Source organism: Ruminococcus sp. RTP21198st1_G1_RTP21198_201120, from assembly GCF_040924265.1.
In the GTDB taxonomy this organism is placed as follows: domain Bacteria; phylum Bacillota; class Clostridia; order Oscillospirales; family Ruminococcaceae; genus Hominimerdicola; species Hominimerdicola aceti.
Map to the genome: position 1 here is coordinate 1 of NZ_JBCOMH010000022.1, position 41,836 is coordinate 41,836.

Consider the following 41,836-nt stretch of genomic DNA (forward strand, 5'->3'; position numbering starts at 1 on the left):
TGTGATATATTAAAGCCCGTGGGCTTCCATATCGAGGAAATCCACGGGCTTTGTTGCGCTTTTTTTTACAGCGCCTTAAATTATGTCTGAAATTAAAGCTCAACTGGCTCGAATCTGATACGGATATTAGGAAGCTTCTTGATCTCTGTGTAGCTGTTCATAAGTCCGTCCTCAATAGACAGATCATTCTCACCGCTTGCAGGAGGAGCAAAAAGTCTGAGAGTCAGATCAGCCTCACCCTCCAGCGGCTTCTCAAAGAAAGCTGCCATAAGGTCGATCGTCTTTGCCTCAGGTGACTTATAGAACCACTTGCCGTTTATCTCCATCATGATGTTTGAATCATCATCAAATATAACCTCGCAGAAGTGTGGATTCTTTTCAAAGTGGAGAGGGATCTCAAGACCCTCAGCGTCCTCAGAACCGCCCCAACGAAGCGTGCATGGCAGTGTAACCTCATCGCCTCTTGTCATTGCAGGCTTGAAGAAATCATCGTGGATAATTTCCTTGTATGTCTTCATAACAGGCTGCTCGATACCGCAGTCAGCATAGTTAGGGTCCTGAATCTCAAGACCAAGACGTCCTCTGTCTCTGAACTGATAGAAAGTAAATCCTGAGAACCAGCTCTCGCCGTCAGCTTTGAGCATATCGCAGAATTCCTTTACCATTGCTGCCTGATCGTATGGACCTGTAACATCACCGTCAGCGTTGAACTCGCTCATTACCATTGGCTTTGTAACGCCGCCGTTTATCTCCTTGAATCTCTCAAAAGAACGCTTTGTCATATTGTATATGTCCTTGACCTTGCTTCTGCTGTGGCTTGTTCCGCCTCTTTCAGCAACGTCATAAGGCCAACCCCAGTGAAGAGCCATGTACTTGTCAACAGACCAGATGTCTGTCTCCTTGACAGCCTGTGAAAACTCTGCTTCCTTTTCGATCTCGTTCTTGTTAAGATCTTCAATGCCACCGATACAAAGAATAGTAGAAACGTTTGGTGCATATTCCTTAAGTATCTTATTGAAACGGCAGTAGAAATCAGCAACTTCCTGATAAGTACATCTCTTGTTGAATGAGAACCAGTTGCCTGTAGCTTCATGGTTTATTCTAAGAAGAAGTCTGCCGAAAGGTCTAAGGTCATTTGCGATAGCGATAAGCTGTTCGTCTGAAACGTGTGGGTCAACTGTGAGTGTGAGTGTAACGTCCTGTCCATGACGTCTTACATCTCTCATGAAGGTAAAAGGCTCGCCCTCTGTGTTGCCCTCAAGACCGCCCTTGTATGTGAAATAATCATCATATGGATAATCCCATGCAAAAGAAACATCTTCGTCTTTCATTACCTCAGAAATTCTTCCAGGGAACTCCTTATCCAGCGGATAGTAGCAGTACATAAGGCTTATGCTTCTGTGTGGTCTGCCCATTTTGTTGAGAATGTAATCCTGATTTACATACTCTCCACGCTCAGAGCCATCGCCCAAATCAACAGCACATTTTGCCTTACCCATATGCAATGAGTAGATCTTGTATTCGCTCATAAATTTTCCTCCTATTTTAAAGACAGGACTTTCCTGCCTATTCTGTTACTAAAAAAAAAATCGTTAATATCGTCCAACACCCTTGAAAGCTCAACCCTCGGCTCAAAGCACATAAAATTCAGGCACTGCCGGAATTTTTTCACACATGGACTTGGTTTTAAGTTTACCACAATAAGCTCATAAAGTCAAGAACTGTGGCTCGGCTAACGTTATTAATGTAATTTACAATATAAGCCGTCATGTCTAATATAATAAAATTTATGTTTCATATTCTTATATTAAGTATAAAATCTTCTGATTTTAAGCCTTAGTCCATACGAAAGCAATGTTAATATCTTCACGTTCTAAAGAGTAGTATAGCAGAGCTTAATACAAATTTATAGTGAAATAAACAAATAAATAATGAATTTTCAGTGAATATAAAAAGCGAACAGGCATCCACCCGTTCGCTTTAATTGATATGATTAATTTACATCTCCGAGCTTGTGTCTGCACTGTCGACCGCACTCTCAGAAACCTCAGAACTATCCGCACTGCCTGCAAAAGCATTGCTGTTTTTATTCTCTCCGTAGGTAGACATATACACCTTTGTGAATTGTATGTCCTCCCTAGGCTTCAGCGTCTCAGAGTCAGCCACATCAGTACCGCATATCTCGTCATAAATATCCAAGCCATCATATACCTGACCGAAAACAGTATACTGCTGAGAGAAATTCAGCACACCGCCATATTTCTCAAAAGCATCGGTGATATCCTCAGGGATATTGTTGCTGTCTGCAAGCTTGCTGTCAAGCTCCGCCTGCTCCTCCTCGGTAAGATCATAGTTATCAACAAAAAGAAGATAGCTGTTTGAAACCTTCTTCTTGCTGAACAAGTGACCTTGCTCCTGCGTGTATGCACAAAGCGCACCTTTTAAAGGCCACAGGTTTTTTGAATACTCCGCCTCGATAGTAGTAGTGTCAGTGTCAGAAGTTGTCTGACCGTCAGCCTGCTTTGTTCCGCCTATAAAATACACACCGTCCTGCACCATGCTCACATAAGTGCCGTCATAATAGCCCTTTTCCACAAGTCCAGTGAAAAACTTGCAATAGTTCGGTGCTTCATCAGGGAAAAGCACAGCCTTGAAAGTTCCCTTGTTTGTTTCAAAAACCACCACAGGGCTGTCATCGGCAGGTTCGTCCATCTGTATCACCTTTGCGTCAGTATAGTCTATATCGTTCTTGCTTCTGCCAGTGCAGGCGTAAAAGAGAACAAAGATTATAACAAAGCAAATTGCTATAAGTGAAAACTGAAAATACGTCTGAAACTGTTTTCTGCGGTATGGACCCAGATCCTGTTTATTTTTGCTCATTTAACGCTCCTTTACTTTTTCTTTATCTTTGTGCCCTGTCTTGTTTCCTCAACGATATAGCCAAGCTCGCCTATCTTATCTCTCAGCTCGTCAGCCTTAGCAAAGTCCTTTGCCTTTCTTGCAGCCTTACGCTCCTCAACAAGCACCTTGACCTCCTCAGGAATATCCTCTTCACCGTCAGCACTGAGCTTCTTTGCAGCTTCTATCAGACCAAGTGAAAGCACCTTGTCAAAATCCTCGATAAGGGCAAGCTTTGTTTCATTGTTAGTGTCAGCTTTAAGAACGTCATACAGAACAGTGATAGCATTTGAAGTGTTTATATCGTCATCAAGTGCCGCCTTGAAGCTACCCTTGAACTTCTCAAAATCCTCAAGCTCCACCACCTCGTCAGGCTTCTTGTCAGCCATAAGCTGTGCTATCCTTGCAGTGAGCTTGTTGTATGCTGTCTTTGCATTGTCAAGGTTTTCGTATGTGAAAACAAGTGACTTTCTGTAGTGTGACTGCAAGCAGAAAAATCTGTATACCAGTGGGTCATAGCCCTTTGACTCCAGCAGTGAAACAGTAAGGAACTCGCCCTTTGACTTTGACATCTTTCCGCTGTTTGTGTTAAGGTGCAGGATATGGAACCAGTAGTTGCACCACTTGTGACCAAGATAAGCCTCAGACTGTGCTATCTCGTTTGTGTGGTGTGGGAAAGCGTTGTCGATACCGCCGCAGTGAATGTCAAGTCTTTCGCCAAGATGCTTCATGGAGATACATGAACACTCGATATGCCAGCCAGGGTAGCCCACACCCCAAGGGGAATCCCACTTAAGCTCCTGATCGTCGAACTTAGACTTTGTGAACCACAGTACAAAGTCAGCCTTGTTGCGCTTGTTTGTGTCCTCCTCAACGCCCTCACGAACGCCGACCTCAAGATCTTCCTCATTAAAGTTGTGGAAAACATAATACTCCTTCAGCTTTGAAGTATCAAAATAGATGTTTCCACCTGCCTCATAAGCATAGCCCTTGTCCATAAGAGCAGATATCACCTTGATAAAATCACTAATACAGCCCGTTGCAGGCTCAACAACGTCAGGTCTTTTGATATTTAGCTTCTTGCAGTCCTCAAAGAAAGCGTCAGTGTAGAATTTTGCGATCTCCATAACAGTCTTATGCTCACGCTTTGCGCCCTTGAGCATTTTATCATCGCCTGTATCGCCGTCAGAAGTAAGATGACCAACGTCAGTGATGTTCATTACTCTCTTTACGTCATAACCGTCATAGCGGAGATACTTTTCCAAAACGTCCTCCATTATATAGCTTCTCAGATTGCCGATATGGGCATAGTGATAAACTGTAGGACCGCAGGTATACATTGACACCTTGCCCGGCTCGTTTGGTACAAATTTTTCGATCTTGTGAGTAAGCGTGTTATAAATGTTCATTTATCTTTACCTCTTTCCTTATATTTTACTGCTCTTTCTTTCCGATCTTTTCAAGCTCAGCCACTCTCTTTTCCAGCTTAGCTATCTGTATTCTTGTCTGGCAAAGCTCCTGAGCCACAGGGTCAGGGATATGCACCTGATCGAGGTCGCAGGTGCGCTTGCCGTTCTGCTTAACTATCCTTGCAGGCACGCCCACAGCCGTTGAGTTTGCAGGCACAGGCTCAAGAACTACCGCATTTGCGGCTATCTTTGCATTGTCCCCCACAGTGAATGGTCCAAGCACCTTTGCACCGCACCCTACCATAACATTGTTTCCAAGGGTCGGGTGTCTTTTACCGTGGTCTTTACCTGTTCCGCCAAGGGTACAGCCCTGATACAGCAGGCAGTAATCGCCTATCTCAGCGGTCTCACCTATAACAACACCCGAGCCGTGGTCGATAAGCAGACCCTTGCCTATCTTAGCACCTGGGTGTATCTCGATACCTGTCAACATTCTTGCAAACTGCGAAATACATCTTGCGATGACCTTGTGCTTGTGAACATAGAACCAGTGCGACACCCTGTAAAAAGCCACAGCGTGAAGCCCCGAATATGTGAGGATCTCCAGCGTACTAGTTGCCGCAGGATCTCTGTCCTTTATAGTCTGAATATCATGCTTTATATTTTCCAAAATCGTCATATCTATCTCTCCCTTTCTAAGAAAAAACCTCCGGAATGGCGTTTCACCACTCCGGAGGCAGATTATGATCTACGGTTCCACTCCGATTTCCTGCACAAAATTTTGTACAGCTCAATATCTTTAACGCAGACCCTACGGAGAGGAATACTAAGCTTTCGCCGTTGTTCGCTCCCTGCTGTCAGCCGCACTTCACTGAAAGTCCTTGAAGCCTTGCACCAAACGGCTCCTCTCTGAAAATTACCTTACAGCTACTCTTGCTGATACGCATTTACATATTAAGTTATCATATGCCGCAACACGTCGGCAGGCCACATTATTTGCCCGAATCTATATACTTCCAGTATCCCTTGAGATAAACTGCACCAGAAATGACTGTCAGCACAACAGCTATCCAAATGAGTATCTCGTTTACAAGGAATATCGGTGTACCCCAAGTGAAATCAGGGCTTCCTTTTTCCGCAGGATTAACGATCTGGAGTACCATTATAGCGATAAGAGCAACCATAGTGAAAGCAGTTTTGAGTTTACCCCATATTCCTGCAGCGACCACAACGCCCTCGCTTGCCACAACAAGTCTAAGACCCGTTACCATAAACTCTCTTGCAAGTATCAGTACCACCGCAACAGGGTCTATCCAACGTTCAAATGTGAAGCAGATAAGCGCTGTCATAACAAGAAGCTTGTCTGCAAGCGGGTCAAGAAACTTTCCGAATGTTGTAACAAGATTGTGCTTTCTTGCTATCTTACCGTCAAACCAGTCTGTGATAGACGAAGCTGCGAATACGATAAGTGCGAACACCATATGGTGCGGTATCTGGAAAAGCAGCACGAACAACAGAAAAAACGGTATCAATATTACTCTAAGCACTGTAAGTTTATTTGGCAGGTTCATATCAAATTCCTTTCATCTACATTTTTGAGCCGATAAGGTCATAATCCATAGTATCGTCAATTTTTACCTTGACATACTCGCCGACCCTAACTTTATCCTCGCTCAGGAAGAATATCTTTCCGTCTATCTCAGGTGCGTCCGCCTGACTTCTGCCGTAGTAGCACTCAGCATATCTGTCAAAGCCCTCGCAAACCACCTCGACTTCGCTGTCGAGAGCAGCCTCATTAAAGCTGTCGGAAATAATCATCTGTTCTTCCATTATTATCTCCGCTCTGCGCTCTCTGTCCTTTAAAGGCACCTGATCTTCAAACTTCTCCGCAGGCGTACCCTCCTCAGGCGAGTAAGCGAAACAGCCGAGCCTTTCAAAGCGAATTTCCTTTACAAACTCGCAAAGCTCTTCAAACTGCTCTTCCGTTTCACCTGGGAAACCTGTAATAAGAGTTGTCCTCAGCGTAACGTTCGGTATCTTTTCTCTTATCTTCTTTATAAGCGCCGTAAGGGTCTCTCTGTCCCCATGGCGGTTCATTCTTTTAAGTATGTTCCTGTTGCAGTGCTGTATAGGCATATCAAGATACTTTACAAGCTTGTCCTCTTTAGCGATAACGTCCAGCAATTCGTCCGTTATCCTCTCAGGATAGCAATAAAGCGTTCTTATCCACTTGAAACCGTCTATCTCACAAAGTGCCGTGAGCAATTCAGGGAGCATAGACTTGCCGTAGATATCCTCGCCATAGCGTGTTGTATCCTGCGCCACAACTACAAGCTCCGTAACGCCGTTCTCAGCCAGCCATCTGGCTTCCTTGACGATATCCTCCATGCGTCTGCTTCTGTATTTTCCTCTTATAGACGGGATAGCGCAGTAAGTGCAGTTGTTGCTGCAACCCTCGGCTATCTTTATATACGCATAGAAAGGCTCAGTAGAAATAATTCTTCCGCCTTCCATGGAAAGCTCAGTTTTTGCGCCATAAGAACAGACCGCCTGCTTATCCAGCAGTATCTCTCTTATGATATCGCAAATTTTTCCGTTAGAGCCTATTCCCACAACAGCGTCAAGCTCAGGAATCTCCTTTTTCATTTCGTCACGGTATCTTTCAGCAAGACAGCCCGTAGCTATTACCGCCTTTATCCTGCCCTCCTGCTTGAGAGTACAGAACTCAAGTATAGTGTCTATAGCCTCCTGTTTAGCCGACTCGATAAATCCACAGGTATTTATAATGACCACATCAGAAAGGGCTGCGTCAGAAACTATCTGAAAACCCTCTTTGCGCAGATCATAGAGCATATGCTCAGCGTCCACCTGATTTTTTGGACATCCGAGAGAAACCATTCCCACTCTAGTTGCCATGAAAAAATCTCCAATCCTACACCGCCAACGGACGGCATAAAGTATCACAATAATCTATCTTATTATCTCACTTTTACACAGTTTTGTCAAGCCCTTTTAGTCACTATTGTATGACAAAAATCAAAATATTTATGAAATTTCCACAAAGCCAAAAGCATACAGAAAGTAAGTCCGGCATGATCCCAAAAGAAAACCCCGAAAGTTGCAGCTTTCGGGGTTTTCGCTTTTCAGCGTGAAACGACTGAAAATTATATCCTTTGTGGTTACCTATATTATACACCACGCAATTTATTTTGTCAAGCACTTTTGCGCCGTCAGTTTTTCTTCTCGGGGTAAGTAACAGTTATCTCTGACCCTGCTTCCTGCGACCAAACAACATAATCAAGCTTTCCTTCATCAATAAAAACAGTGAAATATGTATCCTTAAGCTCATCAGGAAGCTGTTCCTTTATCTTTTCTACGAACTTATCCGTCTCTGTGGAAATGTAGTTCATGTACTCAAACTTGTAGCTCTTGTCTTTTGAAAGCTCCGTGACTGCCTTTTTTGCCGCCTCATATACCGCCTGAGCGTTAGCCTCAGCCTTTTCCGAGTTTTCGTCAGTGATTATGCCGTCTGCGTAAGCCTGCGCCTTAGAGCCTGCAAAGCAAACTTTCCAATCATTGTCCTTGTCAAGCACCATAAGAATATACTGCGATGACGTGACCTCTCCCTCAGAACTGTCATAAGCTATGGTCACATAAAGCTCCGCCGCCTTTGAATACTCCTCCGAGATGTTCACCTTGTCGATAAAGCCGCACTTATCCTTGTCAAAGCTATATCTTACTCCGCTTATCTGTTCGTCCTCACCGTATTCATTGTCGCCGCCCATGTTCTTTTTCATATATTCATAGTCAGCGGCATAATCGTCTGTCATAAGCTTTACCATTGATTGGTCAAACTCAGCGTTTGCGGCTTTAAGATACATTGCCGCAACGTCCTTTGCTTCTTCAAGCGGGTCAGCGGCTTCTTCGCTTTCCGTATCAGTTCCCTGCGTTGTCACAGCGTTCTCACTGCCCTGAACATTTTCCGCAGGCTGAGAGCTGTCTGTGCCGTCAAAGCTCAGCGAACAGCCTGTCATGACCGCCGCACTCAGTATAGCCGCCGCAAAAATGATCTTTTTCATTCTTTGCTCCTTTATTCGTCGCCGTACTCCTGTTTTATGTCAGCAAGCACCTCTTTTATTATGTCGTATGAATACCCCAAACGCACAAGGGCGTTTTTTACCTTTATGTCACCCTTTTCTCCGTCAAGATATCTGAGATACTTTCGCTCCACAAGCTCATACAGCCGCTCGTATGTACCCTCGCTGTATTCCTCCAGAGCTTCCTCTATTATAGGCTTAGTAAGCCCTTTCTGTCTCATCTGCTGATAAGCACGGTAATATCCGTATTTACGCACTTCCATATAAGTCCTCGCAAGCCCCTGAGCATACCGCCTGTCATTGACCGTCCCAAGCTCCAGCATCTTATCCATTACAGCGTCGCATATCTCCTCGCTGTAATTCTTCTCCAGCTTCTTGTAAAGCTCCACATAGGAATAGTCCCTGTAATCAAGGAGATACAAAGCCCTTTCCTTAGCCTTTCTGAACTCGTTGTCAAAAACTATCTTCTCCCAAGCAGACTGAGGCATATCAAGCCCTGCTCTCAGACCATAGGCAGACACTACCTCGTAGTTGAGAAAAGCCGTTTCGCCCTCCTCAAACTCTATCATATATGTGCTGCCCTTGTATTTTGAAACGCCCGTTATTTTAAGCATTTATCAGTCACCAAGCTCGCTTATGTCAACAGGAGCGAACTCCTCGAAGTCCTCCTCAGGCTTTGCCACAACAGACTTGTCGCTTGCCGCCTTGCGTATCTTCTTCTCAGGCTTGTCAGCAGCCATATCCTCATTTGCACTCTGAGCCGCCGCACCTGCGTTAGCCTTTTCTTCAAGCTTCTTGGCCTTTTTATCTTTCTGCGCCGCAAGCACAAGCTCCGCCTGATGTTCCTTTATCTTGGCTTCTATCTCGCCCATGATGTCAGGATTGTTCAGCAGGAACTCCTTAGCGTTGTCACGTCCCTGACCAAGCTTCATATCGTTGTAGCTGAACCAAGCTCCGCCCTTCTTAACGATATCAAGATCGACCGCCATGTCAAGCACCTCGCCCACACGGGAGATACCCTTGCCGTACATGATATCAAACTCGCACTCCTTGAACGGCGGTGCTACCTTGTTCTTTACAACCTTGCACTTTGTTCTGTTACCAATGACCTCAGAGCCGTTCTTTATCTGCTCTCCACGTCTGACCTCTATTCTTACAGAAGCGTAGAACTTCAAAGCACGTCCACCTGGAGTAGTTTCAGGGTTTCCGTACATAACACCTATCTTCTCACGGACCTGATTGATAAATATAGCCGTTGTATTTGACTTTGCAATAACAGATGTGAGCTTTCTCATAGCCTGAGACATAAGTCTTGCAAGCTGACCAACGTGAGTGTCGCCCATTTCGCCGTCTATCTCAGATTTTGTTACCATAGCCGCAACAGAGTCGATAACGATACAGTCGATAGCACCGGAACGAGCCAGAGCCTCGGCTATCTCCAAAGCCTGCTCACCGCTGTCAGGCTGAGAAACAAGCATATTGTCGATATCAACGCCCAGCTGACCTGCATAAACAGGGTCAAGAGCATGCTCAACGTCGATAAAAGCTACCTCGCCGCCCATTTTCTGCGTTTCTGCGATAACATGAAGTGCGACCGTTGTCTTACCTGATGACTCAGGGCCGTATATCTCAATAATTCTTCCTCTCGGCACTCCTCCAATACCAAGCGCCATATCAAGGGTCATTGAGCCTGTCGGTATAGCCTCGATATCCATAGCCTTAGCCTCGCCAAGCTTCATGATCGCACCCTTGCCGAACTGCTTTTCAATATATGCTATCGCTGTGTCAAGAGCCTTTTTCTTTTCCTCTGCGTCAGTTATTTTTACTACCGTCTTAACGGCTTCTTTTTTCTTCTTGTCTATCGCCATTTTATATGACCTCCCTATCTTATCGGTGTTTTATCCGTATCTATATCATATCACACTAACTGTCCGTTTGTCTGTACAGTAACCGTAATTTATCTATCTGTACAAATTTTCGTACTATTTCTCATAAATGCCCGAAACACAGCGGTAAACACCGCACAAGTCTTTCCTGCATCTCACGTTCTTAAAGCCGTGCTGAATCATGAGCCTCATGACCTCGTCCTCCTGACCGATACCGATCTCAAAGAGCATAACGCCGCCGCTTTTAAGTTTTTTCTTCCACTTGCGAACTATCTCACGATAAAAGTCCAAGCCGTCCTCACCGCCGAAAAGAGCTTCCGCAGGCTCAAAAGTGACCTCACGCTGTAAAGCGTCCATGTCATCTGTTGTGAGATAAGGGGGATTGCACACTATAAGGTCAGCCTCAGGCATATCCTCCACAAGCTTTTCGTCTGTAACGTCGCCCATGACTATCTCAGCCCCAGAGCCGTTCAGACTTATATTATCGCGAAGATACTCTGCCGCCTTTTCAGACTTCTCCACACACACTGCCCGACCGCAGTCAAGCTTCCTTTCAAGGGTGATACCAATGCACCCCGAGCCTGAACAAAGGTCTATAACAGTGATATCCTTCTTGCCTGCAAACATCTTCAAAGCCGTGTCAACAATAGTTTCCGTGTCCTGACGTGGTATCAGTACGCCCTCGCCCACCTTGAAAGGCAGACCGTAAAACTCCCACTGCCCAAGGAGATACTGCAAAGGATAGCCCTCACAGCGACGTGTGACAATGTCGCTTATACGCTTTTCCTGCTCAGGAGTGATATTCTCCCCCTCAGCCACATCTTCAAACACCCATGTGACCTCGCAAGCAGCGTTCTCACCAAGACCGCTCTCCTCAAGCAGTCCCACGCATTTATCAAACAGTTCTTTCCTTACCATTTGTCATCTTCCTTATTTTCAGGTATACAAGCTTTCAGTGCCGCTATAGCACATTCTATCTGACTTTCATCAGGCTCGCTTGTAGTTATCCTCTGTATCCACAGACCCGGTGCAGAGATTATCTTAGTGAAAATATTGTCATATTTTCCCGCAAGCCTTATAAGCTCATAAGCAATACCAGTAACGATAGGCAGAAGCGCTATCTTTATAACAACTCTCAGAAAAATGTTTGCCCACGATACTCTGAATATTGTGTTTACAAAAATGCTTATGAACAGCACAAGGAAAATAAAGCTCGTTCCGCATCGAGGGTGAAAACGTGTGTATTTCTTCACATTCTCAACCGTCAGCTCTTCTTCATGCTCATAGCAAGCGATAGTCTTGTGTTCAGCACCGTGATATTCATACGTCCGCCTTATATCCTTAGTAAGAGCAGTCAAAGCCGTGTAGCCTATGAATATAGCTATCTTCAAAATACCCTCAATAAGATTCTTTCCAAAAGCCGACAGGTCAATGAACTTGCTTATGAATTTAGACACCAGCGACGGCAGATACATAAACAGCAATATCGCCAGACCCACACCCAGCACCATAGATATCGCCGTGATGATAGGGCCGAGCTTGTCCCCCAGCTTATCGTCCAGCCACTGTTCAAACTTGGTCTGCTCCTCCTCATCTTCCTCCGTCATCTGCTTCTCAGCCGACCTTGTAAGGCACTTGTAGCCGTCTATAAGAGAAGTAAGGAAGCTGAAAATACCCCTCACAAAAGGCGTTTTTCTGTACCAAGGCGTATCTTTTCCGCCTTTTATCGCCCACTCCTCCAGGTCTATGGTGCCGTCAGGCAGGCGGCAAGCCATAGCCGCCTTGTGGATGCCACGCATCATAACGCCCTCGATAACAGCCTGTCCACCGATCTTTGACTTGAATTTTTCCTTGCTTTGTGCTTTACTGCTCATTTTCTTTCCTTTCAAGGCGGTGTGTGCGTCTACTGCACGTTGTCGTTGTTTTCGATAGGCTCAGAAGAAATAAGCTCCACGTCTACAGTTGCCTGATTGTCAGGCTTTTTCTTCTGCTCGATACAAGGGAGCGTTATCATCACTGTTGTACCTACTCCCTGCTCACTGTTTATCTCCAGCGTACCGCCATGCCGCTGAATGATCTCGTCTGCCACCGCAAGACCTATTCCCGAACCACGTCTTGTGTGGTTTGCCTTAAAGAATTTCGTCTTGACCTTTGGCAGGTCATCCTTTGATATTCCCATACCCGTGTCGGAAATGGAAATACATACCTCATTGTCCTCCTCATAAGCCTCCACCGATACAGTGTCGCCCTTGTTGGAGTATTTGATAGCATTGTCCACAATATTTATGAATACCTGACGAAGCCTGTTCTTGTCGCCGTAAACAAACGGCAGCATTTTCGGCTCGTAGTAATTGAGTGTTATACCAAGCGCCTTGGCCCTTTCCTGATAGATAAGCACAGTTTCCCCAAGCTCCGCAAGAATATCTATAGTATCCATAATAAGCGTGAGTCTGTTGTCCTGTATCCTCGAAAAGTCAAGAAGCTCCTCAACCATTTGCGAAAGCCTCTCCGTCTCACTTGTGATGACCCTCATACCCTTCTTGAAGGTTTCCTTGTCCTCATACATACTGGTAACAGTTTCCGTCCAGCCCCTTATAGCGGTAAGCGGAGTTCTCAGCTCATGAGATACAGAAGATATGAACTCGTTCTTCATCTGTTCTGTATTAGAAAGCTCCTGCGCCATGTAGTTGATAGAGTCGCAAAGCTCGCCAAGCTCGTCATTTCGTTTCTTTTCAAGACGTTCGCTGAAATCTCCCGTAGCATACCGCCTTGTTATGCTGTTTATGCTTCTTATAGGCAAAACAATAGATTTGATAAAAAACATTCCCGAGAAAAACATGAGCATTATGACAGCCACAACGATAGCCGTGATTATCATAGACATAATAAAGATCTGATGGTCGATATTTTTCATGGAAGACAACATTCTCAGTGCCTCATATTCGCTTCCCTTCGGAGATATGACCGACGTTATCGCCATGACCTTTTCCCCTGTTGACAGCTCATATATCTGTGTGCCTATTCCAGTGTCGGACTTCTTTGCGTCCTCATAATCGGTCATGTTGTCATTCTCCGAGGGAGAGAAGCCTGATGATGTAACATCGACCTCACCGTCGGTCTTGATAGCCATAAGCTCTATCTTGTCTTTCTCGTCATAGCTTTCCACAAGAGAGCGTATCTGAGAATTATAGTTAGTCTGCTCGTCACCTGAAGCGTTCACTACCGCCGTGGTGACTATCTTCATTTTAGATGTAAGATACTGCCTTGTGGAGCTGTAGTAATAATTCCTCACCACCACGATAAGCAGTATTTCAAGCACCACAAGTATTCCCACGACCACCCCGAGATTGTTCCTCAGCCAGTGCTGTGTGATACTGAGTCTGCCGCTTTTTCTTTTTTTTCCGCTCAACTGATAAAAACTCCGTTCATCATGTTTTCACAGCTCAGTTAGAGCCGCCTGCCCACTTGTAGCCAAAGCCCCATATAGTAAGGATATACTTAGGATTAGAAGGCTCGTCCTCTATCTTCATTCTTATTCTTCTGATATTCACGTCCACTATCTTATCGTCACCGTAATAGCTCTCGCCCCATATGTGATTGAGTATACTTGAACGGTCAAGTGCAGTATTCTGATTTTTGAAGAAATACTCCATTATCTGATACTCCACCTGTGTAAGGTCTATCTGCTCACCGTTCTTGAAAACAGTTCTGCTCTTAAGATTAAGCGTAAATGGACCTGAAACTATCTGTGAAGCCTCCTCAGGCTTAGAGCCTGAGCGGTTTACACGCCTGCAAACAGCGTCAACTCTTGCAATAAGCTCAGAAATAGAGAACGGCTTTGTGATATAATCGTCAGCACCGCTCATAAGGCATGATATCTTATCCATTTCCTGTGATTTTGCCGAAAGCATGATAATGCCGATAGTGTTGCTTTTCTCTCTTATCTTCTTGCACACCTGCATTCCGTCGATGCCGGGCATCATAATATCAAGCAGAGCAACGTCAAAACCGCCGTCCTTTTCGTCATAGGCTTTGAGAGCGTCCTCACCGCAGTTTACGTCAACTACCTCGTAACCGCTTCTTACAAGGTTTATGACCACAAATTCTCTGATTGAATCTTCGTCCTCGCAAACCAAAACTCTTTTCATTACATTTACTCCTCTCCAAGATCAGTTTATTATGTAAAAATTATTCTGAATTTCGTCAATAGTCGGTATGAGCTTTTCACGCCTGTCAAGAGGAAGCTTCACAAAATAGTCAAGCTGACCCTTGCTGTCGATAAGCTCATATCCGTCAGAGATATAATCCTCCGAATCATTCTTTGAAGACACAGCGATACGCATTATCTCCTCGTTGCTTTCGTTTATATCTCCCGTGTATTTATAGAAAACAAGCTCGTTTGTGTCGCTGTCCTTTTTCACAGTAACAGAACTGTTCCAGCGTTTTGGGAATGTTACAAAATATCCGTCAGATATGGCATAATAGCCTGTGTATTTTGTTTTCAGATCATAAAAATCCTCGTAAACGCTCCATGTAGTCATATAGAGCATTTCGTCTGCCACAGCGTTTTCATAACCCACCATAGGCGAAGTTGACGGTATCTCCACATCACCGTCGCCGTCCATGTCCTCACTGTAGTAGCCCGCTGGTCTTGTGCATAAAGGCAGCAGCTTTTCGCTTCTAAGCTGCATAGGATTTTGAAGTCCCGAATATCTGTAGTATATTATCTCCGTCTGCAATTTTCCGTCAGCAGTCAGTCCGTCAATAAAAATAGCACGCCTGCCGCTGTCAAGCATTCCCGTCTTTGATGACACATAAGAAGTCACATTATCGCACATATCAACGTTCTCGCCACGGGTTATCTCATTGTTTTTCATGTTGAGCATAGAAGCCTTTGCCGTCACCGCACCTGTATCATTATTGGTGCTTCTCTGAATGGTGATAAGCTCTATATAACCATCATTGTTTATATCCAAAGGCTCCAGCACCGAATAAGTATCAAGTGCCACACGCTTGAAATCTCCGTCGGTATAGCTGTATATCTCCATAGTCTTTTCATCATTAGTAAGATTTTGATATCCCACAAAAACGTCCGTCTGGTTATTGCTTCCCATAGGCGAGATAATGACCTGATCTATGTCCGTGCCTGCGCCTGCAAGCTCTTTCACAGAATACCACTTGCCGTCCTCGTCCTTGTCGAGAATGTTCACCCTCAAGCCGTCCTCCTCAGATCCGTTTGAAGTGTACTCATAGAAGACCATAGCCTCGTCCGTAGGCTCATCGTCGATATTTGCGATAACATAAGCCGAGCGATATTCACCGTTTTTAGGATATTTCAGAGTTATATTGCTGCCCACGCTCTCGATAAGCGCCTGATGTATCTCGCTTTGCTCAGAGGTAAGCTTCGGGGCGTTTATAAGTCCCTCAACAGAAAAATTCAGTGCCGAACAGCCTGTCATAGTAAGACAAGAAAGACAAACAGCAGCCAATTTAAGATTTTTCAAACGATCCCTCCTGATACACCAAACAAAAAAATAGAACCGGGCATATACCCGATTCTATTATATCATATACACAAAAATATTTCAAGCCTTTTCCGTCCATTAGGAACAGGTAAAAATTATTTTGCTTATCTTTCGTCCAATGGGATATACTTCTTCTCACCTGAGATAGCCTTGTATGCAGGACGAATTATCCTCTTGCCTGTTACAAGCTCTTCAAATCTGTGTGCGCACCAGCCTGCCATTCTTGAAACAGCGAACATAGGTGTGTAAAGATCCTCAGGAATACCCAGCATGCTGTAAACAAAGCCCGAGTACATATCAACGTTAGCGCACATCGCCTTGTCACTGCCCTTGATCTTCTTGAACAGCTCAGGAGTAAGTCTTTCCACCGCTTCAAGAAGCTTGTATTCTCTCTCAAACTCAGTGTTCTCAGCCATTTTCTTGGCATTCTCTCTGAGTATGACAGCTCTAGGGTCAGACAATGTGTAAACAGCGTGACCCATGCCATAAACAAGACCTGTGTGGTCAAAAGCTTCCTTGTTGAGTATCTTTGTGAGAAAATCAGCGATCTCGCCCTCGTCCTCCCAGTTCTGAACGTTGTCCTTTATGCACTGGTGCATTGCCGCCACCTTAAGGTTAGCGCCACCATGACGTGGACCTTTCAGCGAACCGATAGCCGCAGAGTATGCAGAATAAGGATCCGTTCCGGAAGATGTAAGCACACGGCAGGCAAAAGTCGAGTTATTTCCTCCGCCATGCTCAGCGTGGAGCATAAGTAACAGATCAAGTATCTTAGCCTCTTCCTCAGTGAACTGTCTGTCCGGACGCAGTGCCGACAGTATCATCTCCGCAGTAGAATGTGTAGGTATCAGAGGGTGCATGAACAAGCTTTCGCCGTCATAGCAACGCTTCTTTACCTGATAAGCCGAAACCATGATGTTAGGCAATTTAGAGATTATAGAGATAGCCGTAGCCATTTCATACTCAGGCGAGCGATTCTCAGGGTTATCGTCATAAGAGTAAAGAGCCAGAATTGCTCTCGCCATTTTATTCATGATGTTCTTTGACGGAGCTTTAAGTATCATGTCCTCAAAGAAGTTGTTAGGGAGCGATCTGTTTTCAGCCATCATTCCCTTGAACGCAGTAAGCTCCTCCCTGTTAGGCAGATCGCCCATAAGCAGAAGATAAACTATCTCCTCATAACCAAAACGGTCCTCCTTCTGAGCGTTGGACACCAGATCATTTATGTTGTATCCTCGGTATATCAACTGACCTTGAATAGGAGATTTTTCACCCTCGTTCACCACATATCCGTGTACGTTACAGATATTAGTTAGACCTGCCATAACGCCAGTGCCGTCAGAGTTTCTCAATCCTCTCTTTACCACATATCTGTCATAGAGTTTTGGGTCGATAGTGTTGTTTGCTATAAACTGTTCGCATAAAAGCGACCTTGCTGCATTATTTATCATTGAATAGATCATCTCGCTTTCAAGTATATTATAAATATAAATTATATTATACACCTTTTTCAGACTTTTGTCAAGTATTAAGATAACTTGTCGAATTAAAACCGCATATCTCCGCCATTTAAAAATTTGCAGTACAAAAATTTGCCCTGTATGAATATTTGCTCCACTGCATGAATATAATATAGTACCCCAAAAAAGAAAGGACAAACCATATGAAAGACCTGATACAGATAATGGCAGTATTTGCTGTTATCCTTACAATAATACCGACCATAGTATTTCTTCGTCCCAACGAGTCAGCATCGAAGCCTGCATTTTCAGAAAAAGAAAAAATAGCCGTATATTTCACCGAAAGCGGCAAGACCGAAGACTTCACCCTTGAAGAATATATGATAGGCTCAGTGCTTGCACAAATGCCTGCGGACTTTGACGAAGAAGCGCTGAAAGCGCAAGCCGTCCTCGCCCATACCTACATATGCCGCAGACAGCTCTCCGAAGCCCAGTCGCCTACTCCTGCCTTAAAAGGCGCACTCATCAGCGATGACAGCAACCTCTACCAGAGCTTTTTCACCCTGAAAGCCGCCAAAGAATATTACGGCAGCAACTATGAAAAAGCCTACAAAAAAGTGAAGTCTGCCGTCAACGCCGTCAAGGACGATATCCTCACCTATGACGGCGAGCCGATAATCGTCGCCTTTCACGCTGCCTCAAGCGGTCATACCCAATCCGCCAAAAATGCATGGGGCGAGGATATCCCATATCTTCTGTCAGTAGACAGCTCCGCTGACAAAGACCTTGTCACCACAGAATGTACCCAGACACTCACCGCCAAGGAATTTCAAGACAAGCTTCTTGACCGCTTCCCCGATATTGATTTCACTCCCCTCGCCAATGCTGATAGTTGGCTCAAAACAAAAACAGACGGCATAGGCTATGTAACGAACCTGACCGTCTGTGGCTATGATATCCAACCCAACACATTCTGCGATATCCTAGATATCTCCTCGCCATGTTTCGAGTTCACCTTTGCCAATACAAAATTCACTTTCACCTCTCACGGCTTCGGACATCTCGTAGGAATGAGCCAGTACGGTGCAAATGCCATGGCAGAAAAAGGCTCAGACTACAAAGCCATTTTGACCCACTATTTCACAGATACAAAGCTGCAAAAATCTACTGAGCTGGCACAACTGCAATAAACACAAGGTCGCTGTCGCCGTCATTGATAAAGCTATGCTCATGACCGTCGGGGCAGTAATGGAAATCTCCTGCCGACAGTCTTTCCTCACCGCCGTCATAAAGCATTTTGCCGCTGCCCTCAAGAACATATATCATCTCGCAGTTGCCCTCATGTCTGTGCAGACCGATAGAAGCCCCCGGCACAAGCCTGCCTTTCATCATCTTGTTCTTGCCGTCAGAAAAAGCCCTGCTTGCAAAGCTTTTCTCGCCGCCCTTGAAATTCGGTGCAAGGCTCTCTTTAATATCATCAAAAACTATACGCATAAAAACACCTCCGCAGTTTATAGATCAATTATACCACTACCTCGATAAAAAAGCAACAAAAAAAGACCCGTCCCGAAAGACAGGTCTTTAATTATTCTAAGTAAGAATTATCTGAATTACAGATTACTTTCTCTTCTTAGTAGCAACTACAGCAGCACCAGCAAGTGCAACACCTACAGCAGCAAGAGCAGCAGCACCTGTGCTTGGGTTTGTATTAGATGCGTTGTTAGCAGCCTTAGAAGATGTAGCAGCAGAGTTAGTCTTAGAATCTACAGAATCTGTGCGAACATCATTTGAATCGTCAGAATCTGTTGAATCTGTAGGATCAGCTGTTGACTCAGAAGGATCTGTTGGCTCAGCCTCACTCTTGTTAAGAACTACAACTTTCTTAACAGCCATCTTAACAGCAGGATCTTCGCCGTCTGTACCAGCGAGGTCTGTAGCAATGTCAAAGAACATATTATTTGCGTCCATTTCAAGAGCTGAAGGGAACTTAACGATAAATGTGTATGTGCCGTCAGCGTTTACTGTAACAGCAGGGTTGTTATCAGAAGCTTCCCAATAACCAATACCGTTCTCAATACCATTTGTGAAGCATGGATAAGCTGTGAAAGCGTCAGTTACATTTGAGATATCAACTGTAACAGCAATAGCGTCAGCACCTGCAAATACGCTCCAATCATCAACAAGGTTGAAATCAGCCTTGTGTGCATCGTCACACCATGGGTGCTTGATGTTGATTCTTACCTTACCGCCGTCAGATGTAGCCAGACCTTCACCGTTAAGTGTAACCTCTGTCTGCTTCTTGTATTCGCTGAGGTCAACAGAGTTTCCGCCCTGTTCCTTGTCAGACTCTACAACAAGGAGAGGATTGCCGTCCTTGTCAAGAAGTGTGAAAGCATTGAATGTGAAGTCCTCTGTAGTCCAGTTCTGAAGCCATACCTGAGCAAATGTATCTGTATCAGCAAATACAGGATCTGTTCCCTTCAGAACAAAATCATAAGAACCATCAGCAGCCTTAACGCCTGTTACGTCCTTAGCACCCTCCTGGAATGACCACTCTTTTGAAGCCCAACCAGTTGACTCAGAGTTGTAACCAAGTCCACCGCCTATCCAGTCTCCAGCCTCGATCTTTGCAGCTGAGTCTGCACCAACTGTTACATTAACATCAATACCGCAAACATCTGAAAGCTTAACGTTTGTTCCTGTAAGAACACCTGTCTTTGTAACAACACCGTCATCGTCCTTCTCATCAATGAGAGAAACAGTACCTCCAGTGAGGTCTGCCTTAACAGTAGCTGTTTCATCAGCAAATGCTGCGAGTGACATCATTGATGCAGCAAGAGCAGCAGCTGACATACCAGCGAGAATCTTAGAGATTTTCATTTGTTTTTCCTCCATCTTTGTTAATAATTTTTAGATACATATTGAGCGATATCTCCTCAACATACATCTTGCCTATATTATAACACACATTTACAAGTATTTCAACAAACGTTTTTCACAAATTAACCACATATCTTTAGCCATTTTTCACAAATTTGCATATTATTTTTGCTATATATAGCCAAATATGTTATCATAATATGTACAAGCATTCTATGCAATGTTAATATTTTTATATTTATTCAGATTTTGTTGTAATCGTATCCAGCCTTTCACGCTCTCTTTTTGAGAAGATACAGCCGCAGTAATCCTGCCTGTAAAGCCCGTATTCTGCTGAAAGCTGAACGGAACGCTTGTAGCCCTCACGCTTCTTGAAATCCGCAGGAAGTGCCTTTACATCATATATCTCCCCAAGCTCCTCCGATATCTCGTTGAGCTTCTGAGCATTCTTGTATGGTGAAATAGACAGCGTTGTGGTAAAATAATCCATACCAAGTTCCTTAGCAAGCTGAGCCGTCCGTTCAAGCCTGAGCCTGTAACATCGAAAGCATCTCTCCCCACCCTCAGGGATATCCTCAAAGCCCTTAACAGCCTGAAAAAACTCACCCTCGTCATACCCACGCTCCACGAACGCAACAGGATTTTTCATAGGCATTTGTGCAATAAGCCTTTGAAGCTCCGCCACACGCTTATCGTATTCCTCACGGGGATAAATGTTCGGATTGTAGTAAAAAACAGTTATCTTAAAATACTGCGACAGATATTCAAGCACATAAGAAGAACACGGCGCACAACAGCTATGCAAAAGCAAAGTCGGCACTTCGCCCTTTTCCTCGTGTTTTTTTATAATGCCATCCAGCATTTTCTGATAATTTACCTTCTGCATTCCTGCCGCTCCCTTTTCGCAAAAAAATCGTACCTGACACACTTCCGTAGAGGCTGGCGTACTCGACAGCCCATTCCCATTGTCCTTGCACCCCTACAGTATCATTCTATATTATATAGTATAGCACATTTCCGCAAATTCCGCAACAGGTCAGATCTTCACCTTAAACTTATTTGCACAGTTAGGGCATTTCACAGTATGTTCACCCTTTACCTTTGGAAGCCTTAACGTCTTTTTGCATACACCGCACTTTATATAAACATGGGTCTTTCTGTCAGCGAACTTTCTCTTCCAGAATGAAAATTTCCTGCCAATTCCCCCGAAAGCCCTCTCAAACTTCATGTTCTCCTCGTATCGCTTCTGGCAGTTTCTCGACATCGCCCTCACTACCGCCAGCACCAGCACAGCGTATACCATAAGCTGTAAAATAAGCGACCTTACAAACAAATTCGCCGCACTAAGCACCACAGCCACTCCGCAAATGCCGTAAAAAAGCTTGTCTATACCATATCTGCCCTGAAAAAATCTCGCTACCTTATACATAAATCCGTTCATAGCTTTTACCTCTTTTCTTTTTTTATATTATAAATAGTACACCCGAAATTTAAACTGACTATTAACTTTTATCAAATTTCACCTACCTTTCACAAAACTTTCAGCGTTCACCCTCAAACAGTGAACGGCATATACTGAAGTGTATTCGTAAAAGCGTATACGGACAAGTACAGCATAAAGGAGCAACAAAAATGAAAAAGAGTCTTATAGCCATGACTTCCATAACCTATGCAATGAAAGCAAAAAACTTGCTGAACAGTTTAAAATACTACTGCGAAATACAGCGCACCCCGAAAGATCTTGGCACAGGCTGCGGCTACTCCATAGCCGTCACCGCACCCTCAGAAGAAATAACAGCCATACTTGAAAAAGAGCGCATACCATTCAGAAACGTGATATTCGAGCAAAAGAGGTGAGAAAAATAAACACCCGAAGCATAATAAACTTTGATAACTCAGCCACCACCTACCCCAAGCCCCCTGCCGTAGCAAAAGCCGTCGCTCAGGCAGTAGAACGCTATGGCGGCAACCCGGGCAGAAGCGGTCACAAGCTTTCCATGCGAGTGTCTGAAAAGATATTCACCGTCAGACAGCAGGCGGCAGAAATGTTTGGAGCACAGACCGAGAACGTGGCTTTCACCGCCAACTGTACCCATGCCCTTAACATGGCGATAAAAGGTGTCATGCAGTACGGTGGTCATATGATAATCTCAGACCACGAGCATAACGCAGTAGCAAGACCCATCTATGCCCTTTCAAAAACAAGAGGCGTGAAATATTCTATTGCCCGAACAGGGAAAACAGACAGCGAAACAGCAGAAAACTTCCGCCGCCTTATAACCCCCGAAACTAAGTGTATCTGCTGTACAGTGGCTTCAAACGTCACAGGCAGGCTCATGCCATACCGTGAATTAGCCGCCCTCTGCAAAGCCCACGGCATATGCTTTATAGCCGACGGCGCACAAGCCTGCGGGCTTTTGGAGCTTTCTCTCTCAGACGGCTTCAACTTTCTCTGCACCGCAGGTCACAAAGCCCTCTACGGACCAACAGGCACAGGGCTTCTTATCTCAGACGGCGAGTATTCTCTGTCTACCATAATCGAGGGTGGCACAGGTGCGACCTCCGCACTCCTTGAACAGACCCCTTTCCTCCCCGAAAAGCTTGAAAGCGGCACAATCAACACAGTGGGCATAATCGGTCTTGGCGAGGGACTAACGTTCGTCCGCCAAAAGACCCCTGCCGTAATAAAAGCCCACGAAGAAAAACTCTGCAGACAGCTCTACGAACAGCTTTCAGACATAGACAAAATAAAGTTCTATGAAGCAGACCAAAAGAAAGTCCCCATACTCTCATTTAACATCGGCGATATCCCTTCCGCTGAGATCGCCTCCTATCTCAGCGAAAAAGGCTTCGCCCTCCGTGGAGGACTTCAGTGCGCCGCCGTCACCCATACCACCCTCGGCACAATAGAGCAAGGCACAGTGCGTTTCTCACCCTCTGCATTCAGTACCCCTCAGCAGGTAACAGCACTTTCACGAACAATAAAAATATTTGCCGCAAATAACTAAGCATAAGTGGCAGGTCTGATGTAAAATATCACGTCCTGCCGCTCATTCTATTGCAAAAAGCACCTTTAGGTGCTATAATAAAGCATGAGCAAACAATTTTTTCACGAAAGAAAGTGGTATTATGTGGTTCGTGTTTGCGCTTCTCTCCGCTGTTTTCGCAGCGCTCACCTCTGTCCTTGCAAAGGTCGGCATTGAAGGAGTAAACTCAAATCTTGCCACCGCTCTGCGTACCTGCGTTGTGCTTGCTATGGCATGGCTCATGGTGTTCATCACCCACACACAAAGCGGCATAGGCTCTATAGGCAGAAAAAGCTGGGTATTTCTTATCCTTTCAGGACTTGCAACAGGTGCTTCGTGGCTATGCTATTATAAGGCTATCCAAATGGGCAGCGTTTCAAAGGTCGCCCCCATAGACAAGCTCAGCGTTGTCATCACCCTTATCCTTGCAGTGTTATTTCTCCATGAAGACTTCACAGTAAGATCAGCCATAGGTGCGGTGCTTATCACTGCAGGCACAGTATTAATGGTACTATAAGGAGAACGCCATGATAATAAGAACCGTTACCGAGAAGGACGCTCACGAGCTTCTTGAAATATACCGTCCCTACGTTGAAGACACCGCCATAACATTCGAGTATGACGTCCCCTCAGTGGAGGAGTTTTCCGACCGTATCCGCCGCATATCCGCAAATTATCCCTACATAGCCGCAGTAGAAAACGGCAAAATAGCAGGCTACGCCTATGCAGGCGTTTTCAAAAACAGAGCCGCCTATGATTGGTCGGTTGAAGTCACAGTTTATGTAAAAAAAGGGCTTCACCACAAAGGCATAGGTGCAAAACTCTACTCCGCCCTTGAAAAGCTCCTTGCGGCACAGCATATAACAAACCTCTATGCCTGCGTCGCCTATCCCGAAAAAGAAGACGAGTATCTCACCTTTGACAGCGTAAAGTTCCATGAAAAAATGGGCTATGCCATAGTGGGTACGTTCCATAGATGTGCCTTTAAGTTCAACAAGTGCTATCATATGGTTTGGCTCGAAAAAATACTCACCCAGACCGATACCACCCCTCTGCCCGTTATCCCGTTTTCCAAACTCGATAAAGCCTTAATTAACAAAATAGTTCTTGAATAAAGGCAGAAAATATGGTAAAATAATATCATTCTGTCTGTTAAGGAGCGTAAAAATGGATCTTCAGGAATTAAGGAATGAAATAAACGATATAGACAGCCAGCTGCAGGAGCTTTTCAATAAGCGTATGCAGATAAGCTTCAAGGTGGCTGAGTATAAGATAGCAAACAATATGCCTGTTTTTCAGAGCAAGCGTGAAAACGAGATACTTGACCATGTAACAGAAAGCTCACCAAAGGGTTTGGAAAGTGCGTCAAGAGTGTTCTTCCAAAACATCATGGATATTTCAAAGTGCCGTCAGTACCAGGAGTTTTTTGCAGACTCAGATAAGATAGAGTACAAAAAGTTGGACTTGACAGGTCATAAAAAAGTCGCTGTACCGGGTACCACAGGCTCATATTCACATATAGCCTGCAAGCAGATATTCAGCGACTTTGAGCCAATGTTCTTTGAAGATTTTGAGGACGTTTTTTCATCAGTTGAAAACGGCTCAGCGGATTTCGGCATACTTCCCATAGCAAATTCCACCGCAGGCTCAGTTGGTCAGACCTACGAGCTTATGAAAAAGCATGACTTCAAGATATGCGCAGCAACTAAGGTAAAGATCTCCCACTGCCTTGCCGTAAAAAAAGGCACACGCTTTGAGGATATCAAAATAGTCTATTCCCACGAGCAGGCACTCAGCCAGTGTTCTGAGTTTCTTTCTCAGAACGGGCTTAAAAGCCATAAATACGCAAATACTGCCCTTGCGGCGTGCTACATAAAAGAAAGCAATGAACCGTATGCCGCTATCTGCTCAGAAGCCTGCGCACAGCAGAACGATCTTGAGATACTCAGGCATAATATAGCCAACGCCGCCGAGAATTACACAAAATTTATTCTCATTTCAAAGGAGACTCTCTGCTCGGAAAATGCTGACATCGTGTCAGTGTCCTTGGCATTGCCACATACCTCATCTGCACTTTACAGACTTCTCACCAAATTCTCCGTGGCAGGCCTTAACCTTTCCATGATAGAGAGCCGCCCTATCGCAAACACCGATTTTGACGTTGTTTTCTATCTCGATTTTGAGGGAGCAATAACCTCTCCGGGCGTGGCAAAGCTCATGAGCGAGCTTAATTCAGAGCTTTCATATTTCAAATTTTTAGGCAACTACGAGGAAATATAACAGTACGATTTTTAGGACAGGAGGAACAAAAATGCGTATAGGACACGGCTATGACGTCCACAGACTGACCGAGGGCAGAAAGCTCATTCTCGGCGGCGTGGATATACCATATGAAAAAGGACTTTTAGGACATTCCGATGCAGACGTCCTTGCCCACGCCATAATGGATTCCATACTTGGTGCATTGGCACTGGGAGATATCGGTAAGCTTTTCCCTGATAACGACCCCGACTATGAGGGTGCAGACAGTATGAAGCTCATGGAAAAAGTCATAAGCGTTATGACCGAAAAAGGCTGGAAAATAGGCAATATAGACTCCACCATCTGCGCACAGAAGCCGAAGCTTGCCACCTATATCACCTCCATGCGGGAGCGTATAGCAGAAGCCTGCGGCTGCGATATTTCACAAATATCAGTTAAAGCCACCACCGAAGAAAAACTAGGCTTCACAGGCGAGGAACTAGGCATATCCGCCACAGCGGTCTGCCTGATTGAAAAAATTTGATACAAAACCAAAAGGACTGCTGTCTTAAACCACAGCAGTCCTTTTTATTGCTATTTTGCCTTATGCGCAACTCCGTCATTGTCAATGTTATATCCGTCAACAGTAGTGTTTATGAGCATCATGCCATAATCATTGAAATAATATCGCTTTCCGCCTATCTTCTTCCAACCTGTCACAACAGTGCCGTTCTTGTTGTTGTAAAACTTCTGTCCACGCCAGCTTACCCAGCCGGACTTTAGATATCCGTCCTCACCGAAGTTGTAATACTTGTCGTCAATGTACACAGGACCTCTCAACGCAACACCATTCTGCAGGAAATATTTCTTTCCTGCAATAGTCGTCCATTCATTCTGCAAAACATGATCGCTGTCAAAATAAAACTCCGTTCCGTCTATTTCTCTCCAGCCTGAAACTGCCTTGCCATCGCCGTCAAAATAATAGGTCTTGTCACCGGCTGTTACCCACTTGTCTTTCTGAGCACCGTTCTTGTCAATGTAGTAAAGCCCTGAATCATCACTGAACAGCCCCTTTGAAAGCTTGCCGTCATTGTCAAAATGATACAGCTTGTCTTCAATAGTGTGCCAACCTGTAAGTGCAGCCTCGTCCTCACCAATGTAGTAAATTTTTCCCTTTGAAGTAACAAACTCCGACTTAGCCCAAGAGCCGTCCTCTTTCTTGAACTTCCATTCAGCGTCTATCTTAACGATCCCGTCTGCAAGCACGCCCTCGTTTGAGAAGGTGTATTTCTTGTCCCCGTCCTCCTCAAATTCGCCAACAGCCGCCGCACCTGTCAGACCAAAATAATATCTCTTTCCGTCAATGGTCTTCCAGCCCGTAGCCTTCTTGCCGGTTTCCTCATCAAAATAGAAGTAATAGCCGTTTATTTTATGAAATCCAGTGCAAAGAGTGTGATCAGAGTAGAAATAATACTGATAGAACACCGCCCCGCCGAACTTTTCATAAACCTTTCTGTCATAAGCATTGAATGTCTTTTCGCCGAACTTGTCTGCAAGCTCCTCAAGCTTTTGGGTCTCTTTTTCGTCAGGCTTCTCGTCCTTTTTGTAATCGTCCTTCTCAAACTTCACAAGCTTTGAAACATTGGATTTGAACTCTTTTATTTTCTTTTTCTCATCATCAGTGTACTGATCCGTATTCGTCCAACCTGTTGCCGCCACATGGGTCGTTTTGTCAAAATAGTAAGTATCTTCGTCAATATCCTCCCAGCCGTCAGCCACAACACCGCCTCTGCCGAAGTAATAAACATTTCCGCCTATCTCGTTCCAGCCGGAGAGGAGGCGATTTTTCTTATCAAAGTAATAATACTTGTCCTTGATCTTGGTAAAGCCCTTGCCTGCCGAGCCGTCGCCCTTGAAATAATACTTCTCAGGCGGTTCTTCATACCAGCCCTTAGTCATTTTACCGTCATCAGCAAAATGATATCTGTTCTTGTCAATTGTTATCCAGCCCTTGACCATTTCACAGCTATCATTGAAATAATAGCTCTCACCGTCTATCTCCGCAAAGCCCTGAGCGCAAGCCCCTGTAGCTTCATCAGAATAATAATACTTCTTTTCAAGCTCCATCCAGCCCTTGTGAACAGCACCGCTCTCAGAAAAATAATACTTTTTTCCGTCAATGTCCTGCCAACCTGTGGCCATGTGACCGTCGTCATCATCAAAATAGTATATCTTGCCCTCTATCTCAACAAAGCCCTTGGCCATCTCACCGCTCTTGAGAAAATAATACTGAACATTGTTTATCTTTGCCCAGCCTGTCACACGCTTGCCACTCTCGTCATAGTAATAACCGCCGTCGCTGTCAAAACCCGTGTCAGGGAAGCCGTGATCGTCAAAGTAGTATTCACCGCCGTTTATCTCGCAAAGGCCCGTCCTGAAAATGCCAGACTCCTCAGAGAAATAGTATTCCTCTCCCTTTATTTTCATTTTTCCACGCTGAACAACGCCGTCCTTGACATAGTAAGTGTCCCCACGATACTTGTGCCAGCCGTCAGCCATAGCGTTGCCATTGTCGTCAAAAAGATAGCAGGTGTTGTCTATTATCTGATAGCCAAGCGCCTTTTTTCCCGTCTCCTTGACAATATAATAAGTCGAGCCGTCATGGGTGTGCCAGCCCGAAGCATAATAAGCGCCGTAGTATAAATATCCCCCAAAGCCTGCTCCCATAACGATAGTGCAAGCTGCAGCCGCAGCGATCATTTTTTTCTTATCGCTTTTCAGCACCTCATTATATCTGTTGCAAAAATCATTGCCCTCATTGCTGTTTATACTCATAAAGATCCTTCCTGAATTTACACAGTTCTAGTTAGTACAATTATATCACAACAAAATAATAATTTCAATACCGCCGCCCCAATTTTCACACCCCTCACACATAAAAAGCTGCACAGTCCAAATAACTGTACAGCTCATAAAACAAATACCCAAGATAAAAGGGCTGTCGAGGACTCCAGCCCCTACAATTTCTAATGACCGCAATTTATCTGTAGTGGCAAGCAACGTTCGCCCGTCCACCCCCACAACATCTCAGCTATACCACGACCCCCACGCCCAAAGCTTTCTCGCCCTCTCCCTTTGTCTATTCTGACAGATAAATTACTCATTTCTTACATCGGCTATTTCAACTTCCGTGTTGATAAATGTAAACTTTTTTAGAAAATATGATATAATATAGTATAGCAATAAATAAAAAAAGGGGTGTAAAACTTGATCGATCTTGATGATTTTTGGTATATAGTCAGGTCGCAACATTATACCAAAAGAGAAATGGAAATAATATATGGCAATTTGGAATACGTTCCGCCAAAGCAAATAGATAAACTTTGGGATAAGGCTGTAGACAAATGGGGCGATTGGCAAGCTGCACAGCATATAGCTAAGAAATATGATGATGACGGATATCTTCGCAAGAAGGAATAGCATAAACAAAAATAAGCTGCTACAGAAAAAATCTGTGGCAGCTTATTCTATTTAGAATAGTCCTAATTTTAACCTATCAATATCGGCTCCTGATATCTGTTTGTACGAATTCATAAGATTTTGGATCATATTTAATGACGAGCGGGTCGAATGACCAGTTACATAGTGTACTGTCGGAGAAAATTTATTATAAGAAAAAATGGCTTTGGTTTTATAGGCTTGACCATACAGAACCTTTCCTCTTAGAATTTCAAACGAATAACCTTTCCCGTCTCGTGCGATTGCTTTTATACATCCATTTATAGCTTCAGTAACGCCATTTGTGTACGGGTGATCAAAATAATTAAATATTTCCAGGCTCCATCGATTTACCGTTTCAGTTATTGAAATGTAAGGACTAAAGTTCTGTTTGACCTTTCTGGACCATTTTGTATACTTTAGAACAGCCGCTCTCCTGTTGGTACATTCGTAGATCTCTCTGAATTCTTCTTTAAGATCATATGCCATTTTTAGTTCCGGATACTTTGAATAGATGTATCCAAGTTTTTTGTTTTGGTTTGCAGTTAAGTCTTTTCTATTTGTATTTAAGGCTTTCTGTACTGAATTTATCTCCTTCTTTTCAGCAGCAGGTAGTTGTTTGCAAAGTGTTTTTTTATAGTCGCTTAGTACGTCATTAATTAGCTTGACCACATGAAATTTGTCGATAACTATTGCCGCATCCGGTAAGCATTCATACACCGCCTCACGATAGGGCCTATACATATCCATTGTAACTATTTTAATATTGTTACTGTCAGGCAATGAGTCGAGATAATTTATTACAGTTTGTTTGTCTCTCTTTGGAAGCATTTCAAAAAGCAAGTGCTCGTTTATGTCCGTCAAAACACACCTAATCGAGCCATTCAAATGTGCTTCATCTATACCTAATACTTCAGGTGAATACATAATATGCTGAGAATCTTTCTCTCGAATATATGCCAAAGCTATTTTCTCTATCGTAGTAACAGATAACTTATATTCTCTTGCAATATGCTTAAATGGTTTTGTTAATGATAATTGCTGGATCTTACATCTAAGTCTGTTTGTCATTTTTGAGCAAAGATCTAGCGTATTGAATCTATCAACAAAAATACTTCCACAGTCTTTACACAAATGTTTGTGACCTCTTATCTTAAGAGCTGTATAATGTTCATTATTTAGTGCATATCTTTGTTTCAATTTTAGGCGAAACAACAAAAAGATAATCACACTCATCTGCATTTTCACGCAGTTCAAGTATATCAAATTCATCAAGACAAAGCATATTTTGGTTGTGGTTTATAAGCACATTCTATCCTTTCATTACAATTTTTTCGTAGAGGACAAAGCCTAATTGCTGAATTTAAAATGCAACACTCGTTCAGAGTAGACATCATTATTTGCATTATCTCCTCACCCAAACAATCCTCCGTCGATCTGTCCGCAGAAATAAAGATCATTCATAGTCGGCTCGCTTATAACAGCGTTTGGAGTGGGCTTTGTCTTTGATATGGTCTTTGACTTAGTGTCCTCATAATAAATGTTCTCGATAGGCAGCAAACCAATATCCTCTTTGGGAATATCCCACACCATACCCCTTATATGCTCAAAAAGCGCCTCTGGGCTGTCATTAGCGATAACAGAGCCTTTGTTAAGTATGATCAGGTCGTCCGTTATGGTGTCAATATCAGAAACGATATGGGTGGAAATTATTATAATGCTGTCCTTTTTAAGTCGCACCATTATCCTCTTGAATTGCTCACGTTCGAATGGGTCAAGACCAGCAGAAGGCTCGTCAAAAATCAGTATCTCGGGGGAGTTAAGGATAGTCTGTGCAATGGCAAGGCGCTGTTTCATTCCGCCAGAAAATGACTTTATCTTGTCATCAAGATTTTCAGACAGATTCACAAGCCCCAGCACACGTCTTATCTCGTCCTCAATAAGCGGCTCAGGCATTCCTTTTAACAGAGCCGAAAATCTGAGAAATTCATGGGCGGTGTAGCTTGGATAAAATGGCTGATACTGAAACTGAAAGCTCAGCTTTTCACGATATTTCTCGCCCATTTCAAAAACGTCCTGCCCGTCAAGGTTCACGCTGCCACCCGACTTTTTTATCACGCCCGATATGCAGTTCATTATGGTGGTCTTGCCTGCGCCGTTTGGTCCAAGCAAAGCGTTTATGCCCGTATGAAATTCGCAGGTTATGCCCTTGAGCACCTGCTTTTTGCCGTATCTTTTGGATAAGTTTTCTACTCCTAAAGCGCTCATATCATCACCACTCCTTATCGGTCAAAGCTTTTTTCATAATATCCGCTGTATCTCCATGCAGTCAGTCCGCTCAAAATCGCTGCAAGATATATAAATACAGCTACCGCTTCCGAACAATCAAAAGCCCTCATATAGTCAAGGTTGTTAAGCTGCCCATTTACGCTTGTGACAGCCGCAAACATATAAGGCGAAAGTGCTCCCACATAATGTGCGGCGGCGGACATGACCGCTATCAGCCCAGAGGTCAGCATAACATATTTTTTCACAGAGCGCACTTGCTTTGCCACAAGCACGAAAATGCCGTAGGTTATAAAAAGCGACATAAGCCTTGTGACATATAGCCATATTATTGTGCCTCTAACAGTTAGCATTAAAGGCGCAAGGTCAAATTGCCACACGCTTTGTAAAGATGAGGTGCTGTATTCGCTCTGCTGTAAAGTTCCGCTTAAAATAAGGTCGGCGAAAAAGCTTAGCGTGAACATTATAAATATCGCCGCCGATAAAATTATCTCCCGTGACTTGAAAAACGCCGCCGAATTTTTTGATATCTTTATCTGCCGATCCATTCTCTTTTCATAACTATCTGCAACAAAAACGCCCACAAGCAGAAGCACAAATATAGGCATGATATCTACCGCCTGCAATTCAAGAAACTTCAAAAACGGCTCGTCATTTATCACCTGCGGTGTTGGAAAGGCGGCGTAAAGTCGGCTGTTTTTCACAAGGTCAGAGGGAATATTAGCGTCTGTTAGACCTCTTCCCGTGCGTGCATAGCTTCTGATGCTTTCGACCATAAAACAACTGCGAAGCTCTGTTTTATATTTGTTCACGGCGGCTGTAATGTTATTATTATAACCGCTTGCGTAACTTCTCATCTCATATTCCGTTATGTATTCGTCACACTGTTCAAGGGTCTTATCTGCGGAATTTTCTATAAGTTCATTGTATATCTCCGCCGTTTCTTTGTTCATATAGGTAAGATTATTTGAAGAAACAAAGCTCCGATACACTGTGAATTTTGCGGAAGCTGAAAAAATTATCACTATGACAAAAAGCAGCCAGAATTTCTTTATGAGCCGTGAAGTCTGATAACTATACATACTTTTCATTATCCCACCTGCCTTTCAGCAAGGAGATATGTCCCTGCGACAAAAAATGCGGTCATGATGAATATGATAGCAAAATAAACAACGTATTCTCGTGCAGGTATTCCCCAGAAATTCATATAACCTGTGTCATTGAGCATATTGGTGTAATTGCCTGTTAAAATGTCAACGGCAGGATTGGAAAGACTTGTGGTTTTCAGATATAATGGTACAAATATTGGCACAAGACAGACAGCTCCTGCAAGTATGGTCTTTCTGCAAAGCATTGAAAGAAACATAACAATACTTGCGGTGAAAAGCGCATAAACAAGTTTTGCGGCAAATACTGCAACTAGATATCCGCCAAAGCTCATATTCGCCGAACTTAGTTCAAAACCGCTCAGATATTGCAATGGCATATCAAGTTTAAAGCCGTTTGTATCGTAAATAAAAAGAGTTATAATATCCACAGTGTAAATTATCAAAACAAGAATTATTACAGCAACAAAGCCGGTACAAAGCTTGAAAAGTGAGAATTTCCTCACGCCCGTTTTGGTTATTCCAAAGCTTTTTATCCTGCCGCTTTGTATCTCTGATGAAAATATGCTGAAAAGAAGCAAATAAACGCCGAACGGTATCAAAATTTCCGATGACATATAGTTTTCAAAGCCGTCAGCGGCTCTGGTGTCAATGATCTTATCAGATTTTTCAAGCGCTGTTATAACGGAATCATAGTCTTCTATAAGCTTGTTTGACAGCTTTAGAGAATACTCATCAGTAACGCCACGCCTTGCATTTCGGCTGTAACCTCGCACACGCTCGGAAATGAGCTTCAAAGCATTTTGCTGGGAATATAGCTCTCCCTCAATAAGAGAAAACATACTGTCAAGTCCTGCGCCTGCTTGTGAATTTTTCTGAGAGAAATCTATTATCTTTTCCTCAAGTTCCACAGGCAATTCAGCCTGCTTTACACCGCCTGTGTTGTGGTTATTCTGATAGTCGTTTATCTCGTTGTTAAGAGCGTTTTGCTCATCAGCAAGCTTTTGAGCGTCTTGGCTTACAGTTTCCGAGCCGCCTTTAAGATAGGTCATGTATTTTTCGCCATAAGCATAAGAAGGTCTGAGTACAGATATCAAAAAGGCCCAGGAAAGCAAAGCCAGCAATAAGCTTATCAAAGCTGACTTCGCCATATCTTTTCTTATCATAAATCTGAGAAGTTTCAAATCGTCACACCTCAAATATCAAGCTCTTACATTTCTGACTGTATCTCTGCATATGTATCATAATCCCATTCGCCGTTTGAAATAAACTTGTGCAGTTTAAAATCTTTATCCACAAGATAAGCGGCTGTATCAGCGTCGGGATTATAGGTCGAAAGAAGGAAATAATCCTCACAGTTATTGAATATTGTCATATAGTCGATATACTCATAGCCGTAAAAATACTTTTCATTGAGCTTAGCATCATCAATTATCTTCTGCGGTTTATTATCGTTATCAAGATAATAAAGCACATACTGATACATTTTGCCATTATCATTTGGCTCACGAACAAGCACTATCATAGTGTTATTGAAATACTGAAAATATCTTACAAAAGATTTGTCTTTAAAAGTGCAAACTGTGTCACTTTTTTCATTATCCTCATTATACCTATACAGCTTGTTTTTGCCATTAGAGTAATACACATCTCCGTCGGCCGGATAATACATATACGGCGTATTTTCGCTTATCTGAGAGCCAACATCAATGCCTGTATCCTTGACGTTCTGAGGGTCTGAAAGTGGAGCTATAAATAGGCGGACTGTATCCGTCTTTGGGCAAAGCCTTGTAAAATAAAGCTTGCCGTCGCTTATGTAATAGGTATTGGCTTTTGTTATCTCGCTTTTGTCAGAGATTTTGATATCATATTTATACAGTGCATAGCCTGTGCTGAATCCGTTCTCGTCGGTCTCGCTCTTTTTGTATTTGCCCTCAACAAAATAGATATCTCCGTCTTTGTCCATAGACATACAGCCTAATATGCTGTCCTTTGGTGCAGAATACACTTCCGTGACTTCACCGCTGTTGTAATCCACTGTGACAATGCTGTAATCTTCTTTTTGCGTAGCAGAATTATACACTGACCTTACAGCGTATATAACGCCGTCATATATGGTATAGCAGGACAGGTTTGAATACTCTTGAAGCTTGACTTTTATCATTGCAAGGCTGTCGGATTCGATATCATATTCTGCAATGCCGTCATAGGTTTTGTAATACACAAAATTGTTTGCAAATGCAGTAGAAGAAGCTTCAGGACACAAAAGGTTTGTGGGAGAAGCAGAAAGTTCTTGTTGACCCTTTTCAGAAGAAACCGCCTTATCGGATTTTGTGCCAAGAGAAATGAAAAGTGTAACTGCAACTGCGGCAATTATAACTGCGGCTGTTGCGATAATAATTTTAGTTTTCATAATTCACACTCAAGTTCTATTATTGACTATCAACGGAAAGCGTTGTGCTGTAATTTCCGTGTATATTATTTTCATAGATATGCACGGTTTTTACAGTTTTGGACGTTTTGCATCCTGATAACTGAAATTTATGTTCTACTTTTCCGCTAAGTGTAGATGATGAGCCGCAACCATTCCCACCAACAGAAACACTTGCATAAATATAGCCTGCGTATGCACAATTAGGATTGTACACATTATTGTTATTGCTGGATGTTCTTGACCAAGCTTGACCAGCTACAGTTGAATTAGCTCTTGAACCTGTAACATAGCAGGAGATGTATGCGTTTGATCCGGAGCCACCTGTTGCCCTTCCATACTTTGCGGCTGAGTACGCACTAGCCCCAATAGCCATAGAACTCATCATCATAACAGCAGCACACATAGCTGCGATCCTTTTTACGATCTTTTTCATATTAAACGTCCTTTCTTATTATAACATCCAAATATTTGAATGTCAATGTTTTGTTTTTTGATTTTGGATTATATAAATTTTATTACTGCATTGGAATCACCTGTCCTTTCTGTGCACAGCCTATTATTTTAGCAGGACACTGTTTTGCTGTAAATAGTTATGGTCTCATAGGCAGAGCCATTATAGACCTTAGCAACTGTCTTTACACGATAAGTACCGCTGCTTAAAGACTCTTTGGAATTTGAATAAATCGCATACCAACTGTTGAATGTTTTTGTCCAACTACTGTATTTATTCCATGAAGATCCATTTTTTCTTCTTAAGTGTTTGAGTTATAACGATTTTAGTAGTTGTACCTGAAATACCACGTACAGTGGATTTACAAGTTGCAGTCTTGTTGGAGATTGACAATGTACCTGATATTTTATCTGTGTATAAATAACAAACAGAAATGTCATCGTCAGAAGGCGTTTGCAGTTTGGATTCGGCAAAAGCTGTAAGTGACAGGCATAGCATAATAACAACCGATATAATTGTAGATATCACTTTTTTCATATATGTAAGTTCCTCCTTTCACAAAAAATAGGTGCAAGAGATTTATTTTCTCCTACACCTACTATGATAATGAAAATTGTTTGTTTGTGATATGTTTTTATTAATTTACTTTATTTTTGTGGATTCACACAATTCCAACACAGATCGTTTGTCTAAGTTGCTGCATATTTCAAAAATATATTTACCATTGTCCCATATAAATGTATGATCATGATCTGTATTATGAACTAGATACTCTTGTCCGTTTTCATCTTTATATGATTCAAATGTTGACTGTTCATTATCATAATTACTAAGATATGCATCTTTTGTGTATTGTTCAAAAAAGATATAATCATCATCCTTGAAGTATGTTATTATAATTGAATTTTCCATTTTATCATAGTCGACTTGTTTAAATCCATTTGGAAGTGAAGATATATGATATTCCTCGTCAATCGAATGCGGATATGAATTCTCAATTTCACTGTCTGCTATAATCTCCGTATGGTCTGAAAAAATATTCATAAAGAAATCACAAACTGCCTCTCTCACAGCTTTTACGCTAAGCGAAGAAAATGATAGGATCAACAATGCTGCAACACAACAAGCAACACGTCTGCCGGTCGTGCATATCAGAGTAAAATAGGGCTTTTCTCTGTGTTTTATAAGTTTGTTTATTTTTTTATTGTACTTTTCCGAAAATTCATATCGTTTGTCTACTTCAAGAGTTTCAACATAATCATCCAATCTGGCATCTACGACTTCATCGAGAGCTTTTGAAAAATATGAAAAATTATTCATGTTATAAATCACCCTTTTCAAGTAATATCTTCAATCTGTTTTTGGCATACTGCAGACGTTTTCTTGCTGTGGCAGATGTAATGCCAAGCGTTTTTGAGATTTCAGAATATTCAAGTCCACACGAAAACTTTAAATAAAGAATCTCTTGATCGTCAACTTTCAGTTTCTTTATGCAACCTTTCAAAAATTCAAATTCGTAACATGACATATTTTCATTTACAAAATAAGAATCATCATCGTAGGAAACCGTCATTAAATTTTCTTTTTCCTTTTTAGATATATTCTTTGCCATGTTCCTACTAGTTATGACAATGTAATAATCCAATTTGTGATATTCTAAATGTTTAATTTTTTGAAAACATTTAGCCAACGATAAAAAAGTGTCAGAAGTTGATTCCTCAGCAAGTTGTTCATTTTTTAATATATTCAAGGATATTGCATGAACTTTATTTTTGTATTTATTATACAGCTTTTCAAAAGCCTTTTTATCTTTTTCATCATCGATCAATGCCATACACACGCCAAGCATTTCATCACATCCTATATACTTTATAATGTATCAAGTATAACATTATTTATGTATAAATTCAAGGGGGATGTTTTGTAGAAGTAAAATCTTGTTGATTGTGAAATGTTTGTTAACATCAACACGGAAGTTGAAATAGCCCTTACATCACATGTAGGTTTGTCAATCATATTGGACACTATTAATAAGAAATTCGATAGGCGAAAACCATTTGAGGGGACGCATAGGACGATTGTTTGTTCGACTTAAACGTGCAGCTAGCTGCACGTTTAAGTCGTCGCAGGAATAAAACCTATGGCACGAATAGAATTTGTTGTGATCTTCTCGGTGACTGCGCTCTACTTTGCCATTGTGCCTAGGCGTATATGGACGAATGAGTTTGTGTTCAATGCCAAGTTGTGAGAGCGTATTCTCAAACAGCGTTTTCTTGTCTCTTTTGCTTGGCGAAAAGCGGTTAGTAAATTCAAATCCATTGTCGGTCTGAATACATTTCACCGTTATTCCTCTGCGTTTGTACCATTTCACCAGCCTTTTTACAAAGTCTGCTGAAGAATAGGTGCTTTGCTCCTCATATCCGTATAAAAATCTTATCCTGGTATACTCATCGATCGCCGTGTATTGGTACAGCTTCATCTCTGGGTCAGCTATACACTTTCTCGGAACTACCTTTACGTCCACCTGAACACGTTCTCCGGGGTATGTCATCTGCTCGTATGGCTTTGGTTTATACGTCGCTTTCTTCGGCTTTTTCGGAAGCATTCCTAGTTTTTTTATAACCCTGTAAAGACTTTCAAGACAGCGTGTATACCCTTGTTTCCTGAGACGATGCCATAGTTCGGGAAGCTCAAGTGTCGGGTTCCGTTTGTGATACCTTTTGATAAGATCTATTTCTTCCTTGGTATGCTCATTGGGATGATGATGCGGTCGGCGTGATTTAACTGCGAGGGACTCCACACTTCCGTCCCAGCGTTTCAGCCAGAAATATATATATGAACGTGATTTATTGTATTTTCTGCTCGCTCGGCTCACTCCATATTTCTTTGCGTAATTCATTAAGGATTGACGAAACTTCATATCTTGTGTTATACTATTCATGAGAGATAGGCTTCCTTTCTGATTTGTATTTGTGTGGTAACTTTATTTTATCAGATTTTTGCCTATCTCTCTTTTCTTTTTTCTTAATTTTGTCCAATATCTATTGTAGCACTACAATAGAACACCGCTGAGAGCCTAAAGGCAACCTCAGCGGTGTTTTTTTTACCATTTGCTTTGCTTACGCATACGCTTATTCTGTTTGCGGTCAAGGGGTATATTATTGCTTTCGCTATCACGATTACGCAATATTTCTTCATCAGATATGTAATCTTTGTTGAGCATATTCGTTACAAGTTCCGAAGTATCGTAAAGATTGCGGTACTGGTTACGTTGCAAATGTGTGACCGTGGACGAACACACAGGCGTATATGAATGATTTTCGGAGTACATTTCATACTCCTCTATATCGTACTTATAGCCTGTCATAAGCCGTGTAAAAGGGTGTCTGAAATGTGTTCGGCAGGCGGTAACATCAGCGGTTATATCACGTATCTGCTTGTCTAAGAGGTTAAACCGCTGAACTGTGGCAAGTATCATCATACGGCGCTTTCTGCATTGACACAAATGCTGATAAAGGTTTTTCGGAACACTGTTGCGACCGCCCGAAAAATCTCGGCTGTTGAAGATTGTTCCTATCTCGTCTATCAAGACTAAAGTATTTTTCGGGGCGTTTAAAATATCCTGCGGAGAGTTTAGGGGATAAATCTTTGTATATTCGGGAAAGCCCGAAAGCTTGATATTTGTGACGATATGGAGTTGCGGATACTTACAGCACAGTTTGTACGCCTCAGTCACCATAAGAGAGGTTTTTCCTGCTCCAAACTTGCCAACATACAAATGTATTCCCCAACCTTGAAAAAGCTGTTTCCAGTTGAAGTAAAGGGCTGTAGCCTTATCGTAGGCTACATAAGCCGTGAGGGCAGGCAGACGGACGAAATAATCAAAAATAACCATATTATCACCACTTTCTCGGATTGAAAAATCTTATCATAGCGTTATACAACATCTTCCATAGCAGATAAAGCATTATGCAGGCAAATATAAATTCAATACATAACACGCCAAACTGTTTCCAAGTTGTTATAATGTCTATTGCGGACAAATCACAGCCTAAAAGTTTAAGAAGTTGGTAACAGGAATTTTGAACATCATACAACATTATTATCACCGCCCTTTTCAAGTTCCTGTTGGTCTACATACCGCTCAATAAGCTTTTGGCGAGGCAGGCTCATTTGTGTATCAAGCTTAAACCGCTTGATGTCAGAAATAAACACAACCACACCGCAGAGGGCAGAGAATATAAGGACAACACAAAGTATTATCACAAAAAATTTGAGTATAACTAACATATCAATATCCTTTCTTGTTGTAATGCCATAGAATAAGCATTATTATGAAACATAAAAATAAATATACTGAGAGATCTAACATATTAATCACCAAAAAGGTACTGTAAGAGGGCAATAGAGCAGGAAATGACAAAAAGTCCAAATATAACAGAACCTATTGTAAAATTATAAGAGCCAAGTTGGAGACGAAAAGCGAATATCTTGTAAAGATGTTCGTATATAACGTGCATAAGTTCAAAGAAATCCATACAAACACCCCTTACTTTACTACCCATTTAACTAAACAAATTGCTAACATGATAGTAAAAAATGCAATAAGTATGGTTATAAATATAGGGGGTAAGATGCCAATACTAGCCGTCATAAACTTAAAGAAATCGGACGAGCCGTCAAAGATAGAAGATATATCAGTTAAATTGAAATTAAATGTACCATACTGTTCATCATATTTCTTATTATTTATATAATCGTCAAAATCTTCTTTTGTGTCAAAGTCTGTGCCGTTTTCAAGTCCGTCATAGTCAGTAATCTTACTAGGTGGAAAAGGATCATCAAGCATATCTGAAATAGGCTTATCCGTAGGGTATTCAACGCCGTTTATCTCTAATGGTTTATAATCGGGATAATCTTTGAATGAAAAGCCGTCAGAAATAACGGTGTAAAAATCGTAACCATTACCGCCATACAAACCATTTATCTTGCTTGCTACGGCGTTGTCGGGTAGCTCTTTGTAAAAGGTCTTAAACTCTGCATTATTGGCGTAAAAGTCCTTTGCGTAACCCTCGGCACCTGTTTCATACAGATATCGTTTACCAACAACCACGATATACAAGATATCCTGTTCACCGAGTTTGTCAGCACCTTTGATATTTTCAAGATTAATCGTATGCGTGTTAGTCATATTAGCACCATTGGCAATAGGCAGACCGAAAAGCGGTGTAACACCATTGCAGAAAGCCGAATTTGCAACGCCGTCAGCATTTTCAGAGGTCATTTCACCAACGTTACTTGAAGATGTATCAGTGGAAGAACTGTCTGGTGTACTAACAGTATCGTACTTTGAATCTGTTGTTGTATTAGATTTTGTTTTTCCGTAAGCTGTTGTAAGTACGTATTTCGACTTATCAAGAAAAGTATAAATCGCTCCGTCCATAGCTTTTTTAGTGCCGAAAATATTCGGGTCATACGGCGTTATGAACAATACATACTGATATGTATATTGCGTTGCTTTCGAGTCCTTATCAAGAGCCTTTTGCATAGCCTGCTTGTATTCGTCAGTAAGCTTGACAGTAACATCAATATTGTTGTTTGTTATAGATTCGCCGTCATTTTTTGCACCTGGAGCGGACAAAGTTCCCAAACGTGACATACCTGTTGTGAGTTTTCGGGAATACTGAACGGAAAAGGGAACAATAGGAGCGTTGGGGTCGGGGAGAGATGGCGTTATTTCATTTTCTAAATCACTCCAATCATATAGTTTACAGTGTATATATACTTTGGCGGTTTCAATAGCACCGCCATCAACACCAAAATGATATGAAATACCTGCGTCACGATATGATGAATCGGGAGAATCAATACGAAATCTATCAGCACTAGAACGATAAAGTTGCTTACCGCTAGAATCAAAATCAATGTAATAACGATAGGAGCCAAATGAATTAGCATCCGTATTTGACATAAACCTAAATTGATTATCGGGGAAATAATAGCCTACCACTGAATCATCGGGAAAGCATAAAAAAGAAATATTTTGATTTCCATTGGAATATTTAGAATAAATCAATATATAATTCTTAGGTAATTCGGTATGGGATTCTTTATAATATGACATAACATTTGAACTAAATGGAACACCAAAACCAGAAGAAACGGTTTCCCATTTTACATTAGAAAGAGTATTTTTTGATTCAGTATCATCAGCAAACGCAGGAACAGCAGACAATACACAGCATATCATACACAGCATAGCGGACAAAACAGCGGTGAACCGCCGTAGTTTAGTTTTCATTTTGTTTTCTCCTCTCGATAAAAATAGAGGACGGAGCAGACGCTCCGCCCCCAAGCGGTTGTACACGAAAAAATTAAGCTTTACCCTTTGTAAGCTTTCTTACAACACCGATACCAACGCCGAGAAGTGAAGCACCGACAAATGCCATTACAAGCGGATTGCCTGTCATTGTTGTCCAAACCTGACTTACAACTGATGTAATTGTGCTGATACCGCTTGTAATTGCGACATCATCAGCAAGAAGTGAAGCACCCATTGAAGATTTCTCCTTTCATTGATTAAAGTATATCAATACCTACAACAACAGCCTTATCCTGTCCGCCGTAAGTTCTGATTTC

The 41,836-nt window shown here is 42.5% G+C and carries 42 protein-coding genes; 8 read left to right on the plus strand and 34 right to left on the minus strand.

Annotated elements, in window-relative coordinates:
• Window positions 1–92: 92 nt before the first annotated feature.
• The 15 genes from AB5627_RS12735 to AB5627_RS12805 all read right to left on the minus strand — a co-directional run bounded on the left by AB5627_RS12735 (window position 93) and on the right by AB5627_RS12805 (window position 17,266).
• Window positions 93–1,529 (minus strand): hypothetical protein, encoded by a 1,437-nt coding sequence (locus AB5627_RS12735; protein WP_022287051.1) that lies wholly within the window; start codon window positions 1,527–1,529, stop codon window positions 93–95.
• A 469-nt stretch (window positions 1,530–1,998) separates the two neighbouring features.
• Window positions 1,999–2,880, minus strand: coding sequence for a peptidylprolyl isomerase (locus AB5627_RS12740; RefSeq protein ID WP_117856529.1), 882 nt, complete (start codon window positions 2,878–2,880; stop codon window positions 1,999–2,001).
• 11 nt (window positions 2,881–2,891) lie between these two features.
• Window positions 2,892–4,307 carry a cysteine--tRNA ligase gene (cysS, locus tag AB5627_RS12745; RefSeq protein WP_041337226.1) on the minus strand — a complete coding sequence of 472 codons (1,416 nt, stop codon included), beginning with the start codon at window positions 4,305–4,307 and terminating at the stop codon, window positions 2,892–2,894.
• Between the two features lie 25 nt (window positions 4,308–4,332).
• Window positions 4,333–5,049, minus strand: a complete 717-nt coding sequence (gene cysE, locus AB5627_RS12750) for a serine O-acetyltransferase (protein ID WP_325206966.1) — start codon at window positions 5,047–5,049, stop codon at window positions 4,333–4,335.
• A 250-nt stretch (window positions 5,050–5,299) separates the two neighbouring features.
• Window positions 5,300–5,878 (minus strand): CDP-diacylglycerol--glycerol-3-phosphate 3-phosphatidyltransferase, encoded by a 579-nt coding sequence (gene pgsA, locus AB5627_RS12755; RefSeq protein ID WP_368369878.1) that lies wholly within the window; start codon window positions 5,876–5,878, stop codon window positions 5,300–5,302.
• Window positions 5,879–5,894: 16 nt separating this feature from the next.
• The gene (rimO, locus tag AB5627_RS12760; protein ID WP_117856535.1) at window positions 5,895–7,223 is read right to left on the minus strand and encodes a 30S ribosomal protein S12 methylthiotransferase RimO; all 1,329 of its coding nucleotides are present in this window, start codon (window positions 7,221–7,223) and stop codon (window positions 5,895–5,897) included.
• A gap of 314 nt (window positions 7,224–7,537) precedes the next feature.
• Window positions 7,538–8,386 (minus strand): hypothetical protein, encoded by an 849-nt coding sequence (locus tag AB5627_RS12765; protein ID WP_022287057.1) that lies wholly within the window; start codon window positions 8,384–8,386, stop codon window positions 7,538–7,540.
• Window positions 8,387–8,397: 11 nt separating this feature from the next.
• A complete protein-coding gene (locus AB5627_RS12770; protein WP_022287058.1) occupies window positions 8,398–9,018 on the minus strand; it encodes a regulatory protein RecX in 621 nt (206 codons plus the stop codon).
• Window positions 9,019–9,021: 3 nt separating this feature from the next.
• Window positions 9,022–10,272 (minus strand): recombinase RecA, encoded by a 1,251-nt coding sequence (gene recA, locus AB5627_RS12775; RefSeq protein ID WP_022287059.1) that lies wholly within the window; start codon window positions 10,270–10,272, stop codon window positions 9,022–9,024.
• Window positions 10,273–10,386: 114 nt separating this feature from the next.
• Window positions 10,387–11,208, minus strand: coding sequence for a peptide chain release factor N(5)-glutamine methyltransferase (prmC, locus tag AB5627_RS12780; protein ID WP_022287060.1), 822 nt, complete (start codon window positions 11,206–11,208; stop codon window positions 10,387–10,389).
• A complete protein-coding gene (locus AB5627_RS12785; RefSeq protein WP_022287061.1) occupies window positions 11,202–12,164 on the minus strand; it encodes a DUF1385 domain-containing protein in 963 nt (320 codons plus the stop codon). Before AB5627_RS12785 ends, prmC begins: the two co-directional genes overlap by 7 nt.
• Before the next feature lie 29 nt (window positions 12,165–12,193).
• On the minus strand, window positions 12,194–13,699 hold the full coding sequence (locus AB5627_RS12790; protein WP_022287062.1) for a cell wall metabolism sensor histidine kinase WalK: 1,506 nt from the start codon (window positions 13,697–13,699) through the stop codon (window positions 12,194–12,196).
• Window positions 13,700–13,733: 34 nt separating this feature from the next.
• Window positions 13,734–14,438, minus strand: coding sequence for a response regulator transcription factor (locus tag AB5627_RS12795; RefSeq protein ID WP_022287063.1), 705 nt, complete (start codon window positions 14,436–14,438; stop codon window positions 13,734–13,736).
• Between the two features lie 21 nt (window positions 14,439–14,459).
• Entirely contained in the window at window positions 14,460–15,794 is a 1,335-nt protein-coding gene (locus AB5627_RS12800) for a hypothetical protein (RefSeq protein ID WP_022287064.1), read from the minus strand.
• Window positions 15,795–15,919: 125 nt separating this feature from the next.
• A complete protein-coding gene (locus AB5627_RS12805) occupies window positions 15,920–17,266 on the minus strand; it encodes a citrate/2-methylcitrate synthase (RefSeq protein ID WP_265290926.1) in 1,347 nt (448 codons plus the stop codon).
• 212 nt (window positions 17,267–17,478) lie between these two features.
• On the opposite strand from AB5627_RS12805, the gene spoIID reads away from it, so the two are divergent.
• Window positions 17,479–18,465 carry a stage II sporulation protein D gene (spoIID, locus tag AB5627_RS12810; protein ID WP_368369879.1) on the plus strand — a complete coding sequence of 329 codons (987 nt, stop codon included), beginning with the start codon at window positions 17,479–17,481 and terminating at the stop codon, window positions 18,463–18,465.
• Here the strand turns inward: spoIID and AB5627_RS12815 are convergent.
• The 4 genes from AB5627_RS12815 to AB5627_RS12830 all read right to left on the minus strand — a co-directional run bounded on the left by AB5627_RS12815 (window position 18,440) and on the right by AB5627_RS12830 (window position 21,596).
• Window positions 18,440–18,769: a cupin domain-containing protein gene (locus AB5627_RS12815; protein WP_046440810.1), complete on the minus strand. Its 330-nt coding sequence runs from the start codon at window positions 18,767–18,769 to the stop codon at window positions 18,440–18,442. The genes spoIID and AB5627_RS12815 overlap by 26 nt on opposite strands.
• Before the next feature lie 123 nt (window positions 18,770–18,892).
• Entirely contained in the window at window positions 18,893–20,155 is a 1,263-nt protein-coding gene (locus tag AB5627_RS12820; RefSeq protein ID WP_368369880.1) for an NPXTG-anchored protein, read from the minus strand.
• Window positions 20,156–20,393: 238 nt separating this feature from the next.
• Complete coding sequence (locus AB5627_RS12825) at window positions 20,394–21,041, minus strand: epoxyqueuosine reductase QueH (RefSeq protein ID WP_368369881.1); 648 nt, start codon at window positions 21,039–21,041, stop codon at window positions 20,394–20,396.
• Window positions 21,042–21,191: 150 nt separating this feature from the next.
• Window positions 21,192–21,596, minus strand: coding sequence for a hypothetical protein (locus AB5627_RS12830; RefSeq protein WP_022287070.1), 405 nt, complete (start codon window positions 21,594–21,596; stop codon window positions 21,192–21,194).
• A 191-nt stretch (window positions 21,597–21,787) separates the two neighbouring features.
• Here AB5627_RS12830 and AB5627_RS12835 point away from each other — a divergent pair, with 191 nt between their 5' ends.
• The 6 genes from AB5627_RS12835 to ispF all read left to right on the plus strand — a co-directional run bounded on the left by AB5627_RS12835 (window position 21,788) and on the right by ispF (window position 25,966).
• Window positions 21,788–22,012 carry a DUF3343 domain-containing protein gene (locus tag AB5627_RS12835; protein WP_265290928.1) on the plus strand — a complete coding sequence of 75 codons (225 nt, stop codon included), beginning with the start codon at window positions 21,788–21,790 and terminating at the stop codon, window positions 22,010–22,012.
• A complete protein-coding gene (locus tag AB5627_RS12840; protein ID WP_265290929.1) occupies window positions 22,009–23,163 on the plus strand; it encodes an aminotransferase class V-fold PLP-dependent enzyme in 1,155 nt (384 codons plus the stop codon). Before AB5627_RS12835 ends, AB5627_RS12840 begins: the two co-directional genes overlap by 4 nt.
• Window positions 23,164–23,284: 121 nt before the next feature.
• The gene (locus AB5627_RS12845; protein ID WP_022287073.1) at window positions 23,285–23,698 is read left to right on the plus strand and encodes an EamA family transporter; all 414 of its coding nucleotides are present in this window, start codon (window positions 23,285–23,287) and stop codon (window positions 23,696–23,698) included.
• A gap of 10 nt (window positions 23,699–23,708) precedes the next feature.
• Window positions 23,709–24,296, plus strand: coding sequence for a GNAT family N-acetyltransferase (locus AB5627_RS12850; RefSeq protein WP_022287074.1), 588 nt, complete (start codon window positions 23,709–23,711; stop codon window positions 24,294–24,296).
• Between the two features lie 52 nt (window positions 24,297–24,348).
• On the plus strand, window positions 24,349–25,461 hold the full coding sequence (locus tag AB5627_RS12855) for a prephenate dehydratase domain-containing protein (protein ID WP_333635159.1): 1,113 nt from the start codon (window positions 24,349–24,351) through the stop codon (window positions 25,459–25,461).
• A 31-nt stretch (window positions 25,462–25,492) separates the two neighbouring features.
• Window positions 25,493–25,966 (plus strand): 2-C-methyl-D-erythritol 2,4-cyclodiphosphate synthase, encoded by a 474-nt coding sequence (gene ispF / locus AB5627_RS12860; RefSeq protein WP_022287076.1) that lies wholly within the window; start codon window positions 25,493–25,495, stop codon window positions 25,964–25,966.
• A 50-nt stretch (window positions 25,967–26,016) separates the two neighbouring features.
• On the opposite strand, the gene AB5627_RS12865 is transcribed toward ispF, so the two are convergent.
• The gene (locus AB5627_RS12865; protein ID WP_022287077.1) at window positions 26,017–28,257 is read right to left on the minus strand and encodes an N-acetylmuramoyl-L-alanine amidase family protein; all 2,241 of its coding nucleotides are present in this window, start codon (window positions 28,255–28,257) and stop codon (window positions 26,017–26,019) included.
• A gap of 432 nt (window positions 28,258–28,689) precedes the next feature.
• Here AB5627_RS12865 and AB5627_RS12870 point away from each other — a divergent pair, with 432 nt between their 5' ends.
• Window positions 28,690–28,902: a hypothetical protein gene (locus AB5627_RS12870; RefSeq protein ID WP_022287078.1), complete on the plus strand. Its 213-nt coding sequence runs from the start codon at window positions 28,690–28,692 to the stop codon at window positions 28,900–28,902.
• A 51-nt stretch (window positions 28,903–28,953) separates the two neighbouring features.
• Here the strand turns inward: AB5627_RS12870 and AB5627_RS12875 are convergent, their stop codons facing one another.
• From AB5627_RS12875 to AB5627_RS12940, 14 genes are all read right to left on the minus strand, one after another.
• Window positions 28,954–30,192, minus strand: a complete 1,239-nt coding sequence (locus AB5627_RS12875; RefSeq protein WP_325213457.1) for an ISL3 family transposase — start codon at window positions 30,190–30,192, stop codon at window positions 28,954–28,956.
• Window positions 30,193–30,333: 141 nt separating this feature from the next.
• Window positions 30,334–31,188: an ATP-binding cassette domain-containing protein gene (locus tag AB5627_RS12880; RefSeq protein ID WP_368369882.1), complete on the minus strand. Its 855-nt coding sequence runs from the start codon at window positions 31,186–31,188 to the stop codon at window positions 30,334–30,336.
• A gap of 14 nt (window positions 31,189–31,202) precedes the next feature.
• Window positions 31,203–32,297, minus strand: coding sequence for a hypothetical protein (locus AB5627_RS12885; protein WP_368369883.1), 1,095 nt, complete (start codon window positions 32,295–32,297; stop codon window positions 31,203–31,205).
• Entirely contained in the window at window positions 32,297–33,496 is a 1,200-nt protein-coding gene (locus tag AB5627_RS12890; RefSeq protein ID WP_368369884.1) for a hypothetical protein, read from the minus strand. The genes AB5627_RS12885 and AB5627_RS12890 overlap by 1 nt, the downstream gene beginning before the upstream one ends.
• Before the next feature lie 26 nt (window positions 33,497–33,522).
• Entirely contained in the window at window positions 33,523–34,725 is a 1,203-nt protein-coding gene (locus AB5627_RS12895; RefSeq protein WP_368369885.1) for a hypothetical protein, read from the minus strand.
• Window positions 34,726–34,744: 19 nt separating this feature from the next.
• Window positions 34,745–35,179, minus strand: a complete 435-nt coding sequence (locus tag AB5627_RS12900) for a hypothetical protein (RefSeq protein WP_368369886.1) — start codon at window positions 35,177–35,179, stop codon at window positions 34,745–34,747.
• Window positions 35,180–35,470: 291 nt separating this feature from the next.
• On the minus strand, window positions 35,471–35,734 hold the full coding sequence (locus AB5627_RS12905; protein WP_368369887.1) for a hypothetical protein: 264 nt from the start codon (window positions 35,732–35,734) through the stop codon (window positions 35,471–35,473).
• Between the two features lie 105 nt (window positions 35,735–35,839).
• On the minus strand, window positions 35,840–36,517 hold the full coding sequence (locus AB5627_RS12910; RefSeq protein WP_195249729.1) for a DUF4367 domain-containing protein: 678 nt from the start codon (window positions 36,515–36,517) through the stop codon (window positions 35,840–35,842).
• Between the two features lies 1 nt (window position 36,518).
• Window positions 36,519–37,031 carry an RNA polymerase sigma factor gene (locus AB5627_RS12915; RefSeq protein WP_117865872.1) on the minus strand — a complete coding sequence of 171 codons (513 nt, stop codon included), beginning with the start codon at window positions 37,029–37,031 and terminating at the stop codon, window positions 36,519–36,521.
• A 174-nt stretch (window positions 37,032–37,205) separates the two neighbouring features.
• Window positions 37,206–38,138 carry a DDE-type integrase/transposase/recombinase gene (locus AB5627_RS12920; RefSeq protein ID WP_368369888.1) on the minus strand — a complete coding sequence of 311 codons (933 nt, stop codon included), beginning with the start codon at window positions 38,136–38,138 and terminating at the stop codon, window positions 37,206–37,208.
• Between the two features lie 162 nt (window positions 38,139–38,300).
• Window positions 38,301–39,092 carry a zonular occludens toxin domain-containing protein gene (locus AB5627_RS12925; protein ID WP_022288009.1) on the minus strand — a complete coding sequence of 264 codons (792 nt, stop codon included), beginning with the start codon at window positions 39,090–39,092 and terminating at the stop codon, window positions 38,301–38,303.
• 194 nt (window positions 39,093–39,286) lie between these two features.
• On the minus strand, window positions 39,287–39,487 hold the full coding sequence (locus tag AB5627_RS12930; RefSeq protein ID WP_022288010.1) for a hypothetical protein: 201 nt from the start codon (window positions 39,485–39,487) through the stop codon (window positions 39,287–39,289).
• A gap of 259 nt (window positions 39,488–39,746) precedes the next feature.
• A complete protein-coding gene (locus AB5627_RS12935; RefSeq protein WP_265290730.1) occupies window positions 39,747–41,498 on the minus strand; it encodes a hypothetical protein in 1,752 nt (583 codons plus the stop codon).
• Between the two features lie 73 nt (window positions 41,499–41,571).
• A complete protein-coding gene (locus tag AB5627_RS12940; protein ID WP_118164627.1) occupies window positions 41,572–41,754 on the minus strand; it encodes a hypothetical protein in 183 nt (60 codons plus the stop codon).
• Window positions 41,755–41,836 lie beyond the last annotated feature (82 nt).

Coding starts and splice junctions, on each gene's coding strand:
- AB5627_RS12735 (WP_022287051.1), bottom strand. CDS start 1,529: ATGAGCGAATACAAGATCTACTCATTGCATATGGGTAAGGCAAAATGT.
- AB5627_RS12740 (WP_117856529.1), bottom strand. CDS start 2,880: ATGAGCAAAAATAAACAGGATCTGGGTCCATACCGCAGAAAACAGTTT.
- cysS (WP_041337226.1), bottom strand. CDS start 4,307: ATGAACATTTATAACACGCTTACTCACAAGATCGAAAAATTTGTACCA.
- pgsA (WP_368369878.1), bottom strand. CDS start 5,878: ATGAACCTGCCAAATAAACTTACAGTGCTTAGAGTAATATTGATACCG.
- rimO (WP_117856535.1), bottom strand. CDS start 7,223: ATGGCAACTAGAGTGGGAATGGTTTCTCTCGGATGTCCAAAAAATCAG.
- AB5627_RS12765 (WP_022287057.1), bottom strand. CDS start 8,386: ATGAAAAAGATCATTTTTGCGGCGGCTATACTGAGTGCGGCGGTCATG.
- AB5627_RS12770 (WP_022287058.1), bottom strand. CDS start 9,018: ATGCTTAAAATAACGGGCGTTTCAAAATACAAGGGCAGCACATATATG.
- recA (WP_022287059.1), bottom strand. CDS start 10,272: ATGGCGATAGACAAGAAGAAAAAAGAAGCCGTTAAGACGGTAGTAAAA.
- prmC (WP_022287060.1), bottom strand. CDS start 11,208: ATGGTAAGGAAAGAACTGTTTGATAAATGCGTGGGACTGCTTGAGGAG.
- AB5627_RS12785 (WP_022287061.1), bottom strand. CDS start 12,164: ATGAGCAGTAAAGCACAAAGCAAGGAAAAATTCAAGTCAAAGATCGGT.
- AB5627_RS12795 (WP_022287063.1), bottom strand. CDS start 14,438: ATGAAAAGAGTTTTGGTTTGCGAGGACGAAGATTCAATCAGAGAATTT.
- AB5627_RS12805 (WP_265290926.1), bottom strand. CDS start 17,266: ATGATAAATAATGCAGCAAGGTCGCTTTTATGCGAACAGTTTATAGCA.
- spoIID (WP_368369879.1), top strand. CDS start 17,479: ATGAAAGACCTGATACAGATAATGGCAGTATTTGCTGTTATCCTTACA.
- AB5627_RS12815 (WP_046440810.1), bottom strand. CDS start 18,769: ATGCGTATAGTTTTTGATGATATTAAAGAGAGCCTTGCACCGAATTTC.
- AB5627_RS12820 (WP_368369880.1), bottom strand. CDS start 20,155: ATGAAAATCTCTAAGATTCTCGCTGGTATGTCAGCTGCTGCTCTTGCT.
- AB5627_RS12825 (WP_368369881.1), bottom strand. CDS start 21,041: ATGCAGAAGGTAAATTATCAGAAAATGCTGGATGGCATTATAAAAAAA.
- AB5627_RS12830 (WP_022287070.1), bottom strand. CDS start 21,596: ATGAACGGATTTATGTATAAGGTAGCGAGATTTTTTCAGGGCAGATAT.
- AB5627_RS12835 (WP_265290928.1), top strand. CDS start 21,788: ATGAAAAAGAGTCTTATAGCCATGACTTCCATAACCTATGCAATGAAA.
- AB5627_RS12845 (WP_022287073.1), top strand. CDS start 23,285: ATGTGGTTCGTGTTTGCGCTTCTCTCCGCTGTTTTCGCAGCGCTCACC.
- AB5627_RS12850 (WP_022287074.1), top strand. CDS start 23,709: ATGATAATAAGAACCGTTACCGAGAAGGACGCTCACGAGCTTCTTGAA.
- AB5627_RS12855 (WP_333635159.1), top strand. CDS start 24,349: ATGGATCTTCAGGAATTAAGGAATGAAATAAACGATATAGACAGCCAG.
- ispF (WP_022287076.1), top strand. CDS start 25,493: ATGCGTATAGGACACGGCTATGACGTCCACAGACTGACCGAGGGCAGA.
- AB5627_RS12865 (WP_022287077.1), bottom strand. CDS start 28,257: ATGAGTATAAACAGCAATGAGGGCAATGATTTTTGCAACAGATATAAT.
- AB5627_RS12875 (WP_325213457.1), bottom strand. CDS start 30,192: ATGAATTTGATATACTTGAACTGCGTGAAAATGCAGATGAGTGTGATT.
- AB5627_RS12880 (WP_368369882.1), bottom strand. CDS start 31,188: ATGAGCGCTTTAGGAGTAGAAAACTTATCCAAAAGATACGGCAAAAAG.
- AB5627_RS12885 (WP_368369883.1), bottom strand. CDS start 32,297: ATGAAAAGTATGTATAGTTATCAGACTTCACGGCTCATAAAGAAATTC.
- AB5627_RS12895 (WP_368369885.1), bottom strand. CDS start 34,725: ATGAAAACTAAAATTATTATCGCAACAGCCGCAGTTATAATTGCCGCA.
- AB5627_RS12900 (WP_368369886.1), bottom strand. CDS start 35,179: ATGAAAAAGATCGTAAAAAGGATCGCAGCTATGTGTGCTGCTGTTATG.
- AB5627_RS12905 (WP_368369887.1), bottom strand. CDS start 35,734: ATGAAAAAAGTGATATCTACAATTATATCGGTTGTTATTATGCTATGC.
- AB5627_RS12910 (WP_195249729.1), bottom strand. CDS start 36,517: ATGAATAATTTTTCATATTTTTCAAAAGCTCTCGATGAAGTCGTAGAT.
- AB5627_RS12915 (WP_117865872.1), bottom strand. CDS start 37,031: ATGGCATTGATCGATGATGAAAAAGATAAAAAGGCTTTTGAAAAGCTG.
- AB5627_RS12920 (WP_368369888.1), bottom strand. CDS start 38,138: ATGAATAGTATAACACAAGATATGAAGTTTCGTCAATCCTTAATGAAT.
- AB5627_RS12925 (WP_022288009.1), bottom strand. CDS start 39,092: ATGGTTATTTTTGATTATTTCGTCCGTCTGCCTGCCCTCACGGCTTAT.
- AB5627_RS12930 (WP_022288010.1), bottom strand. CDS start 39,487: ATGTTAGTTATACTCAAATTTTTTGTGATAATACTTTGTGTTGTCCTT.
- AB5627_RS12935 (WP_265290730.1), bottom strand. CDS start 41,498: ATGAAAACTAAACTACGGCGGTTCACCGCTGTTTTGTCCGCTATGCTG.
- AB5627_RS12940 (WP_118164627.1), bottom strand. CDS start 41,754: ATGGGTGCTTCACTTCTTGCTGATGATGTCGCAATTACAAGCGGTATC.